Origin of the sequence: Nocardioides terrigena, assembly GCF_003047265.1 — a bacterium.
Taxonomy (GTDB): domain Bacteria; phylum Actinomycetota; class Actinomycetes; order Propionibacteriales; family Nocardioidaceae; genus Nocardioides; species Nocardioides terrigena.
In genome coordinates, this window is record NZ_PZYY01000015.1 from 1 (window position 1) to 56206 (window position 56206).

54 protein-coding genes and 2 tRNA genes (1 of these 56 cut by a window edge) are annotated in these 56206 nt (G+C 72.1%); 32 read left to right on the forward strand and 24 right to left on the reverse strand.

Features of this window, described 5'->3' with window-relative positions; translation table 11 throughout:
* Positions 1–137 precede the first annotated feature (137 nt).
* The 3 genes from DAE25_RS21735 to DAE25_RS21745 all read right to left on the reverse strand — a co-directional run bounded on the left by DAE25_RS21735 (position 138) and on the right by DAE25_RS21745 (position 2319).
* Entirely contained in the window at positions 138–998 is an 861-nt protein-coding gene (locus tag DAE25_RS21735) for a DUF3097 domain-containing protein (RefSeq protein ID WP_107768301.1), read from the reverse strand.
* A gap of 61 nt (positions 999–1059) precedes the next feature.
* Positions 1060–1410: a hypothetical protein gene (locus DAE25_RS21740; protein WP_107768303.1), complete on the reverse strand. Its 351-nt coding sequence runs from the start codon at positions 1408–1410 to the stop codon at positions 1060–1062.
* Positions 1411–1458: 48 nt separating this feature from the next.
* Positions 1459–2319 carry an MBL fold metallo-hydrolase gene (locus DAE25_RS21745; RefSeq protein ID WP_107768305.1) on the reverse strand — a complete coding sequence of 287 codons (861 nt, stop codon included), beginning with the start codon at positions 2317–2319 and terminating at the stop codon, positions 1459–1461.
* An 82-nt stretch (positions 2320–2401) separates the two neighbouring features.
* On the opposite strand from DAE25_RS21745, the gene hrcA reads away from it, so the two are divergent.
* From hrcA to DAE25_RS21760, 3 genes are read left to right on the forward strand one after another with little or no spacing between them, the layout of a single operon-like run.
* Positions 2402–3430, forward strand: coding sequence for a heat-inducible transcriptional repressor HrcA (gene hrcA / locus DAE25_RS21750; RefSeq protein WP_107768307.1), 1029 nt, complete (start codon positions 2402–2404; stop codon positions 3428–3430).
* Positions 3427–4608 carry a molecular chaperone DnaJ gene (dnaJ, locus tag DAE25_RS21755; protein WP_107768309.1) on the forward strand — a complete coding sequence of 394 codons (1182 nt, stop codon included), beginning with the start codon at positions 3427–3429 and terminating at the stop codon, positions 4606–4608. Before hrcA ends, dnaJ begins: the two co-directional genes overlap by 4 nt.
* Before the next feature lie 13 nt (positions 4609–4621).
* Positions 4622–5362, forward strand: coding sequence for a 16S rRNA (uracil(1498)-N(3))-methyltransferase (locus DAE25_RS21760; RefSeq protein WP_107768311.1), 741 nt, complete (start codon positions 4622–4624; stop codon positions 5360–5362).
* A 30-nt stretch (positions 5363–5392) separates the two neighbouring features.
* On the opposite strand, the gene DAE25_RS21765 is transcribed toward DAE25_RS21760, so the two are convergent.
* On the reverse strand, positions 5393–6328 hold the full coding sequence (locus tag DAE25_RS21765; protein WP_107768313.1) for a Gmad2 immunoglobulin-like domain-containing protein: 936 nt from the start codon (positions 6326–6328) through the stop codon (positions 5393–5395).
* A 74-nt stretch (positions 6329–6402) separates the two neighbouring features.
* Between DAE25_RS21765 and DAE25_RS21770 the strand changes: the two genes are divergently transcribed.
* On the forward strand, positions 6403–6762 hold the full coding sequence (locus DAE25_RS21770; protein WP_107768315.1) for a histidine triad nucleotide-binding protein: 360 nt from the start codon (positions 6403–6405) through the stop codon (positions 6760–6762).
* The gene (locus tag DAE25_RS21775) at positions 6759–7970 is read left to right on the forward strand and encodes a hypothetical protein (protein WP_107768388.1); all 1212 of its coding nucleotides are present in this window, start codon (positions 6759–6761) and stop codon (positions 7968–7970) included. The genes DAE25_RS21770 and DAE25_RS21775 overlap by 4 nt, the downstream gene beginning before the upstream one ends.
* A 16-nt stretch (positions 7971–7986) precedes the next feature.
* Here DAE25_RS21775 and DAE25_RS21780 read toward each other — a convergent pair whose 3' ends face one another.
* Positions 7987–8262, reverse strand: a complete 276-nt coding sequence (locus DAE25_RS21780; RefSeq protein WP_056888347.1) for a hypothetical protein — start codon at positions 8260–8262, stop codon at positions 7987–7989.
* Between the two features lie 70 nt (positions 8263–8332).
* Here DAE25_RS21780 and DAE25_RS21785 point away from each other — a divergent pair, with 70 nt between their 5' ends.
* Genes DAE25_RS21785 through era form a run of 6 tightly spaced genes read left to right on the forward strand, consistent with a single transcriptional unit; the run spans position 8333 to position 13201 of the window.
* Positions 8333–9352 (forward strand): PhoH family protein, encoded by a 1020-nt coding sequence (locus DAE25_RS21785; RefSeq protein WP_107768317.1) that lies wholly within the window; start codon positions 8333–8335, stop codon positions 9350–9352.
* Positions 9349–9816 (forward strand): rRNA maturation RNase YbeY, encoded by a 468-nt coding sequence (ybeY, locus tag DAE25_RS21790; protein ID WP_107768319.1) that lies wholly within the window; start codon positions 9349–9351, stop codon positions 9814–9816. The genes DAE25_RS21785 and ybeY overlap by 4 nt, the downstream gene beginning before the upstream one ends.
* Positions 9816–11123 carry a hemolysin family protein gene (locus tag DAE25_RS21795; RefSeq protein WP_107768390.1) on the forward strand — a complete coding sequence of 436 codons (1308 nt, stop codon included), beginning with the start codon at positions 9816–9818 and terminating at the stop codon, positions 11121–11123. The genes ybeY and DAE25_RS21795 overlap by 1 nt, the downstream gene beginning before the upstream one ends.
* Positions 11116–11442: a cytidine deaminase gene (locus DAE25_RS21800; protein WP_107768321.1), complete on the forward strand. Its 327-nt coding sequence runs from the start codon at positions 11116–11118 to the stop codon at positions 11440–11442. The genes DAE25_RS21795 and DAE25_RS21800 overlap by 8 nt, the downstream gene beginning before the upstream one ends.
* Positions 11439–12215: a siderophore-interacting protein gene (locus DAE25_RS21805; RefSeq protein WP_107768323.1), complete on the forward strand. Its 777-nt coding sequence runs from the start codon at positions 11439–11441 to the stop codon at positions 12213–12215. Before DAE25_RS21800 ends, DAE25_RS21805 begins: the two co-directional genes overlap by 4 nt.
* The gene (gene era, locus DAE25_RS21810) at positions 12212–13201 is read left to right on the forward strand and encodes a GTPase Era (RefSeq protein ID WP_107768325.1); all 990 of its coding nucleotides are present in this window, start codon (positions 12212–12214) and stop codon (positions 13199–13201) included. The genes DAE25_RS21805 and era overlap by 4 nt, the downstream gene beginning before the upstream one ends.
* A gap of 31 nt (positions 13202–13232) precedes the next feature.
* On the opposite strand, the gene DAE25_RS21815 is transcribed toward era, so the two are convergent.
* From DAE25_RS21815 to DAE25_RS21825, 3 genes are all read right to left on the reverse strand, one after another.
* Entirely contained in the window at positions 13233–13715 is a 483-nt protein-coding gene (locus DAE25_RS21815; RefSeq protein WP_107768327.1) for a GNAT family N-acetyltransferase, read from the reverse strand.
* Between the two features lie 172 nt (positions 13716–13887).
* Entirely contained in the window at positions 13888–14733 is an 846-nt protein-coding gene (locus DAE25_RS21820; protein ID WP_107768329.1) for a septum formation family protein, read from the reverse strand.
* Between the two features lie 15 nt (positions 14734–14748).
* Positions 14749–15234 (reverse strand): flavodoxin family protein, encoded by a 486-nt coding sequence (locus tag DAE25_RS21825; protein WP_107768331.1) that lies wholly within the window; start codon positions 15232–15234, stop codon positions 14749–14751.
* A gap of 94 nt (positions 15235–15328) precedes the next feature.
* On the opposite strand from DAE25_RS21825, the gene DAE25_RS21830 reads away from it, so the two are divergent.
* From DAE25_RS21830 to DAE25_RS21850, 5 genes are all read left to right on the forward strand, one after another.
* Positions 15329–16087 (forward strand): class I SAM-dependent methyltransferase, encoded by a 759-nt coding sequence (locus DAE25_RS21830; protein WP_107768333.1) that lies wholly within the window; start codon positions 15329–15331, stop codon positions 16085–16087.
* A gap of 216 nt (positions 16088–16303) precedes the next feature.
* Entirely contained in the window at positions 16304–18040 is a 1737-nt protein-coding gene (gene leuA / locus DAE25_RS21835; RefSeq protein ID WP_107768335.1) for a 2-isopropylmalate synthase, read from the forward strand.
* 29 nt (positions 18041–18069) lie between these two features.
* Positions 18070–18927, forward strand: a complete 858-nt coding sequence (locus DAE25_RS21840) for an alpha/beta fold hydrolase (protein WP_056888335.1) — start codon at positions 18070–18072, stop codon at positions 18925–18927.
* A 17-nt stretch (positions 18928–18944) separates the two neighbouring features.
* A complete protein-coding gene (gene recO, locus DAE25_RS21845) occupies positions 18945–19673 on the forward strand; it encodes a DNA repair protein RecO (RefSeq protein ID WP_107768337.1) in 729 nt (242 codons plus the stop codon).
* A gap of 28 nt (positions 19674–19701) precedes the next feature.
* Positions 19702–20481, forward strand: a complete 780-nt coding sequence (locus DAE25_RS21850) for an isoprenyl transferase (RefSeq protein ID WP_107768339.1) — start codon at positions 19702–19704, stop codon at positions 20479–20481.
* A 16-nt stretch (positions 20482–20497) separates the two neighbouring features.
* Here DAE25_RS21850 and DAE25_RS21855 read toward each other — a convergent pair whose 3' ends face one another.
* The 4 genes from DAE25_RS21855 to DAE25_RS21870 are packed head-to-tail and all read right to left on the reverse strand — an operon-like array spanning position 20498 to position 23664.
* On the reverse strand, positions 20498–20893 hold the full coding sequence (locus DAE25_RS21855) for a Fur family transcriptional regulator (RefSeq protein WP_107768341.1): 396 nt from the start codon (positions 20891–20893) through the stop codon (positions 20498–20500).
* A complete protein-coding gene (locus tag DAE25_RS21860; protein ID WP_199907725.1) occupies positions 20880–21914 on the reverse strand; it encodes a metal ABC transporter permease in 1035 nt (344 codons plus the stop codon). The genes DAE25_RS21855 and DAE25_RS21860 overlap by 14 nt, the downstream gene beginning before the upstream one ends.
* Positions 21911–22714, reverse strand: coding sequence for a metal ABC transporter ATP-binding protein (locus DAE25_RS21865; protein ID WP_107768343.1), 804 nt, complete (start codon positions 22712–22714; stop codon positions 21911–21913). The genes DAE25_RS21860 and DAE25_RS21865 overlap by 4 nt, the downstream gene beginning before the upstream one ends.
* Complete coding sequence (locus DAE25_RS21870) at positions 22708–23664, reverse strand: metal ABC transporter substrate-binding protein (RefSeq protein WP_107768345.1); 957 nt, start codon at positions 23662–23664, stop codon at positions 22708–22710. The genes DAE25_RS21865 and DAE25_RS21870 overlap by 7 nt, the downstream gene beginning before the upstream one ends.
* A 77-nt stretch (positions 23665–23741) precedes the next feature.
* Here DAE25_RS21870 and DAE25_RS21875 point away from each other — a divergent pair, with 77 nt between their 5' ends.
* From DAE25_RS21875 to DAE25_RS21920, 11 genes are all read left to right on the forward strand, one after another.
* The gene (locus DAE25_RS21875) at positions 23742–24056 is read left to right on the forward strand and encodes an antibiotic biosynthesis monooxygenase family protein (RefSeq protein ID WP_107768347.1); all 315 of its coding nucleotides are present in this window, start codon (positions 23742–23744) and stop codon (positions 24054–24056) included.
* A 169-nt stretch (positions 24057–24225) separates the two neighbouring features.
* The gene (kdpA, locus tag DAE25_RS23645) at positions 24226–25890 is read left to right on the forward strand and encodes a potassium-transporting ATPase subunit KdpA (protein ID WP_199907726.1); all 1665 of its coding nucleotides are present in this window, start codon (positions 24226–24228) and stop codon (positions 25888–25890) included.
* The gene (kdpB, locus tag DAE25_RS21880) at positions 25887–27911 is read left to right on the forward strand and encodes a potassium-transporting ATPase subunit KdpB (protein WP_234411202.1); all 2025 of its coding nucleotides are present in this window, start codon (positions 25887–25889) and stop codon (positions 27909–27911) included. The genes kdpA and kdpB overlap by 4 nt, the downstream gene beginning before the upstream one ends.
* A gap of 7 nt (positions 27912–27918) precedes the next feature.
* Positions 27919–28530, forward strand: a complete 612-nt coding sequence (gene kdpC, locus DAE25_RS21885) for a potassium-transporting ATPase subunit KdpC (RefSeq protein WP_107768349.1) — start codon at positions 27919–27921, stop codon at positions 28528–28530.
* Positions 28531–28534: 4 nt separating this feature from the next.
* On the forward strand, positions 28535–31048 hold the full coding sequence (locus DAE25_RS21890) for a sensor histidine kinase (protein ID WP_107768350.1): 2514 nt from the start codon (positions 28535–28537) through the stop codon (positions 31046–31048).
* A gap of 1 nt (position 31049) precedes the next feature.
* Positions 31050–31730, forward strand: coding sequence for a response regulator (locus DAE25_RS21895; protein WP_107768353.1), 681 nt, complete (start codon positions 31050–31052; stop codon positions 31728–31730).
* A 90-nt stretch (positions 31731–31820) separates the two neighbouring features.
* Positions 31821–33221, forward strand: coding sequence for a glycine--tRNA ligase (locus tag DAE25_RS21900; RefSeq protein WP_107768355.1), 1401 nt, complete (start codon positions 31821–31823; stop codon positions 33219–33221).
* A 52-nt stretch (positions 33222–33273) separates the two neighbouring features.
* Complete coding sequence (locus DAE25_RS21905) at positions 33274–33915, forward strand: hypothetical protein (protein WP_107768357.1); 642 nt, start codon at positions 33274–33276, stop codon at positions 33913–33915.
* Between the two features lie 22 nt (positions 33916–33937).
* Positions 33938–35089 (forward strand): tRNA dihydrouridine synthase DusB, encoded by a 1152-nt coding sequence (gene dusB, locus DAE25_RS21910; RefSeq protein ID WP_107768396.1) that lies wholly within the window; start codon positions 33938–33940, stop codon positions 35087–35089.
* Between the two features lie 207 nt (positions 35090–35296).
* Complete coding sequence (locus tag DAE25_RS21915; RefSeq protein WP_107768359.1) at positions 35297–36217, forward strand: hypothetical protein; 921 nt, start codon at positions 35297–35299, stop codon at positions 36215–36217.
* A gap of 225 nt (positions 36218–36442) precedes the next feature.
* On the forward strand, positions 36443–37711 hold the full coding sequence (locus tag DAE25_RS21920; protein WP_107768361.1) for a deoxyguanosinetriphosphate triphosphohydrolase: 1269 nt from the start codon (positions 36443–36445) through the stop codon (positions 37709–37711).
* A 3-nt stretch (positions 37712–37714) separates the two neighbouring features.
* Here the strand turns inward: DAE25_RS21920 and DAE25_RS21925 are convergent, their stop codons facing one another.
* Genes DAE25_RS21925 through DAE25_RS21940 form a run of 4 tightly spaced genes read right to left on the reverse strand, consistent with a single transcriptional unit; the run spans position 37715 to position 39759 of the window.
* Positions 37715–38035: a hypothetical protein gene (locus tag DAE25_RS21925; protein WP_199907727.1), complete on the reverse strand. Its 321-nt coding sequence runs from the start codon at positions 38033–38035 to the stop codon at positions 37715–37717.
* On the reverse strand, positions 38032–39120 hold the full coding sequence (locus DAE25_RS21930) for a YihY/virulence factor BrkB family protein (protein WP_107768363.1): 1089 nt from the start codon (positions 39118–39120) through the stop codon (positions 38032–38034). Before DAE25_RS21930 ends, DAE25_RS21925 begins: the two co-directional genes overlap by 4 nt.
* Positions 39117–39362 carry a DUF3618 domain-containing protein gene (locus DAE25_RS21935; RefSeq protein ID WP_159083890.1) on the reverse strand — a complete coding sequence of 82 codons (246 nt, stop codon included), beginning with the start codon at positions 39360–39362 and terminating at the stop codon, positions 39117–39119. The genes DAE25_RS21930 and DAE25_RS21935 overlap by 4 nt, the downstream gene beginning before the upstream one ends.
* A complete protein-coding gene (locus DAE25_RS21940; RefSeq protein ID WP_107768367.1) occupies positions 39355–39759 on the reverse strand; it encodes a phage holin family protein in 405 nt (134 codons plus the stop codon). The genes DAE25_RS21935 and DAE25_RS21940 overlap by 8 nt, the downstream gene beginning before the upstream one ends.
* 86 nt (positions 39760–39845) lie before the next feature.
* Between DAE25_RS21940 and dnaG the strand changes: the two genes are divergently transcribed.
* The 3 genes from dnaG (at position 39846) to DAE25_RS21955 (ending at position 42375) form a co-directional block, all read left to right on the forward strand.
* Positions 39846–41750: a DNA primase gene (gene dnaG, locus DAE25_RS21945; protein WP_107768369.1), complete on the forward strand. Its 1905-nt coding sequence runs from the start codon at positions 39846–39848 to the stop codon at positions 41748–41750.
* Positions 41747–42250, forward strand: a complete 504-nt coding sequence (locus DAE25_RS21950; RefSeq protein ID WP_199907728.1) for a hypothetical protein — start codon at positions 41747–41749, stop codon at positions 42248–42250. Before dnaG ends, DAE25_RS21950 begins: the two co-directional genes overlap by 4 nt.
* Positions 42251–42299: 49 nt before the next feature.
* Positions 42300–42375, forward strand: a tRNA-Asn gene (locus tag DAE25_RS21955).
* A 60-nt stretch (positions 42376–42435) separates the two neighbouring features.
* Here the strand turns inward: DAE25_RS21955 and DAE25_RS21960 are convergent.
* From DAE25_RS21960 to DAE25_RS21975, 4 genes are all read right to left on the reverse strand, one after another.
* Positions 42436–42831, reverse strand: coding sequence for a phage holin family protein (locus DAE25_RS21960; protein ID WP_107768371.1), 396 nt, complete (start codon positions 42829–42831; stop codon positions 42436–42438).
* A 124-nt stretch (positions 42832–42955) separates the two neighbouring features.
* Positions 42956–48418 carry a peroxidase family protein gene (locus DAE25_RS21965; protein ID WP_199907729.1) on the reverse strand — a complete coding sequence of 1821 codons (5463 nt, stop codon included), beginning with the start codon at positions 48416–48418 and terminating at the stop codon, positions 42956–42958.
* Positions 48419–48612: 194 nt separating this feature from the next.
* The gene (locus DAE25_RS23325; protein WP_325050383.1) at positions 48613–49239 is read right to left on the reverse strand and encodes a YdcF family protein; all 627 of its coding nucleotides are present in this window, start codon (positions 49237–49239) and stop codon (positions 48613–48615) included.
* A gap of 89 nt (positions 49240–49328) precedes the next feature.
* Positions 49329–50063: a PIG-L deacetylase family protein gene (locus DAE25_RS21975; protein ID WP_107768377.1), complete on the reverse strand. Its 735-nt coding sequence runs from the start codon at positions 50061–50063 to the stop codon at positions 49329–49331.
* Between the two features lie 61 nt (positions 50064–50124).
* Here DAE25_RS21975 and DAE25_RS21980 point away from each other — a divergent pair, with 61 nt between their 5' ends.
* Positions 50125–51090 carry a GNAT family N-acetyltransferase gene (locus tag DAE25_RS21980; RefSeq protein ID WP_159083892.1) on the forward strand — a complete coding sequence of 322 codons (966 nt, stop codon included), beginning with the start codon at positions 50125–50127 and terminating at the stop codon, positions 51088–51090.
* Positions 51091–51097: 7 nt separating this feature from the next.
* On the opposite strand, the gene DAE25_RS23650 is transcribed toward DAE25_RS21980, so the two are convergent.
* Positions 51098–51847, reverse strand: a complete 750-nt coding sequence (locus tag DAE25_RS23650) for a thermonuclease family protein (protein ID WP_199907730.1) — start codon at positions 51845–51847, stop codon at positions 51098–51100.
* A 71-nt stretch (positions 51848–51918) separates the two neighbouring features.
* Positions 51919–52482 (reverse strand): DUF1269 domain-containing protein, encoded by a 564-nt coding sequence (locus DAE25_RS21995; protein ID WP_107768380.1) that lies wholly within the window; start codon positions 52480–52482, stop codon positions 51919–51921.
* A gap of 220 nt (positions 52483–52702) precedes the next feature.
* Between DAE25_RS21995 and DAE25_RS22000 the strand changes: the two genes are divergently transcribed.
* Positions 52703–52779 (forward strand) — tRNA-Ile (locus tag DAE25_RS22000).
* 11 nt (positions 52780–52790) lie between these two features.
* Here the strand turns inward: DAE25_RS22000 and DAE25_RS22005 are convergent.
* Positions 52791–55187: a hybrid sensor histidine kinase/response regulator gene (locus DAE25_RS22005; RefSeq protein ID WP_107768382.1), complete on the reverse strand. Its 2397-nt coding sequence runs from the start codon at positions 55185–55187 to the stop codon at positions 52791–52793.
* A gap of 31 nt (positions 55188–55218) precedes the next feature.
* Positions 55219–56206: the 3' portion of a serine/threonine-protein kinase gene (locus tag DAE25_RS22010; protein ID WP_159083893.1), read on the reverse strand. Its footprint extends 431 nt past the window's final position; 988 of the gene's 1419 nt are visible here — the last part of the coding sequence; its start codon lies off the right edge, out of view; the stop codon is at positions 55219–55221.

Sequence of the window (56206 nt, forward strand, 5' to 3'; positions counted from 1 at the left end):
CCAGAACCGTCGATCGAACTCACGTGGATGCTTCGGACGACCCATGACAACAACTCCTCAACATCGAGGTGTTGCATCACTCCCTAGAACCCGCCCGACATTCCGGGGTCCGTTCGTCACGGACTACCCCGAGAGAGTCAGGCCCCGGGGGCGGTCACGAAGTCGATGAGCTCCTCGACCCGGCCGAGCAGCGCGGGGTCGAGGTCCTCGAAGCCGCGGACCCCGCCGAGGATGTGCTTCCAGGCCATCGCGATGTCGGTCTGGTTGCGGTGCGGCCAGCCGAGCTGCTGGCAGGTGCCGGTCTTCCAGTCGATCGAGCGGGGCACGTCGGGCCAGCGGTCGAAGCCGAGCCGCTGGGGCTTGACGGCCTGCCAGACGTCGATGAACGGGTGGCCGACGATCAGCACGTGCTTGCCGACCGGGGACTTCGCGATGTTGGCGGCGATCCGGCTCTCCTTGGAGCCGCGGACGAGGTGGTCGACGAGCACCCCCACCCGGCGCTGCGGTCCGGGCTTGAAGTCGCGCAGGTGGTCGGCCAGGTCGTCGACCCCGCCGAGGAACTCCACGACCACGCCCTCGATGCGCAGGTCGTCGCCCCAGACCTTCTCGACCAGCTCGGCGTCGTGGCGACCCTCGACGAAGATCCGGCTGGCCCGGGCGACGCGGGCCTTGGCGCCGTGGACGGCGACCGAGCCGCTCGCCGTACGCGTCTTCCTGGCCGGGCCACCGGCCCTCGCCGGCGGGACGAGGACGACCGGTCGGCCCTCCAGCAGGAAGCCGGGGCCGAGGGGGAAGGTACGCCGCTTGCCGCGGCGGTCCTCCAGCGTCAGGGTGTCGAGGTCACGGTCCACGGCGACGATCTCGCCGCACCAGTCGGTGGTGACCTCCTCGACGACCTGGCCGAGGTCGGCCGGCGCCTCGGTGGCGCGGCCGTTCTTGGGCGCGCGCCAGTCGGTCTTGAGGACGTCGGAGCCGTAGCGGTCTGCGGGGGAAGGCACCGGACAACGCTAGGTCGAGCACCCGGCGGCGTGGGGGTGCCACGCCGCCCGGAGTCGCCGATCAGCCGGAGATGCCGGCGCCCTGGGCCCCGTCGCCGCTCACGGACTCGGGGTCGGTCTCGGACTCGCCGTCCTCGGTGCTGGGCGTCTCCCCCGAGGACTCGTAGGTGCCGGTGGTGTCGTCCTGCGTGTCCTGCATGCCGAGCTCGTCGGCGTCCTTGGTGGCCTCGTCGTCGGGGTCGAGGGGCTCGGCGAGGGGGTTGTCCTCGCCGGGCTGCAGGTCCTCGGGGAGCTGCTCGTCGGAGACGCCCGAGAGCTGCTGGTCGTCGGGGGACTGGGTGCCGCCCTCGTGGTCGGCGTCGGCCTCGCTGGTGGTGGCGCTGGCCTGGGGCAGGTCGCTGGATTCGCTCATGCGTCGTTCCTACGCGACCTCCGGGCCCGCGTACACCCCCCTAGGGACTCAGATGAGCGGCAGCCGCTTCTGGCTCCGGGGCAGGTGCTCGTAGCCGAGCCGCACGGCCGAGGTGAGCAGCGTCCGGTCCCACGGCCACTCGCCCTCCTCGAGCGCCCGGCCGACGGGGACGCCGCGGCTCGCGAGGTCGCGGATGGTCTCGGCGATGACCCCGAGCTCGTTGCGCTGCTCGTGGACGTAGTCCTTGTCGACGAGCCGTCCGTGGCCGGGGACGACGACGGTCTCGTCGGTGGTGAGCCCGAGGACCAGGTCGAGGGTGAGCGGCCACTCGAGCGGGAAGGAGTCGTCGCCGATGAACGGCTTGTCCGACTCCTCCACGAGGTCCCCGGCGACCATCACGTCGGCGTCGGGCACCCGGACGACGAGGTCCCCGGCGGTGTGGCCGCGGCCGGGGTGGATCAGCTCGACGATGCGGTCACCGAGGTCGAGGGCGTACGCCGAGGAGAAGCCGTGGGTCGCCGGCCGCAGGGTGGTGTCGAGGATCTCCGCGGCCCGCGGGTTGTCACCCACCTGAGCCGGGTCGGGGCGCGCGCCGGCGCGGACCATCTGCTCGAGCGCGAAGTCGGTCGCGTGGATCGGCAGGTCGCTCCTCCCGGCGGCGATCACGTCGTTGCCGAACCAGTGGTCCCAGTGGTCGTGGGTGTTGACCAGGGCCGTGACGGGACCGGCGCCGAGGCGTCGTACGGCGTCCGCGACCTCGCCCGCCGCGTGCGCCGAGCCGTGCGTGTCGATCATCACCATGCCGTCGGAGCCACCCACGAGGGTGACGTTGACCTGCATCCATGCGTGGTGCGCCACCCACACACGGTGCGCGACCTCGACGAAGGACGGCTCGCTGGTGTCAGTCATGGGAGCGACCCTAGTAGGCTTGGCACTCACGCTCAGCGAGTGCCAGTCACGGCACCACGGCACCCACCCGGAGGAGGACGCGATGGTCGAGGACCGCAGGCTCGCCGTCCTCCGCGCGATCGTCGAGGACTACGTCGCCACCGAGGAGCCCGTGGGCTCCAAGGCGCTCGTCGAGCGCCACAGCCTCGGCGTCTCGCCGGCGACGGTGCGCAACGACATGGCGGCCCTGGAGGACGAGGGATTCATCCACCAGCCGCACACCAGCGCCGGCCGGGTGCCGACCGACAAGGGTTACCGGCTCTTCGTCGACCGGCTCACCGGCGTCAAGCCGATGAGCGTGGCCGAGCGTCGGGCGATCACCACCCTGCTGGACGGGGCGGTGGACCTCGACGACGTCGTACGCCGCTCGGTGCGGCTGCTGAGCCAGCTCACCCGGCAGGTCGCGATCGTGCAGTACCCCACCCTGTCGCGCAGCACGGTGCGCCACGTCGAGTTCGTCTCGCTGACACCCACCCGGGTGATGCTCATCCTGATCCTCAGCACCGGGCGGGTCGAGCAGCGGCTCGTCGAGCTCGGCGCCGAGGTCACCGACGAGCAGCTGGCCGACCTGCGGGCGCGGGTCAACCAGGCGGCCGCGGGGGAGCGGATCGCCGACGCCACCCAGGCGCTCGGCCGGCTCCCCGACGAGGTCGCCCCGGAGACCGCCGCGATCACCCGCGACGTCGTGACGTCGCTGGCCGACGCGATGTCCGACCACCGCAACGACGAGCGCGTGGCCGTCGGCGGGGCCGCCAACCTGGCCCGCTTCGGCGACAACTTCGACACCGCGGTCCGACCGCTCCTCGAGGCCCTCGAGGAGCACGTCGTGCTGCTCAAGCTGCTCGGCGAGGCCACCACCGGCGACTCGGTGACGGTGCGCATCGGCCACGAGGGTCCCTACTCCGAGCTCTCCTCGACCAGTGTCGTGGCCACCGGCTACGGCCCCGCAGACCAGGCCTTCGCCACGCTCGGCGTGGTGGGCCCCACCCGCATGGACTACCCCGGATCCATGGCTGCCGTGCGAGCCGTTGCACGGTACGTCTCCCGGATCCTCGACGAAGGACACCAGTGACCCAGGACCTCTACGAGCTGCTCGGCGTCTCCCGCGACGCTGACGCGGCTGCCATCAAGAAGGCCTACCGGGGCCTTGCCCGTCAGTTCCACCCGGACGTCAACCCGGACCCGGCGACGCAGGAGAAGTTCAAGGAGGTCTCCCGCGCCTACGAGGTCCTCTCCGACCCGCAGAAGCGGGCGGCGTACGACCGGGGCGGCGACCCCTTCGGCGGCGGCCAGGCCGGCTTCGGCCAGGGCCAGGGCTTCTCGTTCACCGACATCATGGACGCGTTCTTCGGGGGCGGGGCTCCCGGCGGCGGCGGCGGCGGCCAGGGCCGCGGTCCCCGCCAGCGCGTACGACGCGGGCAGGACGCCCTCATCCGGCTCGACGTCGAGCTGGCCGAGGCGGCGTTCGGCACCACCAAGGACCTCAAGGTCGACACGGCCGTGGTCTGCACGACCTGCCACGGCGACGGTGCCTCCCCGGGCAGCACGCCGATCACCTGCGAGACCTGCCGCGGCGCCGGCGAGGTCGCCCAGGTGCAGCGCTCGTTCCTCGGCGAGATCCGCACCCTGCGCCCGTGCGCGGCCTGCCGTGGCTTCGGCCAGATCATCCCGGACCCCTGCCGCGAGTGCTCCGGCGAGGGCCGCGTGCGCTCGCGCCGCAACCTGACCGTCAAGATCCCGGCCGGCGTCGACCACGGCACCCGCGTCCAGCTCAGCGACCAGGGCGAGGTCGGTCCCGGCGGCGGGCCGCCCGGAGACCTCTACGTCGAGATCCACGTCGACGCGCACCCGACGTTCACCCGGCACGGCAACGACCTGCACTGCACGGTGACGCTGCCGATGACCGCCGCCGCGCTGGGCACGACGCTGACGCTGCCGCTGCTCGAGGCCGACCTCGAGACGGCCGAAGACTCCGACGTCCGCACCGACTACGAGCTGGAGATCCGCCCCGGCACCCAGTCCGGCAGCGAGCAGGTGCTGCGCGGCTTCGGCGTCCCCGGCCTCCGCGGTGGCCGCGGCGACCTCGTCGTCAACGTCTCCGTGGACACCCCGACCCGCCTCGACGCCCGCCAGGAGGAGCTGCTGCGCGAGCTGGCCGCGATCCGGGGCGAGGAGTCTCCCGACGGAGCCGTCCAGGCCCCCGCGAAGTCGATGTTCGGCCGGCTGCGCGACGCCTTCAACCAGCACTGACGGTCCCGGTCGCATGAGCCTCCCGGTCCATCTCGTCCCGTCGCTCGACGGCGTCGCGGTCGGCGCGGACGTCGAGGTGACCGGCGACGAGGCCCACCACGCCGTCGCCGTACGCCGCCTGCGCCTCGGTGAGCGGGTGGTGCTGACCGACGGCGAGGGCCGCTCGGTGACCGGCGAGGTCACCTCCACGGGCAAGCGGGTGTTCGCCGTCGAGGTGGCCTCCGTGGCCGCCACGGACCGGCCGACGCCGGCCTTCACCGTCGTGCAGGCCCTGCCCAAGGGCGACCGCGGCGAGCTGGCCGTGGAGGTGCTCACCGAGGTGGGCGTCGACGTGGTCGTGCCGTGGGCCGCCGCCCGGTCGGTGGCCGTCTGGAAGGGCGAGCGCGCCGTCAAGTCCCACGCGAAGTGGCAGGCCACCGCCCGCGAGGCCGGCAAGCAGTCCCGGCGCTCGTGGCTGCCGACCGTGTCCCCGCTCGCGTCGACCGACGCCGTCCGCGACCTGGTGGTCGCGGCCGACCTGGCCGTGGTGCTCCACGAGGACGCGACGACCCCGCTGTCGGGCGTGGAGGTCCCCGCCACGGGGCGCGTCGTCGTGGTCGTCGGCCCCGAGGGCGGCATCGCCCCCGAGGAGCTCGCTTTGCTGGAGGCGGCCGGGGCGCTCACCGTCCGCCTGGGCGACGAGGTGCTGCGTACGTCGACCGCCGGCGTCGTCGCCGTGGCCGCCCTGCTCTCCCGCACCGACCGCTGGCGCTGAGGCCGTCGGTCCTGCCGCAGCCCCGCCGCGTCAGCGGAGGGTGAAGTCCTTGGTGTCCTCGTGCGGTCCGGCACCCTCGGTGCCGCCGGACGGGTCGTCGGTGCGGGCGACGAAGGTGTAGTCCCCGGGCTCGAGGGTGGAGACGTCGATCGACGCCTGCCAGGGGTAGAGCTTGCCCATCCAGCCCGACGCCGTCGCGAAGCCGTCGAGGACGACCTCGTCACCGCGCAGGATCTCCCACGGCACGGTGGCCTCGAAGGACGACGCCACGCCGCTCGCCTCGAGCGTGTCGCCCTCGACGGTCGCGCCCTGCTCGGGGGTGGTGACGTTGACCAGGCCGGAGACCGCGATGGGGTCGGCGGCCGTGAAGGGCGCCTCGGTGCTGATCCCGAAGAGCACCGGGTCGCTACCGGTGCGCTGGACCTGCACCGGCACCCGCTCCTGCTGGACCCCCTGGAGCGTGTAGACCAGCTGCTGGACCGCGAGGCGTGCCGAGCGCCTGGACATGCCGTCGGGCCGGTCGGTGAAGCCGTCGCCGGGGATCGTCACGAGGAGCACGCCGTCGGTGGCCTGCACGCTCTCGATGCCCACGCCGGGCCACTCGGTGCGGTAGTCGGGGTCCAGGGGTGTCCCGCCGTCGACCAGGCCGGCCGCCTCCAGCAGCCTGTCGCCCGAGACCTGTTGGAACTCCCGGAACAGGCGCGGCCCCTGGGGCGTGTCGCCGACGTAGTAGACCGGCACGGCGCTCCCGCCGGCCTCGCCCGATGCCTCCCCGTCGCCCCCGGCGGGGGACTCCGACCCCTCCTCGCCCGGCTCCTGGGTCGGCTCGTCTGTCGGGGTCTCGGTCGCCGTGGCGCCCGCGGGTGCCGGGTCGTCGGTGGGCGGCTCGTCCTCCGAGCAGGCGGACAGGCCCGAGGCCAGCCCCACGGTGAGGGCGGCGTACAGGGCCAGGGAAGCGGTGCGCATGCGTTTCACGCTAGTGGGACGTACGGCGACCGGTTTCGGTTACACGCCGGGGACCACGGATCTAAGGTGGAGCCATGACCGCGCCAGCACGTCCCGACGACTGCCTGTTCTGCAAGATTGTCGCCGGCGACGTCCCCGCCGAGATCGTGCGGGCCGACGAGACGACGGTGGCCTTCCGGGACATCCACCCGCAGGCACCCACCCACGTGCTGGTGGTCCCGCGCAGCCACTACGCCGACGCCGCCGAGCTGGCCCACCACGAGCCGGCCGGGCTGGCCGACGTGCTGCGGGCGGCCGCCGACATCGCCGAGCGGGAGGGCCTGACCGAGGGCTACCGCGCCGTCTTCAACACCGGCGCCGGCGCCGGGCAGACCGTCTTCCACGCCCACCTGCACGTGCTCGGCGGGCGCTCGCTCCAGTGGCCCCCCGGATGAGCACCCGGCTCGCGGCGCTGGTCGCCGTCGTCGTCCTCGTCCTACCGGGCTGCTCGAGCACCGACGACGAGCACCCGGCCGGCCACGAGGCCACCGACACCACCGGCGCGGGCGCCACCGAGCCGTCGGCCGACGAGTCGACGGACTCGGCTCACGACGACCACGGGTCCGCCGAGCCGGCCGCGGAGGTCCCGCTGCGCAAGGGCGAGCGCCGCGAGACCCTCGCCATGCCGGCGGCGTACACCCCCTCCGCGCCCTACGGCACGGGCACCGACGACTACCGCTGCTTCCTGCTCGACCCCGGTCTCGAGCGCGACACCTGGCTGACCGGCACGACGGTGCAGCCGGGCAATCCCGAGGTCGTCCACCACGTGATCCTGTTCCAGGTGCCCGCGGAGCAGGTCGCCGCCGCCGAGGAGAAGGACGCGCAGGAGGACGGCGAGGGCTGGACCTGCTTCGGCGGCACCGGCCTCGACGCCTTCCAGCAGGTCGACGACGCCGCGTGGATCGGGGCGTGGGCGCCCGGCGGCGAGGAGTCGGTCCGCAAGCCGGGGTACGGCGTCAAGCTCGCCCGCGGCTCCCGGATCGTCATGCAGGTGCACTACAACCTGCTCGCCGGCACCCAGCCGGACACCTCGGCCGCCCAGCTGCGGCTCGCTCCCGGCGACCGGGACCTCGAGGAGCTGCACACCATGCTGCTCCCGGCGCCCGTCGAGCTGCCGTGCCGCGCGGCGTACGACGACGGGCCGCTGTGTGATCGCGACGCCGCGATGATGGACGTCATGCAGCGCTTCGGCGCCGAGGGCTCGCGGACCGCCAACGTGCTCTACCTGCTGTGCGGTGGGGAGCCCGACCCCGGCCAGGTGCAGAGCTGCACCCGCACCGTGCACGAGCCGATGACCATCCACGCCTCCGGCGGCCACATGCACCTGCTCGGCCGCGAGATCAGCGTCGTCACCAACCCCGGCACCGACCGGGCCGAGACGGTGCTCGACATCCCGGTGTGGGACTTCGACGACCAGGGCGCCCGCGACATCGAGCCGGTCTCGCTGCAGCCCGGCGACACGGTCGAGGTCACGTGCAAGCACGTGCAGTGGCTGCGCGACGAGCTGCCGTCCTTCGAGGGGCAGCCCGACCGCTACGTCGTCTGGGGCGAGGGGACGACCGACGAGATGTGCCTCGGGATGCTGCAGGTCAGCAAGCCCTGACCGCCCGGCGCCGCCTTCAGAAGAGGTAGCGCAGCCGGAGCACGGCGAAGACCACCGGCATCCCGAAGACCACGAGCATCGCCCACGCCGTGACCCGGTGCCACGGCTTGGAGGCGTCGAGGCGGCCACCGAAGTCCAGCAGGGCGCCCTCGACCGTGTGGTGCGTCAGACCCATCCGGCGCGCGTCCTCGGGGAGGTGCTGGCCCGGGAACCACATCGGCTCGGTGTCGTCGTCGTGGTCGTCGGGGTCCTCGTCGTACCACTCGTGGACGTCGCGGTCGGCACCCGGCATGGGGACACCGTACTGGCGGAGGGGTTCTCGGTGGGCGCTCTCGCCCGCGCTCGCTAGCATGGACCCACCCATGACTGAGACTCCTTACCCCTCCCACACCGTCGTCGTGCCCAACAGCATCGACATGGTCAGCGTCCTCGGCCCCGGCGACGAGCACCTCGGCCTCATCGAGCGCGCGTTCAAGGCCGACGTCCACGTCCGCGGCAACCGCATCACCCTCACCGGCGAGCCGGCGGAGGTCGCCCTCGCCGAGCGCCTGCTCGACGAGATCGTGACCATCATCCGCACCGGTCAGGGGGTCACGACCGAGACGGTCGAGCGCATCATCTCGATGATGCGCGCCGAGACCACCGAGCGTCCCGCGGACGTGCTGTCCCTCAACATCCTCAGCAACCGCGGTCGCACGATCCGGCCCAAGACTCTCAACCAGAAGCGCTACGTCGACTCGATCGACAAGCACACGATCACGTTCGGGATCGGCCCCGCGGGCACCGGCAAGACCTACCTGGCGATGGCCAAGGCCGTGCAGGCGCTGCAGGCCAAGGACGTCAGCCGGATCATCCTGACCCGCCCGGCGGTAGAGGCGGGCGAGCGGCTCGGCTTCCTGCCCGGCACGCTCTCGGAGAAGATCGACCCCTACCTGCGCCCGTTGTACGACGCGCTGCACGACATGCTCGACCCGGAGACGATCCCCAAGCTGCTCGCGGCCGGCACCATCGAGGTCGCCCCGCTGGCCTACATGCGCGGCCGGACGCTCAACGACGCCTTCATCATCCTCGACGAGGCGCAGAACACCTCGCCCGAGCAGATGAAGATGTTCCTGACCCGCCTCGGCTTCGGCTCCAAGATCGTCGTCACCGGGGACGTGACCCAGGTCGACCTCCCCGGCGGCGTCCAGTCCGGCCTCCGCGTGGTCGAGGGCATCCTCGACGGCGTCGAGGACGTGGTCTTCAACCGGCTGACCGCCAGCGACGTGGTGCGGCACCGGCTCGTGGGCCGCATCGTCGCGGCGTACGACGCCTTCGACGCCACCCAGCCCGAGCGACCGAGCCACCAGCGCGACTCGCGGCCGCGGGGGACCACCCGATGAGCATCGAGGTCCTCAACGAGTCCGAGCAGGAGCTCGACGTACGCCGGCTCTCCACGCTGTCGCGCTTCGTGATGGACAGGATGCGCGTCCACCCCCTCGCCGAGCTGTGCATCAAGGCGGTCGACGAGGACACCATCGCGCAGCTCAACCGGCAGTGGATGGACAAGGACGGTCCCACCGACGTGCTCGCCTTCCCGATGGACGAGCTGCGCCCCGGCAAGGTCAACGAGGAGCCCGAGGAGGGGGTCCTCGGCGACCTCGTGCTGTGCCCGACCGTGGCGGAGCGCCAGGGGACGGAGGCCGGTCACGGCACCGTCGCCGAGATCGAGCTGCTCACCGTGCACGGCATCCTCCACCTCCTCGGCTACGACCACGCCGAGCCCGCGGAGCACGAGGAGATGTTCGGCCTCCAGGCCCAGATCCTCGAGGAGTGGCGGGCCTCGGCCCCTGATCAGCCCCAGTGATCGGTGACATCTGGCTGCTGCTGGTGGCGGCCGCGCTCGTCGTGCTGGCCGGGCTCTTCTCCGCCGCCGACGCGGCCATCGGAGGCTTCTCGCGCGCCCGTGCCGAGGAGCTAGTCGCGGAGGGCGCGTCGGGCTCCAAGCGCCTGCTGACGATCCTCGACGACCCGGCCCGCTACCTCAACACCGCGCTGCTGCTGCGGCTCCTGTGCGAGACCGCGGCCATCGTGCTCGTCGCCCTCTGGGTCCACGACCTGTACGACGGCGACTTCTGGCCGGCCTACGCCACCGCCGTCGGGGCGATGCTGGTCGTGTCCTTCGTCGTCATCGGTGTCGCCCCGCGCACCGTGGGGCGCCAGCACGACCAGCGGGTCGCGACCCTGTCGGCCGGCCCGCTGTCCTTCGTGACGACCGTGCTCGGCCCGTTGCCCCGGCTGCTGATCCAGCTCGGCAACGCGATCACGCCCGGCAAGGGCTTCCGCGAGGGACCGTTCTCCACCGAGACCGAGCTCCGCGAGCTCGTCGACCTCGCCGAGGCCTCGGCGGTCATCGAGTCGGGCGAGCGCAAGATGATCCACTCGGTCTTCGAGCTCGGCGACACCATCGCCCGCGAGGTGATGGTGCCCCGCACCGACGTCGTCTACATCGAGCGCTACAAGAACCTGCGCCAGACGATGTCGCTCTTCCTGCGCAGCGGCTTCTCCCGGGTGCCGGTCGTGGGGGAGAACCTCGACGACATCGTGGGCATCGCCTACCTCAAGGACCTGGTCCGGCGCGACTTCGAGCAGCCGGACGTCGAGTTCACCCAGCGCGTCGACGAGGTCATGCGACCGGTCTACTGGGTCCCCGAGTCCAAGCCGGTCGACGCCCTGCTGAGGGAGCTGCAGGCACGGCGCCAGCACATCGCGGTCGTCGTCGACGAGTACGGCGGCACCGCCGGCCTGATCACGATCGAGGACGTCCTGGAGGAGATCGTCGGCGAGATCACCGACGAGTACGACGAGGAGGAGGCCGACGTCGAGTACCTCGAGGACGGCACCTACCGCGTCTCCTCGCGGTACCCGGTCGACGACCTCGACGAGCTGGTCGGCATCTCCGTGCACGACGAGGACGTCGACAGCGTGGGCGGGCTGATGGCCAAGCAGCTGGGTCGGGTCCCGATCCCCGGCTCGATCGTCGAGGCGCACGGACTGCGCTTCGAGGCCGAGCGGGTGTCCGGGCGCCGCAACAAGATCGGCACGGTGCTCGTGAGCACGGTGTCCGAGCGCGACCACGAGGACCACGACGAGGAAGACCACGACGATGACTGACGCCACCCTGCCCGCCGAGGACGCCAAGCTCGTGACCCTGGCCCGCGCCACCCGGGCTCGCACCGGTGCCGCGGAGGGAGCGGCGGTGCGCGACCTCGACGGGCGGACCTACGCGGCCGCCACCGTGGCGCTGGAGTCGTTGTCCCTGACCGCGCTCGAGGTCTGCGTCGCGATGGCGATCGCGTCGGGCTCGCGGGGTCTCGAGGCTGCGGTCGTGCTGACCGCGGCCGACGGGACGCCCGACCTGGCCGCGGTCCACGAGTTCGCCGGCGCCGACGTCGTCGTGCACGTGGGCGACCACCGGGGGACGCTGCGGTGAGCACCCGAGCCGCGACGTACGCCGCCCAGGTCCTGCGCCGCGAGCAGCTCTCGTCGCACTTCGTGCGGCTGGTGCTCGGCGGGCCCGGTCTCGCGGACTTCACGTCGACCGGCGTGCCCGACGAGTGGGTGGCCCTCACTGTGCCCGGGCAGTTCCAGACCCGCTACTACACCGTGCGGTCCTGGTCCGGCGGCGAGCTGGTGCTCGACGTCGTCGTGCACGAGACCGGCCTGGTGACCGAGTGGGCCTCCACGGACTGTGTCGGCGACACGGTGACCGTGAGCGCGCCCAAGGGCTCGTTCGCGATGCCGGACGACGCGGCCTGGCTGCTGCTCGTCGGCGACCTGACCGCGCTGCCGGCCATCGCCCGGATCATCGAGACGGTCTCGGCGCCCGTCACCGCGTGGGTGGAGACGCCGGACGAGCCGATCCGCGACTACGTGGCCGGCGACGTCACCTGGACGACGCCCCCCGCGGGCGTCGAGACCGCGACGGCTGACGTCGTCACCTCCATCGACTGGCCCGAGGGCGAGGGCTACTTCTGGATGGCGGGGGAGTCCGCCCAGATGCGGGCGATCCGCAAGCACCTGATGCGCGAGCGGGCGCTGCCGACGGCGGCGTACGACGTGATGGGCTACTGGCGCGGCGGGGGCCAGCAGCGACAGCCCCGTGCAGTGGATCCGGGACCCATCTGGCGCGCCGGCAAGGCGGCAGGGAAGAGTGACGAGCAGATCTGGGCCGACTACGACGCAGCGCGAGAGAAGATCGAATGAGCAACGAGCACGACAAGGACTTCGACGTCAGTGGCGTCGAGCCGGCCGGACCGATCTACGGCACCCGGCCGGAGGGGTTCCGCAGCGGCTTCGCGAGCTTCGTCGGACGTCCCAACGCCGGCAAGTCGACGCTGACCAACGCGCTGGTGGGCAGCAAGATCGTCATCACCTCCTCCAAGCCGCAGACGACCCGCACCGTCGTGCGCGGCATCGTGCACCGGGCCGACGGCCAGCTGATCCTCGTCGACACCCCCGGCCTGCACCGTCCGCGGACGCTGCTCGGGGAGCGCCTCAACGACCTCGTGAAGACGACCTGGGCCGAGGTCGACGTGGTCGCGGTCTGCTTCCCGGCCAACGAGAAGATCGGTCCCGGCGACCGGTTCATCGTCAAGGAGCTCGGCAAGGTGCGCCGCACCATCAAGATCGCGGTGGCGACCAAGACCGACCTGGTCACGCCCGAGGAGCTGGGCGAGCACCTGCTCGACATCGCCAAGCTGGGTGCCGAGACCGACACCGAGTGGGCCGAGATCGTGCCGGTCTCCGCCGTCTCCGGCGACCAGGTCGGACTGCTCGCGGACCTGCTCCTCGCGCAGCTGCCGGAGGGGCCGCCGCTCTACCCCGACGGCGACCTGACCGACGCGCCCGAGGAGATCCTCGTCGCCGAGCTGATCCGCGAGGCCGCGCTCGAGGGCGTGCGCGACGAGCTCCCGCACTCCATCGCCGTCGTGGTCGAGGAGATGAACCTCCGCGAGGGCCGCGACGACGACAAGCCGCTGCTCGACATCTACGCCAACCTCTACGTCGAGCGCGACTCGCAGAAGGGGATCATGATCGGCCACAAGGGCGCCCGCCTGCGCGAGGTCGGCACCGCCGCCCGCAAGCAGATCGAGTCGCTCCTCGGCACGCCGGTCTACCTCGACCTGCACGTCAAGATCGCCAAGGACTGGCAGCGCGACCCGCGTCAGCTCCGCAAGCTCGGCTTCTGAGCGGCCCGTCCGCTCACCGCGAGGTCCGCACTCACGGGTGTCGGCGGAGCAGCTCGATCCGGAGGTCGGACCCCTCGCGCAGCGGCGTCCACTCGCCGGTCGGGACGAAGCCCTGCTGCTCGTAGAGCCGGCGGGCGGTGTCGTTGCCGTCCGTGACGTGCAGCTCGACCGTGGTCGCCCCGCGGGTGCGGGCGTGCTCGACGAGCCAGCCCAGCAGGGCGCGGGCATGACCGTGGCCCCGGGCCTCGGGGGCGGTCCACATCCCCCAGACCATCATCCGGTCGGGGTCCTCGGGCAGGTGCCAGCCGGCGCCCATGGCGACGAGGCGGTCCTCGTCGCGCACCGCCAGGATCGGGTCGCCCTGGTCGAGCCGGGCCTTCCAGGCCTCGTCGGCCTGTCCCTCGGCGTCGCTCAGGGTCATCCCGAAGGCGGTGGGTGCGTCCGCCAGCGCCCGCAGGCGGATCTCCCGGAACTCCTGCCAGTCGTCGGGCCCGAGCCGCTCGATGGTCGCCATGGGCGTGAGCCTGCCAAACGGCGGGGGTCCGGGCCACCGAATTCGGACGGACGTGTCCCCCCGTGCTGCCGGTCCAGACTGTGCGTGGAAGCACCGACGAGAGGCGCCGGACCGTGCATCCACGCACACTCGACGCGACTGCTTGCCGCTCGATCGGCGAGCGCGGCGAGGATCAGACCGGGACCCAGCAGATGCCGTACCGCTGACCCGCCTCCCACTGGTCCTGGGTGGGGCGCTCCTCCGACCACGTGAAGTCCAGCGGGTCGTCCGCCTGAGCGCGCGCCGCCGAGCGACAGGGCGACTGCATCCGCGACGCCGCCTGGGCGGCGGTGGGGTAGGCCGACCCCGGCAGGTCCACGGTCGAGATCGCCCGCCATGCGGGGGTGCCGACGCTGCAGACGACGCGCTCGAAGGACGCCGCGCCGGGATCGGCGGTGCCACACATGTCGAAGCGGTCCGACGACGCGACCAGGCCCTGCGAGTCCGGCGGGAGGGGGAGCAGCTCCTCGGCGGAGGCGAGGGCGACGACGTCGCAGCGGAACCAGTCGGCCGCGGCGGCCGCGTCCTCCACCGACGGGGTGAACCACACCGGCTGCACCATGCTCAGGCGACGGTCCTGGACCGAGCCGCCCACGTGCTCACCGAGCAGCCCGGTGCAGGTCCGGGCGACCTCGGCCTGGACGTCCGGGGAGTCGACCGCCCGCAGGTGCCCGTCGCTCACCAGGTCGAGGCGGCCGATCTTGAAGGTCTGCGCCGTGTGTCGCTGCCCGCAGGGCACGTCGGCGCCTGCGACGACCGGCGCGATCGCCTGGTCGTACGTCAGGAGGTGGCAGCCGTCCTTGGTCGGCCGCTCCGGCTGGACGACCGCCGTCGGCGACTGTGACGAGGGGGAGGCTGTCGAGGCGGAGGGGGACGACGAGGGCGACGACGTGGGGGAGGACGGCGAGCCGCTGCACCCCGTGGCGGCGATGCCCAGGACGGTCGCGAGGACGGCGGAGACGAGCCCGCGGTGCGCCATACCCTGTCCGTCCGTTCAGTCGCTCAACAGCGCGGCGATCGTACCGCCGAGCTCGTACGCCGCCGCGCGCTCGGCGTCGCCGACCTCGCCGAGGACCTCGAGCACCGGGGCGGACCGCTGCCACGGCAGCGCACCGACGATGGACTCCACCGACCGCACTGCGCCGGTCGTGTCGTAGCGGCCGTGCACCCACAACCCGAACGGCCGCCGGCCGCCGGTGCCGCCGGAGGCGGACCCGTCGTCGGTCAGCGCGCCGCCGGCCTCGAGGAAGATCGTGTCGAAGAAGTGCTTGAGCGCCCCGGACATGTAGGCGAAGTTGGCCGTCGTCCCGAGGAGGTAGCCGTCGGCGCCGAGGACGTCCTCGGCAGTGGTCGCCAGCGCCTCCCGCTCGACGACCTCGACGCCGCGGATCGTGTCGTCGCGAGCCCCCGCCAGCACCGCCTCGGTCAGCGACCGCACCAGCGGCGTGGGGGAGTGGTGGACGACGAGCAGGCGAGCCATGGGCCGAGGCTACGGCGCCGGTCGCAGCGCCCGCGCAAGGGACGGGCCGATCGAGGGGCGACGCCGGGGCCCACGAGGAGTAGCGTGGTACGGCATGGGCTTCGACGTGCCCGGCGAGGCGTACGACCGGTTCATGGGGCGCTACTCGCGTCCCCTCGCCGGGATGCTCGCCGACTGGCTCGAGGTCTCCGAGGGCCAGCGGGCGCTCGACGTCGGGTGCGGCCCGGGCGCCCTGACCGGCCACCTCGTCGAGCGGCTCGGCGCAGCGCAGGTGGCGGCGGTGGATCCGTCGCCGACCTTCGTCGAGGCGTGCCGGTCCCGCTTCCCCGGCGTCGACGTCCGGGAGGGCACGGCCGAGGCGTTGCCGTACGACGACGGGTCCTTCGACGTCGCCGGCTCCTGCCTGGTCGTCCACTTCATGCAGGACCCGGTCGGCGGGCTCGCAGAGATGGCCCGCGTCACCCGCGCCGGCGGCCGGGTGGGCGCGACGGTGTGGGACCTGCACGGCCGGCGCGAGCCGATGGCCCCGTTGTGGGGCGCACTGGAGGAGATCGACCCCGACCACCCGGGCGAGCGGAGGCTGCCCGGCGGGGCGGAGGGCCAGCTGGTGGCCATCCTGGAGGGAGCGGGCGTGCGCGACGTCGAGGGCGCCGAGATGGCCGTGACCGTCACCCACCCGACCTTCGAGGAGTGGTGGGAGCCCTACCTCCACGGGGTCGGCCCGGTGGGCGAGTCCGTCGCGGCCCTGGGCCCGGTCCGCCGTGAGCAGCTGCGGGCGACATGCCGTGAACGCCTCGGGGACGGTCCGTTCGACCTCACCGCGGTCGCGTTCGCGGCCCGCGGCCGCGCCTGAGCGTCGTACGCCGGTGCTCGACGTCGTACGTCGTGGGCGTGGCGTCTCACGGCGGGAGGACGGGGAGGCGCACACAACGGGACCGGGCTACGCTGGACGCATCATGACGCGCAGCCTCCTTCTTCGCTGCCGCAGCGAGGCCTGACCCAGCCGGCCTCCTCGCTGCGGAGAGCGTGCTGTGCACCGGCGCCCGTCACCAGCGACATCGAGGACCTCATGATCATCAGCACCCCGCCCCACGAGCGGAACCCCCAGCAGCCCAGCGGCATGAAGCACGAGCGCTACGTGCCGTTCATCCCGGTCGACCTGACCGACCGCACTTGGCCCACCCAGCGGATGACGCAGGCGCCCCGCTGGTGCGCGGTCGACCTGCGCGACGGCAACCAGGCGCTCATCGACCCGATGAGCCCGGCCCGCAAGCGAGAGATGTTCGAGCTCCTCGTCAAGATGGGCTACAAGGAGATCGAGGTCGGCTTCCCGGCCGCGTCGCAGACCGACTTCGACTTCGTGCGGATGCTCATCGAGGAGGACCTGATCCCCGACGACGTCGTCATCCAGGTGCTGACCCAGGCCCGCGAGGAGCTGATCGAGCGCACCTACGAGTCGCTGCGCGGGGCCAAGCAGGCCATCGTGCACCTCTACAACTCGACGTCGACCCTGCAGCGCCGCGTCGTCTTCGGCCTCGACGAGGACGGCATCCAGGACATCGCCGTCCGCGGCGCGGAGATCTGCAAGAAGTACGAGGAGCTGGTCCCCGGCACCGACGTCTTCTACGAGTACTCACCCGAGTCCTACACCGGCACCGAGCTCGAGTTCGCCGTGCGGGTCTGCAACGCCGTCCTCGACGTCTTCGAGCCGACCGCCGAGCGCCCCGTGATCATCAACCTGCCGGCGACGGTCGAGATGGCCACGCCCAACGTGTACGCCGACTCCATCGAGTGGATGGGCCGCCACCTGCACCACCGTGAGCACGTCATCCTCTCCCTGCACCCGCACAACGACCGCGGTACGGCGGTCGCGGCGGCCGAGCTCGGCTACCTGGCCGGCGCGGACCGCATCGAGGGGTGCCTGTTCGGCAACGGCGAGCGCACCGGCAACGTCTGCCTGGTGACGCTGGGCCTCAACCTGCTCACCCAGGGCATCGACCCGCAGATCGACTTCTCCGACATCGACGACATCCGGCGCACGGTCGAGTACTGCAACCAGCTGCCCGTCCACGAGCGCCACCCCTACGGCGGCGACCTCGTCTACACCGCCTTCTCCGGCTCCCACCAGGACGCCATCAAGAAGGGCTTCGAGGCCCTCGAGGCCGACGCCGAGCACGCCGGCGTCCACGTCGACGACCACGAGTGGGCGGTCCCCTACCTGCCCATCGACCCCAAGGACGTGGGCCGCAGCTACGAGGCGGTCATCCGGGTCAACAGCCAGTCCGGCAAGGGCGGCGTGGCCTACATCCTCAAGCACGAGCACAAGCTCGACCTGCCCCGCCGGGCCCAGATCGAGTTCAGCCGCGTCATCCAGCAGCGCACCGACACCGAGGGCGGCGAGGTCGCGCCCGCCGCCATCTGGGAGGCGTTCCGCAGCGAGTACCTCGACCGCGAGCGTCCGCTGTGGCTCGACTCCGTCCACACGAGCAGCGCCGCCGGCGAGAAGGACCAGCTCACCACCCAGGTCTTCGTCGACGGCGAGCTCACCAGCCTCTCCGGCGAGGGCAACGGCCCCATCGCGGCGTTCGTCGACGCGATCAACGGCCTCCCGCAGGCCGCCGAGCGGGGCTGGGACGTCCGGGTGCTCGACTACCACGAGCACGCCCTGTCCTCGGGCGGCGACGCCATCGCGGCGGCGTACGTCGAGTGCGCGGTCGGCGAGAAGGTCCTGTGGGGCGTGGGGCTCGACGCCAACATCGTCACCGCGTCCCTCAAGGCGGTCATCTCCGCGGTCAACCGCGCCTGACAGTCGCGGGATGCCCTAGATTGCCCGCCATGTTGGTCAGCGAGCGGATCGGCCAGTTCTTCCTCGAGCACGCCGGGGGACGGGACCGGCTCGAGTACACCGAGTACGGCTCGGGCGACGCGTGGGTGGTGCTCCTGCACGGCCAGCTGATGCCGCGCCGGATGCACCAGCCGCTCGCGCGCGCCCTGGCCGCCGAGGGTCTCCACGTGGTCACCCTCGACCTGCTCGGGCACGGCCGCTCCGACCGCCCCGCGGACCCGTTGTCCTACTCGATGACCGCCTTCGGCGAGCAGGTGGTCGCCCTGCTCGACCACCTCGGTGCCGAGCAGGCGATCATCGGCGGCACCTCGCTGGGGGCCAACGTGTCGCTCGAGGTCGCGGTGCTGGCCCCCGGGCGGGTCCGCGGGCTGCTGCTGGAGATGCCGGTCCTCGACAACGCCCTCGAGGCCGGGATCATGGCCTTCGCACCACTGCTGTTCGCCGCCCGCTTCATGCCCCTGACCGTCTCCGCGCTGCGCTGGGTGACCCGGCCCGTCCCGCGCGGGCTCGTGCCGTTCTGGGTGGGGATCGGGCTCGACACCTGCAACCAGCAGGCGGCCCCGATGGCCGCGGCCGTGCACGGGATCTTCTTCGGACGGGTCGCGCCGTCCTCGGCGCAGCGACGCGCCATCCAGGTCCCGGCGCTGGTCGTCGGCCACCCGGCCGACCCGATCCACCCGGCCGCCGACGCCGCCATGCTGGCGGCCGAGATGCCGAACGCGCAGTTCGTCCGGGCCCGCAGCATCCTGGAGTGGCGTTCCGCCCCCGAGCGGCTCAACACCCTGGCAGCCGGCTTCGCGCGCTCGTGCTGGGACTCCCCGCGGGGCGCGCGGCGTCGTACCCCCTGACGGGGCAGAATGGCCGGGTGCCCCTCTACCGCGACGAGGCGGTCGTGCTGCGCACCCACAAGCTGGGTGAGGCCGACCGCATCATCACCCTGTTGACCCGCCACCACGGCCGGGTCCGTGCGGTGGCGCGCGGCGTGCGGCGTACGTCGTCGCGCTGGGGCTCGCGGCTGGAGCCCTTCAACCACGTCGACCTCCAGCTCGCCGAGGGCCGCAACCTCGACACGATCACCCAGGCCGAGACCATCGACCCCTTCCACTCCCGGCTCGGGCTCGACTACGAGCGCTACACGTCGGGCACCGTGATGCTCGAGACCGCCGAGCGGCTGGTCACCGAGGAGAAGGAGCCCGCGGTCCAGCAGTTCCTGCTCCTCGTCGGCGGTCTGCGCGCGATGGCGGGCGGCGAGCACGAGGCCGGCCAGGTGCGCGACTCCTACCTGCTGCGCTCGCTGTCGGTGGCGGGCTGGGCACCGTCCTTCGACCACTGCGTCTCCTGCGGCGTCGAGGGGCCGCACCGCTACTTCAACCCGTCGGCGGGCGGTGTGCTGTGCCGGCTGTGCAAGCTGCCCGGGTCGGCGACCCCCGCCGAGGAGACCCTGCGCCTCGGCGCGGCCCTGCTCACCGGCGACTGGCCGCTGGTGCACGCCGCCGAGCCGCGCCACCTCAAGGAGGCCAGCTCCCTGGTCGCTGCCTACCTCGCCTGGCACGTCGAGCGCGGGCTGCGCTCGATGGCGTACGTCGAGCGCTGACGCGTCCCGCCTGACTAGGGTTCGTCCCGTGAAGCGAAGCGTCCGACCGCCGACCCCGCACCCCAGCGGCGCCCGGCCCCCCGCCGTGCCCGCCGACCTCGTGCCGCGCCACGTCGCCATCGTGATGGACGGCAACGGCCGCTGGGCCAAGGACCGCGGGCTGCCGCGTACCAAGGGGCACGAGCAGGGCGAGAGCTCGCTCTTCGACGTCGTCGAGGGCGCCATCGAGATCGGCGTCAAGGCGATCTCCGCCTACGCCTTCTCCACCGAGAACTGGTCGCGCTCGCCCGACGAGGTCAAGTTCCTCATGGGCTTCAACCGCGACGTCATCCGCCGCCGCCGCGACGAGATGCACGAGCTCGGTGTCCGGGTCCGCTGGGCCGGCCGGGCGCCCCGGCTCTGGAAGTCCGTGGTCAAGGAGCTCCGGGTCGCCGAGGAGATGACCCGCGACAACGACGTGCTGACGCTCACCATGTGCGTCAACTACGGCGGCCGCTCCGAGCTCGTCGACGCCGCCCGCTCGATGGGCCGGGCCGTGGCCGAGGGCCGGCTCGACCCCGACAAGATCGACGCCCGCACCTTCGCCCGGCACCTCTACGTCCCCGAGCTCTCCGACGCCGACCTCGTGTGGCGCACGTCGGGGGAGCAGCGGTTGTCCAACTTCATGCTCTGGCAGGCGGCCTACAGCGAGCTCGTCTTCACCGACGTGCTCTGGCCCGACGTCGACCGGCGCCACCTGTGGCAGGCCGTCGAGCAGTACGCGCGTCGCGACCGCCGCTACGGCGGGGCGCTGCCCAACCAGACCTGATCCGTCCGCCGCGGGGTCAGTGCCGCGGGCAGGTGCCGAAGATCTCCAGCGTGTGCGAGACGTCGGCGAAGCCGTGCTCGGCGGCCATCGCGTTGGTCCAGCGCTCGACGGCCGGCCCCTCGATCTCCACCGTGGCCCCGCACTCGCGGCAGACGAGGTGGTGGTGGTGCGTGTCGGAGCAGCGACGGTAGACGGCCTCGCCGTCCTCGGTCCGCAGCATGTCGACCTCGTGCGACTCGCTGAGCCGCTGGAGGGTGCGGTAGACCGTGGCGAGCCCGACCTTGGCGCCGCGCCGGTCGAGGAGGTCGTGGATCTCCTGGGCGCTGCGGAAGTCGTCGAACGAGGCGAGGGCCTCGGTCACGGCGATCCGCTGCCGGGTGGGGCGCAGGGGCTGGCGGTCAGTGCTCGTCATAGTGCTCTCCGTGGGGCGCGTGCCGGTGGCCGTCGTGGACGTAGTCGACGTGGTCGCCGTGCCGGACCGCGGGGTGCCCGCAGTCGTCGCCGTGCTCGTGGGGGTGCTCGTCATCGGTGTGGCCGGCGACCTGGTGCGGGTCGGGGGAGTCGACCGCCAGGATGGGGAACGGCTCGGCGAGGCGCCGGCGCCGGCGCAACCACACGCCGACCGGCCAGGTGGCGGCGAACATCGCCAGCGCGAGCAGCACGATCGAGGGGCCGGGTGCCACGGTCGCCTGCGCGGACAGCCAGGCGCTGCCGACCAGGCCGCCGACCGCCGCGATCGCGCCGATGACCATGGCGGCCAGCAGCGTCGTGCGGAAGGACCGGGCCAGCTGCTGCGAGGTGGCGACCGGGACGACCATGAGGGCCGAGACCAGCAGCAGCCCCACCGTGCGCATCGCGACGGTGACGCTCACCGCGGCCAGCACGGCCACGAGCAGGTTGTAGAACCGCACCTGCAGCCCCATGACCCGGGCGAACTCGGGGTCGGAGGCGACCGCGAAGAGCTGCGGGAGCAGGCCGAGGGTGAGCGTCAGCACGACCACGGCCAGCCCGGCGGTGTACCAGACCTCGGTGGAGCTGATGCTCGTCACGGAGCCGAACAGGTAGACCTGCAGGCTGTTGGCGCCCTCGCCGGCGAGCCCGGTGATGAGCACGCCACCGGCCAGGCCGCCGTAGAAGAGCAGCGCCAGCGCGACGTCTCCGTTGGTGTGTCCCTGCTCGCGGATCACCTCGATGAGCACGGCACCCAGGATCGCCACGACCACCGCCGTCCACGTCGGGGAGGTCCCGGTGAGCAGCCCGAGGGCGACGCCGGTGACGGCCACGTGGCCGATCCCGTCGCCCAGCAGGGCCAGCCGGCGCTGCACGAGGAACGTGCCGATGGCGGGCGCGGCCAGCCCGGTCAGCAGGGCCGCGAGCAGCGCCCGCTGCATGAAGTCGCGATCGAGGAGGTCGGCGAGCTCGGCGAGGCTCATCGGCCACCCTCCCGCGGGTCGTGCGACATCGTGTCGAAGGGGGAGCCGACGTGCGGCACGTGGTCGTGCCGGGCGTCGACCGGGTGGTGGTGGCCGTGCACGTCCTCGTGCGAGAGCGGCGTGCCGTCGTACGCGATCCGCCCGTCCCGCATGACGACCGCCCGGTCGACGAGCGGCTCGAGCGGGCCGAGCTCGTGGGCGACCAGGACGACGGTGGCGCCGCGCCCCGAGAGGGTGCGCAGGGCGTCGGCGAGCGCGAGCTGGTTGGGCAGGTCGACGCCGGCGGTCGGCTCGTCGAGGAAGAAGAGCTCCGGCTCACCTGCCAGAGCGCGGGCGATGAGCACGCGCTGCTGCTGGCCGCCGGAGAGCGTGGACACGCCGTCGCCCGCCTTGTCGGTGAGCCCGACGACCTCGAGGGCGTCGTCGATGGCCGCCCGGTCGGCGCGGCCCGCGGGACGCAGCAGGCGGCGTCGGCTCAACCGGCCCGAGGACACCACCTCGCGGACGCTGGCCGGCACCCCGCCGGTGGCCGTGCCCCGCTGCGGGACGAAGCCGATCCGGTGCCGGTCCCCGAAGTCGTGCAGCGGGGTGCCGAAGAGGAGGACGGAGCCCTGCGTCAGCGGGCGCAGGCCGGTGAGGGCGCGCACCAGCGTGCTCTTGCCGGACCCGTTGGCGCCCATCAGGGCGACGAACTCGCCCTCCCGGACGATGAGGTCGTTGCCGCGCAGCACCGGCCGACCGCCGATCGCGACGGTGACGTCGCGGGCCTCGACGACCGGGGTGCCGGCGGCGTTCAGCATCCGTTGGCTCGTTGGAGCGCGGCGAGGTTCTGCTGCATGAGAGCAAGGTAGTCGCTCGCGTCGTCACCCTCGCCCGGTCCCTCGATCGGGTCGAGCACCGCGGTCTCCACCCCGGTGTCGGAGGCGAGGCCCTCGGCCATCGCCGGCGAGGCGAGGCGCTCGGAGAAGACGGTGGTGATGCCCTCGTCGGCGATCAGGTCCTCCAGCTCGGCGAGCACGGCGGGCGTCGGCTCGGCGTCGGGGGAGAGGCCCGCGATGCCCTCGAAGTGCAGCCCGTAGCGCTCGAGGTAACCGAACGCCTCGTGGCTGACGACCACGGTGTCACGCTCGCACGAGGCGAGGCCCTCGGTGAGCTCCGCGTCCAGGGCCTCGAGGTCGGCGCGCAGGTCGGCGGCGTTGCTGCGATAGGTCGCCGCACCGTCGGCGTCGACCTCGGCCAGGCCGTCGGCGACGGCGTCGGCGAGATCGGCCATCAGCAGCGGGTCCTGCCAGAAGTGCGGGTCGACGCCGCCGTGGTCGTGCCCGTCGCCCTCGGAGTGCTCCTCCTCCGAGGCGTGCTCGTCGCCCGCGTGCTGCTCCTCGAACGTGCGCAGCTCCACGGCCTGGGCGGCGTCCACCACGACCGCGTCCGAGACGTTGTCGATGGCCTCGTCGACGGCCGGCTGGAACTCGTGCTCGAAGACCACGACCTCCGCCTCGTCGAGGTCCGCCGTCTGGCTGATGCCCAGCTCGAGGTCGTGCGGCTCGCCGCCGGGCTGGGTGAGGTTGGTGACCTCCCAGTCGTCGCCCGCCACCCGCTCCGTGACCCACGCCAGCGGGTAGAAGGCGGCCACCGCCTGGCGGTCGGACCCCACGTCCGACCCGCCGTCCGAGCTGCCGCACCCGGCAAGGAGGAGGGCTGAGGCAGCGACGAGCGGGAGGACACGGGAACGGGTGGCGAACGGCAACATGAGAACGATTCTCAGCAACATGAGAATGATTGTCAACTCGGCAACCCGACCGCCGTCGTGGTCCCTATGATCGGCTCGTGCTGGTCGTCTCGAGGTTCCGTGTGCCCACCGCCGAGTCCGGCGACTTCCGGGCGGGCATCGACGCCGCCCACGGCGCGCTCGCCGCGCGGCCCGGCTACCTCGCCGGCACGGTCGGTCGCAACGTCGACGACCCCGAGCTCTGGGTGCTCACCACCACCTGGGAGCACGTGGGCGCCTACCGCCGCGCGCTGTCGTCGTACGACGTCAAGCTGCACGCCGTGCCGACGCTGAGCCGCGCGCTGGACGAGCCCAGCGCCTACGAGGTCGTCGAGCCCGGCACCGACCTCAACGTGGACATCCCGCGCGCCTGACCCGTCAGGGCTGCGTCAACGCGGCGGGGACGGGCATCAGGGAACCATCAAGGACGTCCCGGCGGGGGACCGGGCGGTCGTAGGACTGACCCATGCCCGATCTCCTCTTCTCCCTGCTCGTGGTCGCGTTCTTCGTCGGCCTCGCCCTCCTCGCCAGGAGGCTCGACCGGTGAGCTCCCTCGTCCCTGCGCTGCTGCAGGTCGCTGCCCTGGTCGCCCTGCTGGCGCTCACCGTGCCGCCGCTCGCGCGCTACCTCGCCCACGTGTACAGCGCCCCACGCCACCTGGCCCCGGAGCGCGTGGTCTACCGAGCGGTCGGTGTCGATCCCGACGCCGACCAGCACTGGCGCAGCTACCTGACCTCCGTGCTCGGGTTCTCGCTGGTGGGGGTCCTCGCGCTGTACGCGTTCGGCCGCCTCCAGCAGCACCTCCCGCTGTCGCTCGCCATGGAGGCGCTTCCCGCCGACGGCGCCTTCAACACGGCCGTCTCCTTCGTCACCAACACCAACTGGCAGTGGTACTCCGGCGAGGCCGCCCTCGGGCACCTCATGCAGATGACCGGCCTGACGGTGCAGAACTTCGTGTCCGCCGCCGTCGGCATGGCCGTCGCGGTCGCCCTCGCACGCGGTCTCGCCCGGTCGGGCGCCCAGGGCCGCGTCGGCAACTTCTGGGTGGACCTGGTCCGTGGGGTCCTGCGCGTGCTGCTGCCGATCAGCGTCCTGGGTGCCCTGGTGCTCGTGGTCCTCGGCGTCGTCCAGAACTTCGACGCGCCCCAGGTGGTCGGCACGCTCGCCGACGGCAGCCAGACCCTCACCGGCGGACCGGTCGCCAGCCAGGAGGTCATCAAGGAGCTCGGCACGAACGGTGGCGGGTTCTACAACGCCAACTCGTCCCACCCCTTCGAGAACCCGAGCCCGTTGAGCAACCTCGTCGAGGTCTACCTCATCCTGCTCATCCCGCTCGCGATGGCGCTCGCCTTCGGTCGGCTCGTCGGCGACCGTCGCCAGGGCCGCGCGGTCCTGGCGGTCATGTCGATCCTGCTCGCGACCTCGATCGGCCTCCTCACCTGGGCCGAGATGGCCGCACCGGGGGCGGCGCCCGCCGCGGCCGGCGGCGCGATGGAAGGCAAGGAGGTCCGCTTCGGCGAGGCCGGGTCCGCACTCTTCGCCGCTACCACGACCGGGACGTCCACGGGTGCCGTGAACTCCATGCACGACTCGCTGACCGCTCCCGGAGGCCTGGTGACGCTCTTCAACATGCAGCTGGGCGAGATCGCGCCGGGCGGGGTCGGGTCCGGGCTGTACGGGATGCTGATGCTCGCCGCCGTGACCGTCTTCCTGTCCGGCCTGATGGTCGGGCGCACGCCCGAGTGGCTCGGCAAGAAGATCGGACAGCGCGAGATGGTCCTCGTCGCGCTCTACGTCCTCGCCACCCCCGCGGTCGTCCTCGTCGGCACCGCCCTCGCGATCAGCACCGACGCCGGGCTCGCCGGTCAGCAGGAGAGCGGCGCGCACGGCCTCTCGGAGGTGCTGTACGCCGTGACGTCCGCCGGCAACAACAACGGCTCGGCGTTCGCCGGGCTCACGACCGGCACGCCGTTCTACAACACCCTCCTCGGGGTCTGCATGCTCGCCGGCCTGTTCCTGCCGATCGTCTTCGTGCTCGCCCTCGCCGGGCGCTTCGCCGCCCAGCACCGGGTCCCGGCAGGTGCCGGCACCCTGCCCACGCACAAGCCCCTCTTCGTCATTCTCCTCACCGGCGTCGCCCTGGTGGTGGTCGGACTCACGTTCGTCCCCGTCCTGGCGCTCGCCCCGATCGCGGAGGCACTCCAGTGACCGTCCCCTTCCGTCTCGCGCTCGCCAAGATGAGCCCCCGCGAGCTGATCGACAACCCGGTGCTCCTGGTCGTGGAGGTCGGCGCGGTGGTCACCACCGTGGCGACCGTGCTCGACCCGTCGCTGTTCTCCGTCTCCATCACGCTGTGGCTGTGGCTCACCGTGCTCTTCGGCACCCTCGCCGAAGCGGTCGCCGAGGGTCGGGGCAAGGCGCAGGCGGCCAGCCTGCGCACCCTCCAGCAGACCACCACGGCGCGACGCATCGCAGGCGCGGCCGACCGGGTCGCGACGGGCGGGCTGATGACCCTCCCCGTGGAGGAGGTCCCCAGCGGCAGCCTGCGGGCCGGCGACGTGGTCGTCGTGGAGGCCGGGGAGCGCATCCCGGGCGACGGCGACGTCATCGAGGGCGTCGCCACCGTCGACGAGTCGGCGGTGACCGGCGAGTCGGCTCCCGTGATCCGCGAGTCCGGCGGTGACCGGTGCGCCGTCACGGGCGGCACGGTGGTCCTCTCCGACCGCATCGTCGTGAGGATCACCTCCGACCCGGGTCACTCGTTCGTGGACCGGATGATCGCGCTGGTCGAGGGTTCGGAGCGCCAGAAGACCCCCAACGAGGTGGCCCTCAACATCCTGCTGCTCTCGCTGACCGCTGTCTTCGTGCTGGTCGTGGCGACCCTGTGGCCCTTCATGGACTACTCCGGCATCCAGCCGTCGGTCCTGGTGCTCGCGGCCCTGCTCGTGTGCCTGATCCCCACCACGATCGGAGCCCTGCTGAGCGCGATCGGCATCGCGGGCATGGACCGGCTGGTACGCCGCAACGTGCTGGCCATGTCCGGCCGCGCGGTCGAGGCGGCCGGCGACGTCGACGTGCTGCTCCTCGACAAGACCGGCACGATCACCTACGGCAACCGGCAGGCGGCCGAGCTGCTCCCGGTGGACGGGGTGGCGCTCGTCCGGCTGGCCGGGGCCGCCCAGCTGTCCTCCCTTGCCGACGAGACGCCCGAGGGCCGCAGCATCGTGGACCTGGTCCACGCCCGTGGGCTGGCCGCGGATGCGACCGTGCCCGAGGGTGCCGTCCTGGTGGAGTTCACCGCCACGACCCGGATGAGCGGCATCGACCTGCCCGGCCGGAGCATCCGCAAGGGGGCGGGCAGCGCCGTGGCGACGTGGATCCACGGCACCGGCGGGCAGCCTGCCGGCGAGCTGGACGAGATCGTCGAGCGGATCGCCTCGTCGGGAGGCACGCCCCTGGTCGTGGCCGAGCAGGTCGGCGACGAGCCGGCCCGCGTCCTCGGGGTCGTCCACCTCAAGGACGTCGTCAAGGAGGGGATGCGCGAGCGCTTCGACGAGATGCGCGCCATGGGCATCCGCACCGTGATGATCACAGGCGACAACGCCCTCACGGCCCGGGCGATCGCCGAGGAGGCCGGCGTCGACGACTACCTCGCCGAGGCCACCCCCGAGGACAAGATGGCCCTGATCCTCAAGGAGCAGGAGGGCGGACGACTCGTCGCCATGTGCGGGGACGGCACCAACGACGCCCCCGCACTGGCGCAGGCCGACGTCGGGGTCGCGATGAACACCGGCACGTCGGCGGCCAAGGAGGCCGGCAACATGGTCGACCTCGACTCCGACCCGACGAAGCTCATCGACGTCGTGGAGATCGGCAAGCAGCTGCTCATCACCCGCGGCGCGCTCACGACCTTCTCGGTGGCCAACGACATCGCGAAGTACTTCGCGATCCTGCCGGCGATGTTCGTCGTCGCCTTCCCCCAGCTCGACGTGCTCAACGTGATGGCCCTCTCCAGCCCGGAGTCGGCGATCCTGTCGGCGGTGGTCTTCAACGCGCTGGTCATCGTCGCGCTCATCCCGCTGGCCCTGCGAGGCGTGGCCTACAAGCCGGCCGCGGCGGAGGTGCTGCTGCGCCACAACATCCTGGTCTACGGGGTGGGTGGGCTCATCGCGCCGTTCGTCGGCATCAAGGTCCTGGACCTGGTCATCTCCCTCCTCCCCGGAATCTGAGGCAGTCATGGAATCCCTGTTCACCCTCGGCCGGCACACCCTCGCCGGCGTTCGCGCCCTGCTCGTGCTCACCCTCCTGCTCGGCGTCGCCTACCCGCTGGCCGTCACGGGCGTCGCCCGGGCCGCCTTCGACTGGCGGGCGTCGGGCTCGCTGGTCACCGCCGACGGCGGCCGCACGACGTCGTACGACGACGCCGTCGGCTCCGCCCTCATCGGCCAGGCGTCCTCCGGTCCGGAGTGGTTCCACCCACGCCCGTCCGCCGCAGGGGAGGGCTGGGACCCGCTCGCCACGGGCGGCTCCAACCTCGGCCCCCAGAGCGCCGAGCTGGTCGCGACGATCGAGGAGCGGCGCGCGGCCGTCGCCGCGGAGGAGGGCGTCGACCCCGCCGACGTCCCTGCGGACGCGCTCACCGCATCGGCGTCCGGCCTGGACCCGCACGTCTCGCCCGCCTACGCGGCGCTCCAGGTGCCGCGTGTGGCACGGGAGAACGGCCTGTCGGAGGCGCAGGTGGCCGGGCTGGTCGAGGAGCACACCGACGGCCGGACGCTCGGCTTCCTCGGCGAGCCCCGGGTGGACGTGCTGGCGCTCAACTCCGCCGTCGCCGCCCTGCGAGACTGAGACCATGACCGGTCCCGAGGACGTGCAGCGGCGCGGAAGGCTCCTCGTCTACCTCGGTGCCGCGCCCGGCGTCGGCAAGACCTTCGCCATGCTCGACGAGGCGCACCGGCGCCGGGCGCGGGGGACCGACGTGGTCGTGGGCCTGGTCGAGACCCACGGTCGACCGAACACGCTGGCCAAGCTCGAGGGCCTCGAGGTCGTGCCGCGGCGCGAGGTCGCCTACCGCGGCTCGACGTTCACCGAGATGGACACCGACGCGATCATCGCCCGGGCGCCCGCGGTGGTGCTGGTCGACGAGCTCGCCCACACCAACGTGCCGGGCAGCCGCCACCCCAAGCGCTGCCAGGACGTCGAGGAGATCCGCCGCGCGGGCATCGACGTCATCACCACGGTCAACATCCAGCACCTCGCCTCCCTCAACGACGAGGTCGAGCGGATCACCGGAGTGCGGCAGCGCGAGACGGTCCCCGACGACGTGGTGCGCGCGGCCGACCAGATCCAGCTGGTCGACATGAGCCCGCAGGCGCTGCGTCGGCGGATGGCCCACGGCAACGTCTACCAGGCCGAGCAGATCGACGCCTCGCTCACGTCGTACTTCCGCGTGGGCAACCTGACCGCCCTGCGTGAGCTCGCCCTGCTCTGGGTGGCCGACCGGGTGGACGACGCCCTGGACGACTACCGACGCGAGCATCGCATCGACCAGCCCTGGCCAGCACGTGAACGGGTCGTCGTGGCCATCACCGGTGGCGCCGAGAGCGAGGCGGTGATCCGGCGCGCAGCCCGCATCGCCTCCCGCTCGGCGGGCAGCGAGCTCGTCGCGGTCCACGTGGTGCGCTCCGACGGCCTGACCGGCGCCGACGCGAGCCAGCTGCACGCCTCGCGCGAGCTGGTCGAGGAGCTGACCGGGTCCTTCCACACCGTGGTGGGCGACGACGTGCCCGAGGCGGTCATCGAGTTCGCCCGCGGCGTCAACGCGTCGATGGTCGTCGTCGGGGTCTCCAGCCACACCAGCCTCCGGCAGCTCTTCACCGGCTCGACCGCCACCGAGATCGCCCGGTTGTCCGGTCCGATCGACGTCCACCTCGTCACCCACGACGGCGCCGGTGCCCCGCGCCGGTGGCGTCGTTCGGTCTCGCCCCTGAGCCGTGGACGACAGCTCGCCGGCTGGGGCGCAGCGCTCGTCCTGCCCGCGCTCCTGACCCTGGTCCTGCAGGCGACCCACACCGAGCAGAGCCTCTCGATGGAGGTGATGTTCTACCTCGCGACGACCGTCCTCGTCGCGATGATCGGTGGCCTGCTCCCCGCCCTGGTGACCGCACTGGCCGGGTTCCTCCTCCTCAACTGGTTCTTCACACCACCCGTCGGACGGTGGACGATCGCGGAGCCGCAGAACGTCGCCACCCTCGTGGTCTTCGTCGCCACCGCCGCGGCGGTGGCGTCGGTGGTGGACCGGGCCTCCCGCCTCGCCGCGGACGCCGCGCGGGCCCGTGCCGAGGCGACCGCCATGTCCGGGCTGTCGCAGTCGGTGCTCACCGGGGACGACACCGCCCAGGCGGTGGTGTCCCGGCTGCGTGCCACCTTCGGGTTGGAGTCGGTGTCGCTGCTGGCCCGGCGCGACGACGCCACCGGCTGGGACCTGGTGGCCGGCGACGGCCCCGACGCCCCCGCGGACCCCGAGTCCGGGGACACCCGGGTGCGGGTCGACGACCGGCGCGTCCTCGCCCTGCGCGGGCGGCCGTTGCGGGCCTCGGAGGTCCGCGTCCTCGACGGCTTCGCCGTGCAGGCCGGGCTCGTCCTGGAGTACCGCCGCCTGCGTGAGCGCGACGCCCGCGCCGCCGCGCTCGAGCACGCCGAGGCGACCAGCACCGCGCTGCTGCGTGCGGTCTCGCACGACCTGCGTACGCCGCTCTCGACGATCCGCGCCTCCGTCGACGGCCTGGTCGGCGACGCCCGCCTCGGGGAGGCCGACCGCGCCGAGCTGCTGGCCAGCCTCGACGGGTCCACCGACCAGCTCGAGCGACTGATCGACAACCTGCTCGACCTCTCCCGGATCTCCTCGGGCCTGCTCACGCCCACGGTGCGCGACGTGAGCCTCGACGAGGTGCTGCCCCTCGCGGTCGCCGGCCACTCCGCGGGTGCCGTGGAGCTCGATCTCGACGAGGGGGCGCCGTTCGTGCGCACCGACCCCGGGCTGCTCGAGCGGGTGGTCGCCAACGTCGTCGCCAACGCCGTGCGCCACTCCGCGGGCACCCCGGTCCGGGTGGACGCGCACGTGCGGGCCGACGAGGTGGTGGTCCGCATCGCCGACCGCGGGCCGGGGGTCAGCGAGGCGGCCCGCGAGCGGATGTTCGAGCCCTTCCAGCGGCTGGGGGACGCCACGACGGGGGGACTGGGGCTCGGCCTGGCGGTCGCGCGTGGCCTCGCCGACGCGGTGGGGGCCACGCTCGTCGCCGACGACACCCCCGGCGGCGGGCTCACGATGCTCCTCACCGTCCCCCGCGCGGTGGCAGGATCCTGACGTGCCCACCCACGTGCTGGTCGTCGACGACGAGCCCGCGCTCGCCCGGGCGCTGCAGATCAACCTCCAGGCCCACGGCTGGACGGTGACCACCGTGCCCGACGGGCGGTCCGCCCTCGACGCCGTGGCGACCGTCCACCCCGACGTCGTGCTGCTCGACCTCGGCCTGCCCGACATGGACGGCATGGAGGTCATCGAGGGCATCCGCGGCTGGACCTCGGTCCCGATCGTGGTGCTGTCCGCCCGCCAGCACGGCGAGGACAAGGTGGACGCCCTCGACACGGGGGCCGACGACTACGTCACCAAGCCCTTCGCGATGCAGGAGCTGATGGCCCGGCTGCGCGCCGCCGTACGCCGCTCCCACGAGCCGGCGCGCGACGTCGAGCCCGCCGTCGTCGGCGACCTGGTCATCGACTTCGGCCGCAAGACCGTCAGCCGCGGGGGAGCGGAGGTGCGGCTCACACCCACGGAGTGGTCCTTCCTCGAGCTGCTGGCCCGCAACCCGGGCAAGCTGGTGTCGCGGGAGCAGATCCTGCGCGAGGTGTGGGGGCCGGCCTACCTCCACGAGAGCCACTACCTGCGGGTGTACGCTGCGCAGCTGCGGCGCAAGCTCGAGGCCGATCCAGCGCACCCGCGACACCTCATCACCAGTCCCGGACTGGGCTACCTGCTCGAGCCCTGACGCCCCGCGAAATCCCGTGGCCGGCCGTCGATAGGGTGGTGACACCGACCGGCAGCCAGCCGGCCTGTCCTCTCTCCCAAGGAATTCATCGTGGCCAAGCCCGCCCCCACCGCCCTGGACAACGTCGTCTCCCTCGCGAAGCGTCGCGGTTTCGTCTACCCCTGCGGTGAGATCTACGGCGGCACCCGGTCCGCCTGGGACTACGGCCCGCTGGGCGTGGAGCTCAAGGAGAACATCAAGCGGCAGTGGTGGAAGTTCATGGTCACCCGGCGCGAGGACGTGGTCGGCCTCGACTCGAGCGTCATCCTGCCGACGCGCACGTGGGAGGCCTCGGGCCACCTGAGCACGTTCAGCGACCCGCTGACCGAGTGCCAGTCGTGCCACAAGCGCTTCCGCGAGGACCACCTGCAGGAGGACCACGCCGCCAAGAAGGGCATCGACGACCCCGACACGGTCGACATCAACGAGTCGGTCGCCTGTCCCAACTGCGGCACCCGTGGGGCGTGGACCGAGCCGCGCAACTTCAACATGATGCTCAAGACCTACCTCGGCGTCATCGAGGACGAGTCGGGCCTGCACTACCTGCGCCCCGAGACCGCGCAGGGCATCTTCCTCAACTTCGCCAACGTGGTCACCAGCAGCCGCCAGAAGCCGCCGTTCGGCATCGCCCAGATGGGCAAGAGCTTCCGCAACGAGATCACGCCCGGCAACTTCATCTTCCGCACCCGCGAGTTCGAGCAGATGGAGATGGAGTTCTTCGTCAAGCCCGGCGAGGACGAGGAGTGGCACCAGCACTGGATCGACCAGCGCACGCAGTGGTACGTCGACCTGGGGATCAACCCCGACAACCTGCGCCACTACGAGCACCCGGCGGAGAAGCTCTCGCACTACTCCAAGCGCACCGTCGACATCGAGTACCGCTTCGGCTTCTCCGGCCGCGACTTCGAGGAGCTCGAGGGCGTCGCCAACCGCACCGACTTCGACCTCAAGCAGCACAGCGAGTTCTCCGGCAAGGACCTGTCCTACTTCGACCAGGCCAGCAACGAGCGCTACATGCCCTACGTCATCGAGCCGGCGGCCGGCCTCACCCGCAGCCTGATGGCGTTCCTCATCGACGCCTACACCGAGGACGAGGCCCCCAACACCAAGGGCGGCGTCGACAAGCGCGTCGTGCTCAAGCTCGACCCGCGCCTGGCCCCGGTCAAGGTCGCGGTGCTGCCGCTGAGCCGCAACGCCGACCTCTCGCCCAAGGCCAAGGCCCTCGCCGCCGAGCTGCGCCAGAACTGGAACGTCGACTTCGACGACTCCGGCGCGATCGGCCGTCGCTACCGCCGCCAGGACGAGATCGGTACGCCGTTCTGCGTCACCGTCGACTTCGAGACCCTCGACGACAACGCGGTCACCGTCCGCGAGCGGGACACGATGACCCAGGAGCGGGTCAGCCTCGACGGCATCACGCGCTGGTTCGCCGAGCGGCTCATCGGCTGCTGACCCCCGCGGCGGTCCGGGACCGCCGCCCAGCACGCGGGTGCACAATGCCCGCATGAGGCGTCTCGGTCCGGTCGCGGTGGTGTGCACCGGTGTGCTCGTCGCGCTCGGGGCGTGCTCGACCGACGACGCGACGTCGGGTGCCGGTACGCCGGACGCAGGGGCCTCGACCCCGGCCGGCGAGCCGACCGCCGCGGACGTCGCCACCACCGAGCCCGGTGCGGCGCTCGACCTCGGGGACGACGCGACGGTCGTGTGGAGGCCGTCGGCGGACCTCGAGGGTGTGCTCGACCTGCGGGTGGACGCCGTCCGCGAGGCCGCGACCGCGGACTTCGACGGACTGGTCGCGTCCGGCACCGTCGCGGGGGCGCAGCCCTACTACGTCGACGTGACGATCGCCAACGTCGGCGACACCGACCTCGGCGGGCTGGACGTGCCGCTCTACCTGCTCGACTCCTCCGGCACCCTGGGGCCGTCGTGGGGCTTCGAGGAGCCCTTCGCCCCGTGCCGGTCCCGACCCCTGCCCACGGCCTTCGCGCCGGGGGACAGCCGCAGCAAGTGCCTCGTCTTCTTTGCGCGCGCCGGGTCGACGTACGACGCGATGGCCTTCCAGCCGGTCCCCGACGTGGAGGCGATCACCTGGACCGGTGAGCCGGAGCGCGCCGACCGCGAGCGCCCCTCCCGTCGGGGCCGCTGACCCCACCGGCGACAATGGGGCCATGTCCCTGCCGTCGTCCCTGACCCTGCGCTCCCCGGGCGGCGGGGCGGTCACCGTCGACACCCCCGTCGTGCTCGCGCCGATGGCCGGCATCACGAACGCCGCCTACCGGCGGCTCTGCGCGGAGCAGGGGGCCGGGCTCTACGTCTGCGAGATGATCACCTCGCGCGGCCTCGTCGAGGGCGACGAGACGACGCGCAAGATGCTGGTCTTCGACGAGCTCGAGACGATCCGCTCCGTCCAGCTCTACGGCACCGACCCGCACTACGTCGGACGGGCCGTGCAGGTCCTGTGCGAGGAGTACGGCGTCGCGCACGTCGACCTCAACTTCGGCTGCCCGGTCCCCAAGGTGACCCGCAAGGGCGGCGGGGGTGCGCTGCCGTGGAAGCGTGGCCTCCTCGCCGACATCCTCGAGGCGGCGGTGGCGGCTGCGACGCCGTACGACGTGCCGGTCACGATGAAGACCCGCAAGGGCCTCGACGACGACCACCTCACCTACCTCGACGCCGGCCGCATCGCGCAGGAGTCCGGTGTCGCGGCGATCGCCCTGCACGGTCGCACCGTCGAGCAGGCCTACTCCGGCCAGGCCGACTGGGACGCCATTGCCGAGCTCGCGGCCAGCGTCGACATCCCGGTCCTCGGCAACGGCGACATCTGGGAGGCCGCCGACGCGGTGCGCATGGTCGAGGAGACCGGCGCCGCCGGCGTGGTGGTCGGTCGCGGCTGCCTCGGCCGGCCGTGGCTCTTCCGCGACCTCGCCGCCGCCTTCACCGGGCAGCAGGTGGCGACCCTGCCCACGCTCGGCGAGGTGTCGGCCATGATGCGCCGCCATGCCGAGCTGCTGAGCGAGCACATGGGGGAGGAGCGCGGTTGCAAGGAGTTCCGCAAGCACGTCACGTGGTACCTCAAGGGCTTCCGTGCCGGTGGCGACCTCCGGCACCGGCTGGCGCTGGTCGAGTCGCTCGACACCCTCGACGACCTGCTCGCCGACCTCGATCCCGACGAGGGGTTCCCGGTCGGAGAGCTGGGCACGCCGCGGGGACGGCAGGGGGCGCCGCGCAAGCGGGTCGTGCTGCCGGAGGGGTGGCTGGACGACGCCGACGGACGCGACCTGCACGTCCGCGAGGACGCCCTCGAGGTCACGGGGGGATAACGCTCCGGTGTCGGAGTGGTGTCGGCGGGAAAGCGGTGCGGTGTCGGCCCGGTGACCGGGGACACGGTAGAAATCTCAACCGAGAATTGGGACAGGCCAGAAATCCTGTGCTTCACTCGTCGTTCTGCCCGCCTCTCCCCCCGAGGCCCTCACAGGCTCGAGAGTCGGTCAGCATCCCCCTGCACGCAACAGCAAAGGATCAGCGCTGTGGCTCAGCATCGCCACAAGCGGGACGCCAATGCCCGCCGCACCATGCCCTCTGCCATCCAGGTGGCCGGACCCGTCGCAGTTCTCGCGACCCTGTCCGCCGTCGCCGTGGGTGTCATGACCTCCAACCCCTCCATCCCCGGCACGGACGACCTGCTCGCCTCGTCGAGCAGTGCTGCTGCCGGCATCTCCGCCTCCAGCGTCGCCCCGCGCGGTGACGTCGTGTCGCGTTCCGAGCGTCGTCAGGACGCTCGCGCCGAGGCCGCCGAGGCCCGCCAGAAAGCCCGGCAAGAGGCCCGGCAACGGGCCGAGCGAGAGGCCCGCCAGGAGCAGCAGGCCACGCTCAGGGCCGTCCGGAGCGCCGACACCCGGCTCTGGACGACGACCGAGCTCAACCTGTGGACGAGTGCCGACGGCGACGCCCGCAACGTCGGCCTCGTCGAGGGCCTCGAGAAGGTCCTCGTGACCGGCCGCAAGGACGGCGACCGCGTCGAGGTCGTCGTCGGTGGGAAGTCCCGGTGGGTGACCGCCGGCTACCTCGCCGACGAGAAGCCCGAGACCGGCCCGGCCCTCGGTGGCCAGTGCACCAACGGCTCGGCCATCGACGCCGGCAGCCCCTCGCTCTACGAGATCCACGACGTCGTCTGTGCCAACTGGCCCGAGATCACGTCGTACGGCACATGGCGCAGCGACGGCGAGCACGGCGAGGGCCGCGCCATCGACATCATGGTCAGCGGCGAGACCGGCTGGGCCATCGCCGAGTTCCTCCGTGCCAACTATTCTTCGCTCGGCATCGAGTACATCATCTACTCCCAGAAGATGTGGTCGGTCGAGCGGAGCGGCGAGGGCTGGCGCTACATGTCCGACCGTGGTTCCACGACCGCCAACCACTACGACCACGTCCACGTCACCGTGTACTGATCGGTTTGGTGCGAGCGTGTCGGCTTCGCCGCCACGCTGCCGCACGCTGGTTCGTGTGACCGTGTCGCCTTCGGCGCACGAGTTGAACGGTGCGAGCGTGTCGCCTTCGGCGCCACGCTGCCGCACGAGTTGCACGTGACGCACGCAGACTCTGACGACGGGGCCTGACACCGCTGGTGGAGCGGGGTCGGGCCCCGTCGGTCGTTGTCACTAGGCTCGCGGGCGATGACACCCGACGAGCTGTACGACGAGCACGACCGCGCGCGCGTGGTGGACGAGCCGCCCAAGCGGGTCGACGCCCCCGTGCGCACCGCCTTCGAGCGCGACCGCGCCCGGGTGGTGCACGCCGCTGCGTCGCGCCGGCTCGCGGCCAAGACCCAGGTGGTCGGGCCGCAGACGGACGACTTCGTGCGCAACCGGCTCACCCACAGCCTCGAGGTGGCGCAGGTCGCCCGCGACCTGGCCCGCGCGCTGGGCTGCCACCCCGACATCACCGAGACGGCTGCGCTGGCCCACGACCTGGGCCACCCGCCGTTCGGCCACAACGGCGAGCGGGTCCTCGCCGAGCTGAGCCAGGACTGCGGCGGCTTCGAGGGCAACGCCCAGACGCTGCGGCTGCTGTCGCGCCTCGAGGCCAAGACCTTCGACGCTACGGGTGCGTCGGTGGGGCTCAACCTCACCCGGGCCACCCTCGACGCCTGCACCAAGTACCCGTGGTCACGCGACGGGGCACCCGGTCCGGGCGGGGTGCACGCCGACGGCACGCCGCGGTTCGTCGTGAAGTTCGGTGTGTACGACGACGACGCCCCGGTCTTCGACTGGCTGCGCGAGGGCGTGGCCGGTCGCCGCCAGTGCGTCGAGGCGCAGGTCATGGACCTCGCCGACGACGTGGCCTACTCCGTGCACGACGTGGAGGACGGCATCGTGGCCGGGCGCCTCGACCTGACCCGGCTCGACCTCGACGCGCTCTGGGAGACCGTCCGCGCGTGGTACCTCCCCGACTCGTCCGACGACGAGCTCTCCGAGGCGCTCGCGTCGATGCGACGCCAGGAGAGCTGGCCGACGGCGGCCTACGCCGGGACCCGGCGCGACCTCGCGGCCATCAAGAACCTCACCAGCGACCTGATCGGGCGGTTCTGCGGCAGCGTCCAGGCCGCCACCTTCGCGGCGGCCGATGGACCTCTGGTCCGCCACCGGGCCGAGCTCGTGGTTCCGCACGCGACGCTGGTGGAGATCGGCATCCTCAAGGGGATCGCGGCCCACTACGTCATGCAGGCCACCGACCGGTTGTCGCTGATGGAGCGACAGCGGTTGCTGCTGGCCGAGCTGTTCGCGGCGCTGTGGGAGCGGGGCGCTGACGCGCTCGACCGCCCGTTCTCGGACGACTGGGCGGCGGCGGACGACGATGCCGCCCGCCGCCGCGTGGTCGTCGACCAGGTCGCGTCGCTCACCGACGCGAGCGCGGTGTCGCGTCACGCCACCCTGGTCGGCTGACCGTCAGGGCAGGTTGCCCTGGGGGTACGGGTTGTCCTGCAGGGCCACGTTGTCGGGGTTGAGCTGCGCCTCCAGGTCGGAGTCGTTGCTGCCCGAGGGCTTGACCTTGTCTGCGGCGGCGCTGGCCGCGGCGGTCACCTTGTCCTTGACGACCGGTGCCTGGGCCTTGGCGGTGTCGGCCGCCTGGTGGGCGGCGTCCTGGACGCGCGGGTCCTCCTTGACCTTCACGGCCATGCCCTTGATCTGCTCGTAGCGCTCACGGCCTGCTCGCGTGCCGAGCACGTAGCCGATCCCGCCTGCGACGAGTACCAACAGCTTCTTCATCGTGATTCCTCTCTGTGGGGGTCATGCTGGGGAGTGTCATCGTGCTGTTCGCGGATCCGGCGGCCGCGGGCGATGTCCTCGGCCTCCTTCTTCTCCGCCTTGCGGATGGTGCGGGTGTCGCGCGCGGGGAGCTGGAGCTCCTCCTCGGCGGCGATGCCGGCCTGGAGCTGGCGGCCGCGCTCGAGCTCGGAGTCGACCTCGGCGCCGAGGAGCAGCGCGAGGTTGGTCAACCACAGGTAGAGCAGGGCCACGATGACGCCGGCCAGGGAGCCGTAGGTCTTGTTGTACGACGCGAAGTTGGCGACGTAGAACCCGAACGCGACCGACGCGAGCACCCACACGACGATCGCGACCAGGGCGCCGACGGAGATCCACCGGAACTTGGGCTGCTTCACGTTGGGGGTGGCGTAGTAGAGGAGGGCGACGACCAGCACGACCGTGACCGCCAGGATCGGCCACTTCGCGATGCCCCACGCCGTCAGGGCCACGTCGCCGAGCCCGATCACGTCGCCGATGGACTGGGCCACGGGTCCGGAGACGACGAGCATCAGCAGCACGGCGGCCATCAGGGCCAGGGCGACGACGGTGATGAGGAGCATCACCGGGCGCAGCTTCCAGAACGGCCGCCCCTCGGGGATCTCGTAGATCCGGTTCATCGCCCGGCCGAAGGCGCCGACGTAGCCCGAGGCCGTCCAGAGCGCTCCGGCGAGACCGAGGAGCAGGGCGAGCCCGGCGCTCTGCGACTCCGAGATCTGGCGCAGCGCGGGCTCGATGGTGCCGAGCATCTCGGGGGAGACCAGCGGGTCCAGGACCTCCAGGACCGTGTCCACCGACTCCTCGGCCCGGCCCACCAGCCCGAGCAGGGAAGTGAGAGCGATGGCGGCCGGGAAGATCGACAGCACCGCGTAGTAGGTGAGGGCGGCGGCCAGGTCCGTGCACTGGTCGTCGCTGAACTCACGCCACGTCTTGCGGGCGACGTACATCCAGGACCGCTTCTCGAGGTCCGCCGGGCTGTCGGGCTTGCGGCCGTCCTCGGGGTCCGGGGTGGTCGCCTCGTGGCGCGACGTGCGCGTGTCGCCGCTCATGAGCGGTGGCGCCACCACACCAGGACGAGGGCCATGGCCACCAGCGAGCCGGCGGCGGCGAGCACCTCGGGGCGCGGGGCCCCGTCGTCGTTGGTGGCACGGTGCTTGACGTCCGCGACGCGGGCCCGGGCCTGCGACTTCACGTCGAGCTTGGCGGTGAGCTGGTCGACGGTGTCGGCGAGCTGCGCCCGCTGGGCCGCGATCTCGGCCTCGATCTGCTCGGGGGTCCTGTTCTCAGGCACGGTGTGCACCCTTCACGGTCGCGATGTCCTCCTTGACGCCCTCCATGGCTCGCTCCGGCTTGGGAGGGCCTGCGGAGGCGACCTTGTTCTTGCCGATCAGCCCGGCGACGGCGGCCGCGGCGAGGAGCACGAGCGCCACGAGGAGAGCGGCCAGCCAGGCGTCGACGACGAGCGCGAGCGCCAGCACAGCGGTGGTGATCAGGGTGCCGACCGCGAAGAACGCGAGCAGCCCGGCGACGCTGAACATGCCGATCCCGACGCCGGCGCGCTTGCCCTTCTCGGCCACCTCGGCCTGGGCCAGTCGCATCTCCGAACGGATGAGGTCGGGGACCTGCTGGGTGAGCTGGTGGACCAGCGCCCCCAGGGTCGGGTCGGCGTTCGTACGTTGATCCGTCATGCCTCCAACGTGCCCCAGGACGGGCCGGATGGGAACTGGGCCGCACCCGTGGGGGTGGCGCGCGGCGCGGACGTAGACTCCGCCACGTGGCAGGCCGGATCCGCGACGACGACATCGCCGAAGTACGCGAGAAGGCGCGCATCGACGACGTCGTGTCGTCGTACGTCACGCTCAAGCGCGCCGGCGGCGGGTCGCTCAAGGGCCTGTGTCCGTTCCACGACGAGAAGTCCCCGTCGTTCAACGTCAACGCCTCGCGCGGATTCTTTCATTGCTTTGGCTGCCAAGAGGGCGGCGACGTCATCTCCTTCCTGATGAAGATCGACGGCCTCTCCTTCGCCGAGGCCCTCGAGCGGCTCGCCGACAAGTACGGCGTGGTCCTCCGGCGCGAGGACGGCGACGAGGCCGAGCGCCCGCGCGGCCCGGCCCGCGGCCGGTTGATCGAGGCGCACAAGATCGCCCAGGAGTACTACGCCGAGCAGCTGGCCACCCCCGACGCCCTGGTCGCGAGGCAGTTCCTCGGCCAGCGGGGCTTCGACCAGGCCAGCGCCGAGACCTTCGGCGTCGGCTTCGCTCCGCGCGACGGCGAGGCGCTGCTGCGCCACCTGCGCGGCCGGCGCTTCACCAACGAGGAGCTCGTCACCGCCGGGCTCGTCAAGCAGGGCCGCTCCCACTACGACGCGTTCCGCGGCCGGCTGCTCTGGCCGATCCGCGAGGGGAGCGGCGAGACGATCGGCTTCGGCGCGCGACGGATCTTCGACGACGACCGCATCGACGCCAAGTACCTCAACACCGGCGACTCGCCGATCTACAAGAAGAACACCGTCCTCTACGGCCTCGACCTGGCGCGCCGCGAGATCGCCCGGTCCTCCCAGGCCGTCGTGGTGGAGGGCTACACCGACGTGATGGCCTGCCACCTCGCCGGCGTCCAGACCGCCGTCGCCACCTGCGGCACCGCCTTCGGCGATGACCACGCCCGGGTGCTGCGGCGCTTCCTGCACGACCACGAGGAGTTCCGGGGCGAGGTGATCTTCACCTTCGACGGCGACGCCGCCGGGCAGAAGGCCGCGTTGCGCGCCTTCGGCGGCGACCAGAACTTCGTCTCCCAGACCTACGTCGCCGTCGAGCCCAACGGTCTCGACCCCTGCGACCTGCGCCTGCAGAAGGGCGACGCCGCCGTGCGCGAGCTCATCGCCACGCGCAAGCCCCTCTACCGCTTCGTGATGGGCAACGTGCTGACCAAGTACGACCTCGACCGGGCCGATGGTCGGGTCGACGCCCTGCGGGAGGCGGCCGCCCTGGTCTCGAGCATCCGCGACAAGTCCAAGGTCGACGCCTTCGCCCGCGAGATCGCCGGGATGATCGGCGTCGACGTCGACGACGCCCGAGCGGAGGTACGCCGCGCCGCCAACCGGCCCGCGCCCGCCGCCGCCCGCAGCGACTCGCGCCAGGACTCCCGCCGCACGACGCCCGAGCCGGAGGCAGCCCCGGCCCCGCAGCGACCGCAGCTGCCGAGCCTGCGCGACCCGCGCTTCTCCATCGAGCGCGAGACGCTCAAGATCGTCATCCAGCACCCGGGCTCCACGGGACGGGTGATCAACGGGCTGGGGCCCGACGACTTCACCCACCCCGTCTACCGGGCTGTCTGGGAGGCGGTCGCGGCGGCCGGCGGGCCGGCGGCGGCCGCCGGCGACGAGGGCTGGAGCACCCGGCTGCGGTCGGGGGTGGCCGATCCCCACGTCTCGTCCGCGATCTCCGAGCTCGGGGTCGAGCCGGTCCTGACGCCGGCCGCGCCCGAGGCGGCCTACGTCGCCAAGCATGTCTACCGACTCCAGGAGCTCACCACGATGCGGCGCATCGCCGACCTCAAGTCGCGCCTCCAGCGCACCAACCCGGTCGAGCACCAGGCCGACTACAACAAGATGTTCGGCGAGCTGGTCGCCCTCGAGCAGCACCGCCGCACCCTGCGTGACCAGCAGGTGACGGCCCAGTGAGGCCGCTGCGGCGGACGTCGGCCCCGGACCTGGTGGTCGGCCCGGGGGAGCGCGTGCTGGCCTGGTGCAGGACCGTCGACGACGGGGTCCTCGCGGGTACCCGTGACGCGTTGTACCTCGACATGGCCGGGGACGTCACCCGGATCCCCTGGGAGCAGGTCGAGGCCGCCGACTGGGATGCCGACACCGACATGCTGCGCGTCTCGCTCGTCGGCACGTGGGGCGAGCAGCGCATCGAGCACGACCTCGAGCTCACCGAGCCCGGCCGGCTGCTCGAGCTCGTGCGCGAGCGCGTCACGGCGAGTGTCGTGCTGCAGCGCCACGTCCCGCTCGCCGGGCGCCGCGGCGTACGCGTGATCGGTCGTCGCGCCCCGCGGGGCAACGCGCCGATCGAGTGGTTCTACGAGTACGACGAGGGCGTCGACCCCGCCGATCCGGCGGTGCGCTCGGCCGCGGCGGAGGCGCTCGTCGCGGCCCGTGGCGACGTCGGGCTGGCCTGATTTCTCAACGCCGCGGGGGGCTTGCTAGGGTTCTCACGCCGCTCAGCGGTCCCCTGTAGCTCAACTGGCAGAGCATTCGGCTGTTAACCGGAGGGTTGTTGGTTCGAGTCCAACCGGGGGAGCCAGCGAAGGGCCCCCGATCCGTCACCACACGGGTCGGGGGCCCTTCTGCGTTCCGGCCGGGGTCAGTTCCGGTCGCGGGCCGCCTCGACACCGGTCTTGACCAGGATGATCGGGAGCAACAGGGTGGCCAGCGCGGTGGCCAGCCACACGATGACGGTGGCGGCGAGCCACGTGGTCGCGCCGCCCTCGATGGTGAGCGCATCGCCGATGACGGTCGTGAGCCAGAGCGCCACGAACGTGGAGAGCAGGCCGACCCCGCCGAGGAACGCCGCGGCGTTGCGGGCGGTGACCTTGGCGATGAAGGGCGACAGGACGCTCTGGATCACCGCGAAGATCAGGACCGCGGTGAGGAACCCGCTGGCCGTGACCTCGAAGCCGTCGACGACGGCTGCGGTCACCAGGAGGCCGACGGCCGCGGAGACGATGAAGATGGCGGTGCGCACGAGGAACCGGATCATGTCGGCAGCCTAGGGGCGGCGACGACCGCCCGGGGTGGGCCGATTCGGGTGATCGTCTTGCGCGCCAGAACACCCCGGGCGTCGAGGGACCCGGGGTGTTCTGGGTGTGGGAAGGTGCCGCCGGCTACCTCCCTGCGACCAGGTTGGACCTGGCCGAGCGGGGGCTGGTGCCGATGGCGTTGATGGCGACCACCTGGAACCGGTAGTTACCGGTCTGCGGCAGGGTCATCGCCAACGTGCGGGCGGTCGAGGCGAGCACTGCCGACTGGGTCGTCTGCAGCACCGCGCCTGCGGCGCTCATCCGGAGGGCGAACACGCGGTACCCGGTGATGGCCGAGCCGCCGGTGTTGGCCGGCGCCGCCCAGTTGGCGGTCGCCGTGATCGCGCCACCTGCCACGCCCGCCACCGCGGTTGCGATGGTGGGTGCAGCCGGTGCTGTTGCCGGCGCCGGGCCCGTCGGGGTGACGGTGTTGCTGGCTGCGGACAGTGCTCCGACGCCGACGGCGTTGACCGCCCGGACCCGGAAGTTGTACCCGGTGCCGTTGGTCAGCGCGCTGACGACCGTGCTGGTCGCCGTCGGGGCGATGCCGGTCACCGTCCGGATCAGGGTGGTCCCGACCCGGACCTGCACGCGGTACTCCGTGATCGCCGAGCCGCCGGTGTTGGCCGGAGCGGTCCAGCTGACCGTGGCCGACGCGTTGCCGGCGACCGCGGTCCCGATGGTGGGAGCCCCCGGTGCCGTTGCCGGCGCCGGTCCCGTCGGGGTGACCGTGTTGCTGGCCGCCGAGAGAGCTCCCACGCCCACTGCGTTGACCGCCCGGACCCGGAAGTTGTACCCGGTGCCGTTGGTCAGCGCGGTGACGACCGTGCTGGTCGCCGTCGGGGCGATGCCGGTCACCGTCCGGATCAGGGTGGTCCCGACCCGCACCTGCACGCGGTACTCCGTGATCGCCGAGCCGCCGGTGTTGGCCGGAGCGGTCCAGTTGACCGTGGCCGACGCGTTGCCGGCGACCGCGGTCCCGATGGTCGGCGCCCCCGGAGCCGTGGTGGCCACCGGAGCGGTGGGCGTCACCGTGTTGGAGGCCGCGGACAGGGCGCCCGGACCGAACTCGTTCACCGCCTGCACCTGGAAGGTGTAGGCCGTGCCGTTCACCAGGCCCGCGACCACCCGGCTGCCCGCCGCAGCGATACCTGTCACCGTGACCACCGGGGTGGCCGCGGTGACCGTCGCCGGAGTGGCGACGATGGTGAAGCTGGTCGGTGCGGGACCACCGTTGTCCGCCGGGGCGGTGAAGGTGACCGTCGCCGAGGCGTTCCCTGCGACCGCCGTGGGAGCGGCCGGGGCCGCGGGCGTGAGCAGGGTGATGGTGGTGTCGGAGAACTGCAGCTTCTCGATGCCGCGCAGCGTGTCCGTCCCGTCGGTCGCCGCCCCCCGGGTGTGTGCCACCGTGATGCTGGTGGGCCCGAAGGTGACGTCGTAGTCCGCACGAGGACCGGAGAACAACGCGGTGTCGTCGCTGGCTCCCGTGCTGGACAGCACCTCACGGACCAGCACGATGTTGCCCGGGTCGACGGTCCCGTTGAAGACCGCCTCCTGCAGCGTCGTCGCGCTCCCCGTGAGGTAGGCGTTCTCCATGAGGTCGGTGGTACCGATCTCGGTCGAGGCGTCCGCCGGGTTGGTCCGGACGCTGAGCCTGACGTTGACGTAGGCATCGCCGTCGATGATGTCGTCGGCGCCCCGTCCCTCGATCAGGTCGTTGCCCGCACCACCCAGGAGGATGTTGCCGTCACCCCACACGTTGGTGCCGCTGAGGATCGGGCAGTCGCCGGAGGCGGATGCCGCGACCACGGCGGTGCGCGGTGTGGCCAGCGGCGGCACCAGGTCGTCGAGACCGGAGATCCGGTCCAGTCCGTCCTGGTCGAGCGCGTCGCAGCCGATGAAGCCTCCGCCGCCCACGGCGCTGGGGACCACGTCGTCACCCCGCAGGATGTCGTCGAGCACCCCTCCCGAGAGGGCCTCGGCCTCGTTGAACTTGTCACGGACACCGACCTGCAGGATGTCCAGCGGTGCGATCGGCAGGGCCAGGTCGAGGTCCTGGGCGATCGGGTCGCCCTGGCCGGGACTGCCGGCGATCTGCCAGTCGTAGCCGGAGGCGGCCGCCACCTTCTCGATGCCCGGACCGGCGACCCCGATGTCGTCGCCACCTTCCATGTCGTAGTCGTCATCGCCGCCCTGGCCGATGAGGACGTCCGAGCCCGGAGCCTGCGAGTCGTCGAGGAAGAAGAGGTTGCCGCTGTCACCCTGCATCAGGTCCGGCTGGTCACCGCCCTCTTCCCAGTCGTTGCCGCTGTCCCCGAACGCTGCGTCGAGGCTCTGGCCCAGCATGATGAAGTCGTCACCGGCACCACCGAAGGTCTCGTTGGCATTGGCTCCACCGTTCGTGAAGTCCTTGCCGTTGCCACCCATGACGATGTCGAGACCGGGTCCGGCGTCGATGGCGTCGTTGCCCGGACCACCCTTGGGAACGTCGTCACCGGCGAGGTCGGTGATGATGTCGCTGCCCTCGCCACCGAGTGCCACGTCGGCTCCGCCGCCGCCCTCGATGATGTCGTTGCCCAGGTTGCCCCAGAAGGTGTCGTTGTCGTTGCCGCCGTAGATGCGGTCGACGTTGTTCGTCCCGTTGTAGACGCTCTGGCCGTTGATGCCGGGCGGGTCGACGGTGTTGCGTGCCCGGTACTGGATCGTGCCGTTGGGCTGACGGATGAGCAGTGCCGTCTCGTCGCATTCCGTGGTCGGGTCGTTGGCGACCGTGTTCCCGAACTGAGTGAAGCCGGCCGGGGTCCCTGCGAGGTTCGCGAGCTGGAACTTGCAGTCCGACGTGGCGAAGACGTCCGCCTTGAGGGTGTTCGTCCCGTCCGTGTTGCGCTCGATCATCTCGGCGAAGGAGTTCCCCTCGAGCTGGGCGCGCAGGTTCATGCCGGGCGTCCGGGCCAGGTAGTAGAGCCGGTCACCGTTCTGCAGGTCGGTCATCTGGTTCTCGAACACGTAGTTGAACGTCGTGCCGAGCAGGCCCCCGAAGGGAGTCGTCGTCTCGGCGAGGCCGCCGACCCAGAGGTCCACGTCGTCGAGACCCGTGATGGAGCGACTGCCGCTGTTCGCCCAGGCGTCCGTGCTGTTCATGAAGGCAGCAGCGTCCGTCGGGGTCTCGGTGTCACCGAGCACCGGGTTGGCGAGTCGGGTCGCGGCGGCCCGCCGGGACTTCAGCGTCGCCGGACCGTTGTTGTCGGCCGACTCGTCGACGGCCGTGCCCGGGTCGTCGACCAGGATCTGGTCGGGCCCGTCGACGTCCCTGAGGATCGTCGGGTGCTGGCCGTACGCCGCCACGAAGTTGACCAGTGACTCGGGGTGCTTGAGGTTCTCACCGAAGTCCACCCAGCTCGTGTAGGGCTTGAGCTGGCCGTCGTTCGTCCTGGCGAAGACGTCACGACGGAAGACGTTCAGCGGGGGCACGCCCTCGGACCGGGCCCGCGTCATGTTGATGCTGGCGAGGTCGAGGGGCAGACCGAGCAGGTTGTTGCGCAGCGTCTCGGTCACGAACTCGTCGAGCTCGTTGCCGGTCTGGTCCGTCATGCCCATGACGATGCTGCCGGCCGCCTGAGCGGCGTTCAGCGTGCCCGCACTCCCACCGTCCGTGTAGGCCGGGGGATTGAGGAAGCCGTCGAGCAGCGAGATGTCGTTGTCGCTGCCGTCCGCGTTGCGACGCGAGATGGTCTCGGTCAGCATCGAGTGCCCGAACCGGTAGACCGCGTGCGCGAACTCCGCGCGCACGGCCGGGTTGAGGTCGGTCTGGGTGAAGGCGAAGGGCTCGAAGGGGTTGATCCCCGGCTGTACCTTGCGGGCGAACTCCTCGAAGACGAGGTGCTGGTACTCCATCTCGGTGACGAAGCGCGCCGCCTGGAACAGCCGCGAGCCGTTCCACCCGTCGGCTCCCGCCGTGGACTTCCACTCCGCGAGAGCGGCGATGCCACTGGCAGTGGTGTCGGTGGCGAGCGTGTTCTTGATGTCGTCGACCAGTCGGTCGTGCTCGGAGTGGAACACCTGGTGGATGGCGGTGAGCCCGATGTTCTCGTTCACGCGCCCGTCGCCGGCGATGAAGTGCGCGTCGAGGAGCTCGTCGTCGTACGACCCGGCGGGGGAGGTGACGTCGAGCTGCTCACCCGCGGTGGTGTTGCTGTCCGGACCGACGGCCAGTGCGGCAGTCGTGGGCTCGGCACTGTGCGCGATGTCGGTGAGGAACGGCGTGTCGAAGTACTTCACGTCACCCGGCACCGGGACCGGTGACGCGGTGTCGCCCTCCACGAGGCCGGAGTCGGTGACGTACTGCGGCAGGCCACGCAGTGGTCCGGGCAGGAAGTTGCCGTAGGCGTCCACGGCGAGCATCGGGACGTTGAGCACGTCCTTGTCGGTGAGCTGGAGACCGAGGAGGGTCGCAGCCTGCTCCTTCGTCGAGGCCCAGGTGGCCATGCCGGAGTCGACACCGGCCACCGCGTCAGCGGCGAGCACGCCACCCAGCATCTTGCCGGTGGGGACCGGTCGTCCCGCAGCGTTGGTGGTGTACTCCCGCAGGAACGCCTGGTGGGACGCGTGCGAGGTGTAGGTCTGGCTCTGGTCCACCCACGGCGAGTCGGTGTTGTCGGCGTCCTGGACGTCGTCCTCGGTGCCCATGACGCCGTCCGTGCCGGGCTGGTTCTTCCCCCGGGTGAGGACCATGAAGCGCAGGCTGGGGCTCAGGTCGTCGGCGGTGCCGAACCTGTGGTCCTTGCCCGCCACCAGCGGGTCGTCGTCCTTGAGCGGGACGAAGACGGTGCCGCCGCCCTTGACGGTCTGGTCGACGCCGTGGTCGAAGAACTGGCCGAACAGCGTGAACAGCGAGTTGTACGGCGGGGACAGGCCCACGTCCGTGGTCACGTTGGGGATGAAGAGCGTCTCGAAGGACGGCGTGCAGTCCGTCGGGACGGCCGCGATCGGGGGGTCGGCCAGCGGGTCCGGGTCCGTCGTGCACGGTACGACGCCCGGGTTGCCCTGGGTGCGCACCGGGAAGCCCGCCGCGGCGATCGCGGCCGGGTTCGTCGACGTCTGGTCGACGATCAGGTTGCTGACCGTGCGCGGCTGGGTGTCGAAGACGTTGCCGGACTTCTGTGCGTACGACGAGCTCCCGCCGCCGAAGGTGGCCGGTGCGTCCTCGGCCGGCTTGAAGACGGGCGCGGCGAGCCGGGGGAACTCCTCGTCAGCGGCGCCGCTGCGCTCCTTGCCGGCGACCAGGTTGTTGCACGACCCGTCGACGGTGCGCAGGCCGAAGGACACCAGCGGGCTGGCGAGCTGGGAGCGCAGGGCCCCACAGGCGCCGGTCGACGACGTGGTGTCGGCGACGTGCTTCTCGGCGATCTTGATCTGCTTGAGGATGTAGGCGAGGTCGGAGGGCGACACCGTGAAGCCCTGCCCGACCTCAGCGGCAGCGGCGTCGGCCGCCGGCGCGAGGGTGACGGGAAGGATGAACGACGCCGGGATGGCCAGGACGGCTCCCACCGACACCCACCTGCGCAAGCGACCCCTCCCTGGCCGCCGACGGGGATGACCTCCCGCGCCGGACCGTCTGGGGTCTGGTTCCGAGACAGGCGAGTTGCGCAGGATCCGGCTCATGAGGCACCACCTTGGGAGAGGACGTGAGGCTCACAAGGTCCACCTCCCCGCTTGCTGTCCGCTTGGGGTGATGTCCGGGCTCAGCCCCGGGCGGCCCCCGGGAACGCCTCGCCGAGCACGCGCGCCGAGGCCTCCACCTCCGGCGGCAGGTCGACGTGCCCGATGAAGCCGGTGCCCCGCGGTCCGTAGCCCCGCTCGTCGTCACGCAGCCGTCGCAGCTCGCCGAGGACGAGGTCCACGAAGCGGTCCAGGTCCCACGCGCGGTCTCCCACGTCGTCGTACCCGCCGTCGCGGCGCACGACGGGCACGAAGGGCGCCCGGCTGGAGATGGTCACGTCCCGACCGGCCAGCGCGCGACGGAAGGACTCGTGGGTCCGGCGCTGCATCGTCGGGTCCTGGACGACCACCACGCGACCGTCGGGGAGCAGCGGTGCGGTGAGGCTGGCGTTCTCGCCGCAGTGCGTCGACGCCTCCTCGAGGATGACCTGTTCGGCGTCGACACCGTGGCGGGACACGAGCAGTGCGGCGAGCACCGCGGCCTCCGACGAGCCGTCGTCCGCGATGGCCCAGGGCCGGACGGCGGCGAAGAGGGCGGGGGTCGAGTGGCCCCGCCCGCCCGTGACGACCAGCCGGGCCCGCGGGTGCTCGGCCAACAGGTCGGCCGTCACGTCGAGGGAGCGCAGCACGGCACTGCCGCACAGCACCACGACGTCGGGGACGGTCTCCGGGTCGCGACGCGCCAGCCACGCGGACGCGACGCCGAGCGCGTCGAGCGATGCCCGGGTCGGAGCGGCGATCAGTCGCCCCAGCCGAGCGGGTAGACCTCGAAGGGCGCGGCGAACGCGACCCCGAGGCCCTGGCCCGTCTGGCGGGCCATGCCCTCGAGGAACTCGCGGGGGTCGAAGTGCTCCCAGCCGAGGCCGTCGATGTAGGCACGGTGGGCCTCCAGCGACGCCACTCCGGCGTCGAAGGTCCCGGTCGTGTCCACCGCGTGCCGGGCCTCGGGTGAGCCGAAGGCCCACACCGCCCGGACACCTCCCCAGGGCTCCAGGTCACCGTCGAGCTGCTCGGGGAAGATCCACCGGTTGCCCGAGTCCCTCGCCGCGTCGAGCACGCCGCGACCGACGGCGATGTGGTCGGCCTGGTTGAGCGACTGTCCGCCCCACGTGTCGCGGAAGTTGCCGGTGACCACGACGTCTGGCCGGTGGCGGCGGATGACCTCCGCCAGCGTGCGCCGCAGCGGCACGCCGTACTCCACGATGCCGTCGGGCAGGCCCAGGAACTCCACGGTCGAGACCCCCACCAGGCGCGCGGACTCGACCTGCTCGGCCTCGCGGACCGACCGGCACTCGTCGGGATGCATCCCGTCGATGCCGGCCTCACCGCTGGTCACCATGCAGTAGGCGACGTCCTTGCCCTGCCCGGTCCAGCGGGCGACAGCGGCCGCCGCGCCGAACTCCAGGTCGTCGGGGTGCGCCACGATGCACAGCGCGCGTTGCCAGTCCTCGGGGAGCTGCTCGACGTCGGTCATGCGTCGAGCATGGCACTCAAACCGGTGGCGGGCGACCGGTCCGACGCGGTCAGATGGGCGCATGGAGATCCAGCAGCTCGACGTGCACGACGACGCCGCGACCCGCGCGTTCCACGACGTCGAGCAGGCGGTGGCCCGCCACGACCGTCCGCACGCCGTCACCCGCACGTACGACGCGCTGCTGAACGCGTGGCGCAACCCCAGCGCCTATCGCCGCTACCTCCCGCTCGTCGCGGTCCTCGACGGGGAGGTGGTGGGGTCCGCGGACCTCGGGCTCTCGCTCCAGGACAACACCCACCTCGCGGACCTGGAGATCTCGGTGCTGCCCGCGCACCGCCGTCGCGGGGTGGGGCGCGCACTGCACGAGGAGGCCACCCGGCTCCGGACCGCGGAGGGACGCACGAGCGCCTGCGGCGAGGTGTACGCCGTCCCGGGCGTCGACTCGCCGGGGCTCGCGTTCGCCACCGGGCTGGGCTACCGCAGCGTGCACGTGGAGGACCACCTGCTGCTCCCGCTGCCCGCGACCCCGCCGGCGGTGGACCCCGACGGCTACGAGATCGTCACCTGGCGCGACCGGTGCCCCGACGAGCACGTCGACGCCTACTGCGAGATGCGGACCAGGATGAACCACGACGTGCCGGTCGGCGAGCTCGACCTCGAGCCGGTGGACATGACCGTCGAGCGGCTGCGGGTGGGGGAGGAGCGCACCGGACGTTCCTACTCCTCGGTCGTCGCGGCGGCCCGCCGGCGCGACGATGGTGTGTTCGGCGGCTACTCGCTCACCTACCTCGGCCACGGGACCGACGACGCCATCCAGGACGACACGCTGGTGATGCCCGAGCACCGAGGCCGCCACCTCGGCGCGGCCCTCAAGGCCGCGACGCTCCGGATCGTGCTGGCCGAGCACCCCGAGCGCGTGGTGATCCACACCTGGACCGACCCCGAGAACCATGCGATGTACCGCACCAACACCGCCTTCGGCTACCGCGCCGTCGAGCGGATGCACGAGGTGCAGGTCACGGACTGACCATCGCTCAGGACCAGCAGCGCGACCAGCTGCCCCGACCGGCGCGCTCGGCGCGGGCCTCCACGCGCCGGTACTCCCGGGTGCGGGCGAAGGGGTTGCCCCGGTAGACGTACGTCGTCGCGAGGCCGGCGCGAACCTGCGCCTTGCCGACGTCGCGGCCGCCGCGAGCGACGTACCGCAGCCAGCGCCCGTAGCGGTCCCGGTCCGCCTGGCTCGCGTCGGAGACGAGCACCACGCGTGAGCCGACCGGTGCCAGGCGCTGCATCCTGGCCGAGGCGTCTGGGCCGCCACACTCGCGCTGGCCGTGGACCTCGGGAGTGTCGATGCCCAGAACGCGCACGTCGCGCACGCCGACGCCGCGCACACGGACCTTGAGGGTGTCGCCGTCGGTGACCTTGACGACGACGCCGGTGTGCCGCTGGACGGGACCGCTGCTACCGGAGCCGTCCGGGTCGCTCACCGGCGTGGGGGTGGGCGTCGGCGTGGGCGTCGGGTTGGTGGTCTGCCCTACCAGCGGCACCGGCGCGGACCCCGTGCACGGACAGGGGTTGGACTCGCAGGCCAGCCCGTCACCCTCCGCGTCGAGGCGGTGCGGGTCGCCCGGACCGGCCGCCAGGAAGAACGCCTGCGCCTCGGCCTGCGTGGCGAAGTCCGCGCAGTCCTTGTCGACGAACGCCTGCGCGGGCACGACGCTCCCGGTGAGGGCCGACAGCGTGACGGCGAGCAGGAGGGCGAGGGCGGTGAGCAGGCGGCGCATGGGTCGAATGCTCACCCGTCCGGGGCGCCGGCGTCCTCGGAACCGGCACGTTGGTCAGCGCTGCTGTCCGCTCAGGAGTCACTCTCCTGGGCTTCCTTTGCTGCTGCCTTGATGTCGTCGGCCTCGACCTTGGCGATGGTGGACTCGACGATGGCATCGGCCCGATCGAGCGCCCGTCGGATCTTGACCGCGCCGGGGTCGGAGACCAGCGCGAGCAGGCCGGAGTGCCCGGGTGGGATGGCGGTCTCGAGCTGCTGCTCGAGCTCGCCGTGGTGGTGGCGCTGGCGCAGCTTGCCGGCGAGCGCACCGGCGGAGCCGACGACGGCGGCGCTGCCGAGGATCGAGGGTGGGAAGATGACGCCGAGCGCGATGCCGCCGACCACGCCCCACTTGAGACCGGACTTCGTGCTGTGGTCGGTGGCCTTCTGGATCTCCAGCGTGCCGTCGGCGGAGCGGTTGACCACGATGACGCCCTCGATCTCGACGGTGCGGCCGTCCTCCACGGACTTGAGGGCCTCGTAGGCCTCCCACGCCGTGCTGGTGTCGCTGAAGTCGGCGACGAGGAGGGTGTAGGCGCCGTCGGACACGGCGGCCGCCGTCATCTCACGGTCGGGGGTGTTGCTGTCGTCTGACATGGGTGCTCCTTGTTGGTGGGGCCTCAACTGTCGAGCGTCAGGACCTCGACGGCCTCACCCGGTCCGGGTGGAGCGGACAACTGCGATCTCGCCGAGTGCGCCGAGTACCTCGTCTCGCTGGACCGATAGGGTCCCTCTACCCGGGCGACGTGCACGTCTACGTCGACTGGACCCGCAGGGACGCGCAGGACGGCGTCTGACCTGCGGAAACAGTGAACGCGGGGCGGTAGCTCAGTCGGTCAGAGCAGAGGACTCATAATCCTTGGGTCGTGGGTTCGAGCCCCACCCGCCCTACCACGGCCCGCGTCCTACGGCGCGGGCCTCAGCCACCGCTCGCGGTAGGCCCGGATCCCGGCGCGCGCCCGGTCCAGCGCGGTGGCGAGGCGAGGCAGCAGCGGCGCGGCCCCGGACGTCGTACCGGCGTCGCCGAGCGCCTCGAGCTCCCGCGCCAGGGCGACCACCTCGACGGCACCGAGGTTGGCAGCGCCGCCCGCGAGCTTGTGGGCATGGGCACGCAGCGCGTCCGGGTCCCGCGATTCGACCGCGCAGCGGAGGTCGTCGGCCGCCGCGGCGGTGGTCTCCTCGAACCGCCCGGTCACCCGCTCGAGGTACGACGTGTCGTCGGGGTCCATGTCGCGCAGCAGGTCGAGCCGGGCGAGGTCGAGCGCTCCCTCACCGGCGAACCACTGGGCCAGGGTGCGCGTGAGGTGCTCGAGGTCGACCGGCTTGGTGAGGAAGTCGTCCATGCCCGCGGCCAGGCACCGCTCGCGCTCGCCGGCGACGACGTTGGCGGTCATCGCGATCACCAGCGTCCGCTCCCCGTCGGCTTCGCGCGCCCGCAGGGCCCGGGTGGCCTCGTACCCGTCCATCCGCGGCATCTGCACGTCCATGAGCACCAGGTCGTACGACGCCTGGTCCAGCGCCGCGAGCGCCGCGAGCCCGTCCTCGGCGGTGTCCGCCGCGTGACCGAGGGCGGTGAGCATGCCGGTGGCGACGAGCTGGTTCACGCGGTTGTCCTCGACGACGAGCACGCGCAACGGGGCCACCGGCACCGACGGCTCCGGGCCGATCGCGCCGGCGAGGGTGACCGGGTCCGCCCCGGACGCGGGTCGGAAGATCCCGGTGAACCAGAAGCTGCTCCCTCGGCCCGCGGTGCTCGTGTAACCCACGTCGCCGCCCATGGCCTGGGCCAGCTCCCGTGAGATGGCGAGCCCCAGCCCCGTCCCGCCGAACATCCGGGTGGTCGACGAATCGGCCTGGCGGAACGGCGCGAAGACGTCGGTCGTGGAGGTGTCGATGCCGATGCCGGTGTCGTCGACACGCACGGTGAGGCGCCAGAGGTCGCCGAGCCGGTGTGCTCGCACGGTCGCGTGGACGCTGCCGCGCTCGGTGAACTTCACGGCGTTCGTCACGAGGTTGGCGAAGACCTGGCTCACCTTGGTGGGGTCGCCGCGGAGCACGGCGGGTGCGCTCGCGTCGTACGTGAGTGAGAAGTCCAGGCCCTTGGCGGCGGCGACGCCCCCGATCGGGCCGGCCACCTGGTCGAGCACGGCGCGCAGGTCGAAGTCGATCTGCTCGAGCACGACGCGGCCGGCCTCGATCTTGCTGAAGTCGAGGATGTCGTTGATGAGGGAGAGCAGCAGCTGGCCCGACGTGCGGATGCCGTCGGCGAGCCGACGCTGCTCGGGATCGAGCCGGGTCCTCAGCAGCAGGTCGTCGAGACCGAGCACCCCGTTGAGCGGGGTCCGGATCTCGTGGCTGACCGTTGCCAGGAAGTCCGACTTCTGCTGCGAGGCCGCCATCGCGGCGTCGCGGGCCTCGGCCAGCGAGAGCTCGGCCAGCTCGCGGGCCAGGACGTGCTCCAGCTGCTGGACGACGTGGTCCACCATCCCCTCGATCAGCTCGAACTGCTCCAGCGGCGGCGTCGCGGTCATGACCCCGACGGCGTGCACCCGACCCAGGTGCTTGATGGGGAAGGCCAGGGAGACACGGTCCTCGTCCCACTCCGGTACGCCGCTGCGCGCCGCTCGCGTCGCCACTGCCAGCTCCCGGGCGGCCCGCTCGGGGTGGGCCTCGTCGTCGGCGATCTCGCGCTCGCGCTCCTCGGCGACGGGGTGCAGGCGGGTGAGGGTGCCGCCCTCCACCAGGAAGGCCACCGCGCGCTCCCAGTCGTCCATCAGGAGCAGCAGCTCCCGGCCGCGGCCGAGGATCTGCGCAAGGCTGCTGGCGTCGTTGGCCGCGCTGGCCACGCCCTGGAGCAGGTCGTACTGCGACACCTTCTCGGCGAGCTCGGCACGCGCCTGGGTGAGCTCCATGAGGGTCGCGCGACGCTGCGAGTAGTCGCTGACCCGGTGCAGGACACCGGTCAGGGTGCCGTCCTCGGCGTGCACGGCGCTCTCCCGCACGAGCACCCACAGCGTGCTGCCGTCCCGTCGTACCCACTGGCACTCGACGTCCGTCGGGTTGAAACGGCCCTCCCGGAGGGCGGCGAGGTGCGTCCGGAACTGTGCGCGACCCTCGTCGTCGAGCGGGTCGAGCACGGAGAGCGACCCGAGCTCGGCCGGGTCGATCCCGACGAGCCCGGCGAGGGCGGCGTTCGCATAGATGGTCCGGCCCTCGAGGTCGAAGACCCAGATGCCGTCCGGGGACTCCTCGACGATGCTGCGGTACAGCGCGTCGTCGATGCCGTTCCCCACGTCCGCCACCCCTGCACTCTAGGAGGGGCAGGTCACGACGTCAGGCTTCCCCCGCGATGAGGTAGGTGTCGTCCTGCCGGACCAGCTGCAAGGACACGTCGTCGGTGTTCTGGCCGCCGTCCTGCATGACGTAGTCGACCGTGTAGGTCACCGTGAGCGACTCGGGGTCAGCGCTGATGTCGCGTGGCGTCGCGGACTCCACGGTCCCCCAGAAGCCCGAGTAGCCCTCGAAGCCGTTGCTGGCCTCCTGGAACTCCGGGGTCAGCATCTGGAAGGTCGCCTCGGGGTCCGAGGTGACGGTGGAGAGGTAGGTGGTGATGAACTCGGTCATCTCACGCTTCGTCGCAGGCCGGGTGGCCTCCTCGGTCGGCGTCTCCTGCGACGGCTCCTGCGTCGGCTCCGAGGTCCCCGTCGTCTCGGAGGGGGACGGGTCGGTGCCGGCGGTCGGCTGCTCGGGGTCGTCCTGGAGGGCGGCGAACGCGAGGATCCCCACCAGGACCGCGGCCGCGAGGGCGACGAGCCAGGGGAGCGGGGAGCGTCGGCGTCGGGCCGACCGGGGCGTGGGTGCGATCGTGGTGGTCCGGGTCGTGGAGCGTGCGGCCGTCGTCGCGGGGTCCTGGGACGCCGGGGGGACGGGAGCGGGGACGGGGACCACCTGTGTCGGCGTCTCACCGCGGCGCAGGGCGTCGAGGTGGTCCCGGACCTGGACCATGGTCCAGCGCTGGGCGGGGTCGCGGACCATCGTGTGCTCGAGCACGGTGGCCATCGGACCGGCGTCGTCGAGGCGCGGCGGATCCTCGTGCACGATCTTGTAGAGCCCGCCGATGAGGTTCTCGCCCACGTCGTACGGCGGTCGCCCGGCCAGGGCGTGGAAGAGCGTCGCACCGAGGGACCAGACGTCGCTCGCGGCCGTGGCGGTCGACCCGGAGGCGACCTCGGGGGCCAGGTAGGCGGGGGAGCCGGTGACGAGACCGGTCTGGGTGAGGCTCGCGTCGGCCTGCGCCCGCGCGATGCCGAAGTCGGTCAGC

Bases quoted from the DNA above. Each gene is read 5' to 3' on its own strand.
- DAE25_RS21740 (WP_107768303.1), bottom strand. From the start codon at position 1,410: ATGAGCGAATCCAGCGACCTGCCCCAGGCCAGCGCCACCACCAGCGAG.
- DAE25_RS21745 (WP_107768305.1), bottom strand. From the start codon at position 2,319: ATGACTGACACCAGCGAGCCGTCCTTCGTCGAGGTCGCGCACCGTGTG.
- hrcA (WP_107768307.1), top strand. From the start codon at position 2,402: ATGGTCGAGGACCGCAGGCTCGCCGTCCTCCGCGCGATCGTCGAGGAC.
- DAE25_RS21760 (WP_107768311.1), top strand. From the start codon at position 4,622: ATGAGCCTCCCGGTCCATCTCGTCCCGTCGCTCGACGGCGTCGCGGTC.
- DAE25_RS21765 (WP_107768313.1), bottom strand. From the start codon at position 6,328: ATGCGCACCGCTTCCCTGGCCCTGTACGCCGCCCTCACCGTGGGGCTG.
- DAE25_RS21770 (WP_107768315.1), top strand. From the start codon at position 6,403: ATGACCGCGCCAGCACGTCCCGACGACTGCCTGTTCTGCAAGATTGTC.
- DAE25_RS21775 (WP_107768388.1), top strand. From the start codon at position 6,759: ATGAGCACCCGGCTCGCGGCGCTGGTCGCCGTCGTCGTCCTCGTCCTA.
- DAE25_RS21780 (WP_056888347.1), bottom strand. From the start codon at position 8,262: ATGCCGGGTGCCGACCGCGACGTCCACGAGTGGTACGACGAGGACCCC.
- DAE25_RS21785 (WP_107768317.1), top strand. From the start codon at position 8,333: ATGACTGAGACTCCTTACCCCTCCCACACCGTCGTCGTGCCCAACAGC.
- ybeY (WP_107768319.1), top strand. From the start codon at position 9,349: ATGAGCATCGAGGTCCTCAACGAGTCCGAGCAGGAGCTCGACGTACGC.
- DAE25_RS21800 (WP_107768321.1), top strand. From the start codon at position 11,116: ATGACTGACGCCACCCTGCCCGCCGAGGACGCCAAGCTCGTGACCCTG.
- era (WP_107768325.1), top strand. From the start codon at position 12,212: ATGAGCAACGAGCACGACAAGGACTTCGACGTCAGTGGCGTCGAGCCG.
- DAE25_RS21815 (WP_107768327.1), bottom strand. From the start codon at position 13,715: ATGGCGACCATCGAGCGGCTCGGGCCCGACGACTGGCAGGAGTTCCGG.
- DAE25_RS21820 (WP_107768329.1), bottom strand. From the start codon at position 14,733: ATGGCGCACCGCGGGCTCGTCTCCGCCGTCCTCGCGACCGTCCTGGGC.
- DAE25_RS21825 (WP_107768331.1), bottom strand. From the start codon at position 15,234: ATGGCTCGCCTGCTCGTCGTCCACCACTCCCCCACGCCGCTGGTGCGG.
- DAE25_RS21830 (WP_107768333.1), top strand. From the start codon at position 15,329: ATGGGCTTCGACGTGCCCGGCGAGGCGTACGACCGGTTCATGGGGCGC.
- leuA (WP_107768335.1), top strand. From the start codon at position 16,304: ATGATCATCAGCACCCCGCCCCACGAGCGGAACCCCCAGCAGCCCAGC.
- DAE25_RS21840 (WP_056888335.1), top strand. From the start codon at position 18,070: ATGTTGGTCAGCGAGCGGATCGGCCAGTTCTTCCTCGAGCACGCCGGG.
- DAE25_RS21855 (WP_107768341.1), bottom strand. From the start codon at position 20,893: ATGACGAGCACTGACCGCCAGCCCCTGCGCCCCACCCGGCAGCGGATC.
- DAE25_RS21860 (WP_199907725.1), bottom strand. From the start codon at position 21,914: ATGAGCCTCGCCGAGCTCGCCGACCTCCTCGATCGCGACTTCATGCAG.
- DAE25_RS21865 (WP_107768343.1), bottom strand. From the start codon at position 22,714: ATGCTGAACGCCGCCGGCACCCCGGTCGTCGAGGCCCGCGACGTCACC.
- DAE25_RS21870 (WP_107768345.1), bottom strand. From the start codon at position 23,664: ATGTTGCCGTTCGCCACCCGTTCCCGTGTCCTCCCGCTCGTCGCTGCC.
- kdpC (WP_107768349.1), top strand. From the start codon at position 27,919: ATGGAATCCCTGTTCACCCTCGGCCGGCACACCCTCGCCGGCGTTCGC.
- DAE25_RS21890 (WP_107768350.1), top strand. From the start codon at position 28,535: ATGACCGGTCCCGAGGACGTGCAGCGGCGCGGAAGGCTCCTCGTCTAC.
- DAE25_RS21905 (WP_107768357.1), top strand. From the start codon at position 33,274: ATGAGGCGTCTCGGTCCGGTCGCGGTGGTGTGCACCGGTGTGCTCGTC.
- dusB (WP_107768396.1), top strand. From the start codon at position 33,938: ATGTCCCTGCCGTCGTCCCTGACCCTGCGCTCCCCGGGCGGCGGGGCG.
- DAE25_RS21920 (WP_107768361.1), top strand. From the start codon at position 36,443: ATGACACCCGACGAGCTGTACGACGAGCACGACCGCGCGCGCGTGGTG.
- DAE25_RS21925 (WP_199907727.1), bottom strand. From the start codon at position 38,035: ATGAAGAAGCTGTTGGTACTCGTCGCAGGCGGGATCGGCTACGTGCTC.
- DAE25_RS21930 (WP_107768363.1), bottom strand. From the start codon at position 39,120: ATGAGCGGCGACACGCGCACGTCGCGCCACGAGGCGACCACCCCGGAC.
- DAE25_RS21940 (WP_107768367.1), bottom strand. From the start codon at position 39,759: ATGACGGATCAACGTACGAACGCCGACCCGACCCTGGGGGCGCTGGTC.
- DAE25_RS21960 (WP_107768371.1), bottom strand. From the start codon at position 42,831: ATGATCCGGTTCCTCGTGCGCACCGCCATCTTCATCGTCTCCGCGGCC.
- DAE25_RS21975 (WP_107768377.1), bottom strand. From the start codon at position 50,063: ATGACCGACGTCGAGCAGCTCCCCGAGGACTGGCAACGCGCGCTGTGC.
- DAE25_RS21980 (WP_159083892.1), top strand. From the start codon at position 50,125: ATGGAGATCCAGCAGCTCGACGTGCACGACGACGCCGCGACCCGCGCG.
- DAE25_RS23650 (WP_199907730.1), bottom strand. From the start codon at position 51,847: ATGCGCCGCCTGCTCACCGCCCTCGCCCTCCTGCTCGCCGTCACGCTG.
- DAE25_RS21995 (WP_107768380.1), bottom strand. From the start codon at position 52,482: ATGTCAGACGACAGCAACACCCCCGACCGTGAGATGACGGCGGCCGCC.